This window comes from Hymenobacter ginkgonis (genome assembly GCF_009755225.1).
GTDB lineage: Bacteria > Bacteroidota > Bacteroidia > Cytophagales > Hymenobacteraceae > Hymenobacter > Hymenobacter ginkgonis.
The window spans coordinates 1-55066 of record NZ_WQKZ01000008.1 but is presented as its reverse complement, the minus strand read 5'-3'; the positions used below and the strand labels follow the sequence as shown (position 1 = coordinate 55066).

Annotated in this window: 64 protein-coding genes and 1 other RNA gene (1 of these 65 cut by a window edge); 45 read left to right on the top strand and 20 right to left on the bottom strand. The window is 57.5% G+C overall.

Annotated features, from left to right (window positions below; all coding sequences use genetic code 11):
• The 6 genes from GO988_RS21710 to GO988_RS21685 all read right to left on the bottom strand — a co-directional run.
• On the bottom strand, nucleotides 1–157 hold the 5' portion of the coding sequence (locus GO988_RS21710; protein WP_157569604.1) for a hypothetical protein. It extends 62 nt beyond the left edge of the window; the window shows 157 of its 219 coding nt (coding positions 1–157); the start codon lies at nucleotides 155–157; the stop codon falls past the left edge of the window.
• A 233-nt stretch (nucleotides 158–390) separates the two neighbouring features.
• A complete protein-coding gene (locus tag GO988_RS21705; protein WP_157569602.1) occupies nucleotides 391–807 on the bottom strand; it encodes a hypothetical protein in 417 nt (138 codons plus the stop codon).
• 295 nt (nucleotides 808–1102) lie between these two features.
• On the bottom strand, nucleotides 1103–1795 hold the full coding sequence (locus GO988_RS21700) for a porin family protein (RefSeq protein WP_157569600.1): 693 nt from the start codon (nucleotides 1793–1795) through the stop codon (nucleotides 1103–1105).
• Nucleotides 1796–1875: 80 nt separating this feature from the next.
• A complete protein-coding gene (locus tag GO988_RS21695) occupies nucleotides 1876–2562 on the bottom strand; it encodes a porin family protein (protein WP_198172990.1) in 687 nt (228 codons plus the stop codon).
• A gap of 139 nt (nucleotides 2563–2701) precedes the next feature.
• Complete coding sequence (locus tag GO988_RS21690) at nucleotides 2702–2899, bottom strand: hypothetical protein (protein ID WP_157569597.1); 198 nt, start codon at nucleotides 2897–2899, stop codon at nucleotides 2702–2704.
• Between the two features lie 105 nt (nucleotides 2900–3004).
• Nucleotides 3005–3886 carry a hypothetical protein gene (locus GO988_RS21685; protein WP_157569595.1) on the bottom strand — a complete coding sequence of 294 codons (882 nt, stop codon included), beginning with the start codon at nucleotides 3884–3886 and terminating at the stop codon, nucleotides 3005–3007.
• A 129-nt stretch (nucleotides 3887–4015) separates the two neighbouring features.
• On the opposite strand from GO988_RS21685, the gene GO988_RS21680 reads away from it, so the two are divergent.
• Both GO988_RS21680 and GO988_RS21675 read left to right on the top strand, forming a co-directional pair.
• Nucleotides 4016–4954, top strand: a complete 939-nt coding sequence (locus tag GO988_RS21680) for a hypothetical protein (protein ID WP_157569593.1) — start codon at nucleotides 4016–4018, stop codon at nucleotides 4952–4954.
• The gene (locus GO988_RS21675; protein WP_157569590.1) at nucleotides 4951–5445 is read left to right on the top strand and encodes a hypothetical protein; all 495 of its coding nucleotides are present in this window, start codon (nucleotides 4951–4953) and stop codon (nucleotides 5443–5445) included. Before GO988_RS21680 ends, GO988_RS21675 begins: the two co-directional genes overlap by 4 nt.
• Before the next feature lie 53 nt (nucleotides 5446–5498).
• On the opposite strand, the gene GO988_RS21670 is transcribed toward GO988_RS21675, so the two are convergent.
• From GO988_RS21670 to GO988_RS21660, 3 genes are all read right to left on the bottom strand, one after another.
• Nucleotides 5499–5960: a hypothetical protein gene (locus GO988_RS21670; protein ID WP_157569587.1), complete on the bottom strand. Its 462-nt coding sequence runs from the start codon at nucleotides 5958–5960 to the stop codon at nucleotides 5499–5501.
• A gap of 34 nt (nucleotides 5961–5994) precedes the next feature.
• Nucleotides 5995–6780: a hypothetical protein gene (locus tag GO988_RS21665; protein ID WP_157569585.1), complete on the bottom strand. Its 786-nt coding sequence runs from the start codon at nucleotides 6778–6780 to the stop codon at nucleotides 5995–5997.
• A 140-nt stretch (nucleotides 6781–6920) separates the two neighbouring features.
• Nucleotides 6921–7703 (bottom strand): XRE family transcriptional regulator, encoded by a 783-nt coding sequence (locus GO988_RS21660; RefSeq protein ID WP_157569583.1) that lies wholly within the window; start codon nucleotides 7701–7703, stop codon nucleotides 6921–6923.
• Nucleotides 7704–7815: 112 nt separating this feature from the next.
• Between GO988_RS21660 and GO988_RS21655 the strand changes: the two genes are divergently transcribed.
• The 27 genes from GO988_RS21655 to GO988_RS21525 all read left to right on the top strand — a co-directional run bounded on the left by GO988_RS21655 (nucleotide 7816) and on the right by GO988_RS21525 (nucleotide 28795).
• Complete coding sequence (locus GO988_RS21655) at nucleotides 7816–8061, top strand: hypothetical protein (protein ID WP_157569581.1); 246 nt, start codon at nucleotides 7816–7818, stop codon at nucleotides 8059–8061.
• A 57-nt stretch (nucleotides 8062–8118) separates the two neighbouring features.
• The gene (locus tag GO988_RS21650; RefSeq protein WP_157569580.1) at nucleotides 8119–8538 is read left to right on the top strand and encodes a hypothetical protein; all 420 of its coding nucleotides are present in this window, start codon (nucleotides 8119–8121) and stop codon (nucleotides 8536–8538) included.
• Between the two features lie 111 nt (nucleotides 8539–8649).
• Nucleotides 8650–9006, top strand: a complete 357-nt coding sequence (locus GO988_RS21645; protein ID WP_157569578.1) for a hypothetical protein — start codon at nucleotides 8650–8652, stop codon at nucleotides 9004–9006.
• A gap of 36 nt (nucleotides 9007–9042) precedes the next feature.
• The gene (locus GO988_RS21640; protein WP_157569577.1) at nucleotides 9043–10062 is read left to right on the top strand and encodes a hypothetical protein; all 1020 of its coding nucleotides are present in this window, start codon (nucleotides 9043–9045) and stop codon (nucleotides 10060–10062) included.
• Between the two features lie 13 nt (nucleotides 10063–10075).
• Nucleotides 10076–10996, top strand: a complete 921-nt coding sequence (locus GO988_RS21635) for a hypothetical protein (protein WP_157569574.1) — start codon at nucleotides 10076–10078, stop codon at nucleotides 10994–10996.
• 28 nt (nucleotides 10997–11024) lie between these two features.
• Nucleotides 11025–11549 (top strand): hypothetical protein, encoded by a 525-nt coding sequence (locus GO988_RS21630; RefSeq protein WP_157569572.1) that lies wholly within the window; start codon nucleotides 11025–11027, stop codon nucleotides 11547–11549.
• 2 nt (nucleotides 11550–11551) lie between these two features.
• Nucleotides 11552–12694: a hypothetical protein gene (locus tag GO988_RS21625; protein ID WP_157569570.1), complete on the top strand. Its 1143-nt coding sequence runs from the start codon at nucleotides 11552–11554 to the stop codon at nucleotides 12692–12694.
• Nucleotides 12691–13344 (top strand): hypothetical protein, encoded by a 654-nt coding sequence (locus GO988_RS21620; RefSeq protein WP_157569568.1) that lies wholly within the window; start codon nucleotides 12691–12693, stop codon nucleotides 13342–13344. Before GO988_RS21625 ends, GO988_RS21620 begins: the two co-directional genes overlap by 4 nt.
• Nucleotides 13345–13381: 37 nt before the next feature.
• On the top strand, nucleotides 13382–14254 hold the full coding sequence (locus tag GO988_RS21615; RefSeq protein WP_157569566.1) for a hypothetical protein: 873 nt from the start codon (nucleotides 13382–13384) through the stop codon (nucleotides 14252–14254).
• A gap of 479 nt (nucleotides 14255–14733) precedes the next feature.
• On the top strand, nucleotides 14734–15021 hold the full coding sequence (locus GO988_RS21610; protein ID WP_157569564.1) for a hypothetical protein: 288 nt from the start codon (nucleotides 14734–14736) through the stop codon (nucleotides 15019–15021).
• A 92-nt stretch (nucleotides 15022–15113) separates the two neighbouring features.
• Nucleotides 15114–15479, top strand: coding sequence for a hypothetical protein (locus GO988_RS21605; RefSeq protein WP_157569562.1), 366 nt, complete (start codon nucleotides 15114–15116; stop codon nucleotides 15477–15479).
• Nucleotides 15463–15798: an HNH endonuclease gene (locus tag GO988_RS24510; protein ID WP_157569560.1), complete on the top strand. Its 336-nt coding sequence runs from the start codon at nucleotides 15463–15465 to the stop codon at nucleotides 15796–15798. Before GO988_RS21605 ends, GO988_RS24510 begins: the two co-directional genes overlap by 17 nt.
• 71 nt (nucleotides 15799–15869) lie before the next feature.
• A complete protein-coding gene (locus tag GO988_RS21595; RefSeq protein ID WP_157569558.1) occupies nucleotides 15870–16346 on the top strand; it encodes a phage terminase small subunit P27 family in 477 nt (158 codons plus the stop codon).
• Nucleotides 16343–16708, top strand: a complete 366-nt coding sequence (locus GO988_RS21590; RefSeq protein ID WP_157569556.1) for a hypothetical protein — start codon at nucleotides 16343–16345, stop codon at nucleotides 16706–16708. Before GO988_RS21595 ends, GO988_RS21590 begins: the two co-directional genes overlap by 4 nt.
• A gap of 178 nt (nucleotides 16709–16886) precedes the next feature.
• Nucleotides 16887–18704, top strand: coding sequence for a terminase large subunit (locus tag GO988_RS21585; protein WP_198172988.1), 1818 nt, complete (start codon nucleotides 16887–16889; stop codon nucleotides 18702–18704).
• An 82-nt stretch (nucleotides 18705–18786) separates the two neighbouring features.
• On the top strand, nucleotides 18787–20118 hold the full coding sequence (locus GO988_RS21580) for a phage portal protein (RefSeq protein WP_157569553.1): 1332 nt from the start codon (nucleotides 18787–18789) through the stop codon (nucleotides 20116–20118).
• Complete coding sequence (locus GO988_RS21575; RefSeq protein WP_157569551.1) at nucleotides 20111–20764, top strand: HK97 family phage prohead protease; 654 nt, start codon at nucleotides 20111–20113, stop codon at nucleotides 20762–20764. The genes GO988_RS21580 and GO988_RS21575 overlap by 8 nt, the downstream gene beginning before the upstream one ends.
• Before the next feature lie 36 nt (nucleotides 20765–20800).
• Nucleotides 20801–22156, top strand: coding sequence for a phage major capsid protein (locus GO988_RS21570; protein ID WP_157569549.1), 1356 nt, complete (start codon nucleotides 20801–20803; stop codon nucleotides 22154–22156).
• A gap of 94 nt (nucleotides 22157–22250) precedes the next feature.
• Nucleotides 22251–22703: a hypothetical protein gene (locus GO988_RS21565; protein WP_157569547.1), complete on the top strand. Its 453-nt coding sequence runs from the start codon at nucleotides 22251–22253 to the stop codon at nucleotides 22701–22703.
• A gap of 9 nt (nucleotides 22704–22712) precedes the next feature.
• Nucleotides 22713–23075 (top strand): head-tail connector protein, encoded by a 363-nt coding sequence (locus GO988_RS21560; RefSeq protein ID WP_157569545.1) that lies wholly within the window; start codon nucleotides 22713–22715, stop codon nucleotides 23073–23075.
• 160 nt (nucleotides 23076–23235) lie between these two features.
• Nucleotides 23236–23559, top strand: coding sequence for a phage head closure protein (locus GO988_RS21555; protein WP_157569543.1), 324 nt, complete (start codon nucleotides 23236–23238; stop codon nucleotides 23557–23559).
• Nucleotides 23552–24049: an HK97-gp10 family putative phage morphogenesis protein gene (locus GO988_RS21550; RefSeq protein ID WP_157569542.1), complete on the top strand. Its 498-nt coding sequence runs from the start codon at nucleotides 23552–23554 to the stop codon at nucleotides 24047–24049. The genes GO988_RS21555 and GO988_RS21550 overlap by 8 nt, the downstream gene beginning before the upstream one ends.
• Nucleotides 24049–24426 (top strand): tail completion protein gp17, encoded by a 378-nt coding sequence (gene gp17, locus GO988_RS21545; RefSeq protein ID WP_157569541.1) that lies wholly within the window; start codon nucleotides 24049–24051, stop codon nucleotides 24424–24426. Before GO988_RS21550 ends, gp17 begins: the two co-directional genes overlap by 1 nt.
• A gap of 32 nt (nucleotides 24427–24458) precedes the next feature.
• Complete coding sequence (locus tag GO988_RS21540; RefSeq protein WP_157569539.1) at nucleotides 24459–24932, top strand: phage tail tube protein; 474 nt, start codon at nucleotides 24459–24461, stop codon at nucleotides 24930–24932.
• A gap of 88 nt (nucleotides 24933–25020) precedes the next feature.
• Nucleotides 25021–25464 carry a hypothetical protein gene (locus GO988_RS21535; RefSeq protein ID WP_157569537.1) on the top strand — a complete coding sequence of 148 codons (444 nt, stop codon included), beginning with the start codon at nucleotides 25021–25023 and terminating at the stop codon, nucleotides 25462–25464.
• 50 nt (nucleotides 25465–25514) lie between these two features.
• Nucleotides 25515–25754 (top strand): hypothetical protein, encoded by a 240-nt coding sequence (locus GO988_RS21530; RefSeq protein ID WP_157569535.1) that lies wholly within the window; start codon nucleotides 25515–25517, stop codon nucleotides 25752–25754.
• Nucleotides 25755–25852: 98 nt separating this feature from the next.
• Nucleotides 25853–28795, top strand: a complete 2943-nt coding sequence (locus GO988_RS21525) for a tape measure protein (RefSeq protein WP_157569533.1) — start codon at nucleotides 25853–25855, stop codon at nucleotides 28793–28795.
• Here the strand turns inward: GO988_RS21525 and GO988_RS21520 are convergent.
• A complete protein-coding gene (locus tag GO988_RS21520) occupies nucleotides 28792–29262 on the bottom strand; it encodes a hypothetical protein (RefSeq protein WP_157569531.1) in 471 nt (156 codons plus the stop codon). The genes GO988_RS21525 and GO988_RS21520 overlap by 4 nt on opposite strands.
• Nucleotides 29263–29339: 77 nt before the next feature.
• Between GO988_RS21520 and GO988_RS21515 the strand changes: the two genes are divergently transcribed.
• The 12 genes from GO988_RS21515 (at nucleotide 29340) to GO988_RS21460 (ending at nucleotide 38901) form a co-directional block, all read left to right on the top strand.
• The gene (locus GO988_RS21515) at nucleotides 29340–32615 is read left to right on the top strand and encodes a hypothetical protein (protein WP_157569529.1); all 3276 of its coding nucleotides are present in this window, start codon (nucleotides 29340–29342) and stop codon (nucleotides 32613–32615) included.
• A gap of 66 nt (nucleotides 32616–32681) precedes the next feature.
• Nucleotides 32682–34364 carry a hypothetical protein gene (locus GO988_RS21510; protein WP_157569527.1) on the top strand — a complete coding sequence of 561 codons (1683 nt, stop codon included), beginning with the start codon at nucleotides 32682–32684 and terminating at the stop codon, nucleotides 34362–34364.
• Nucleotides 34364–34840 carry a hypothetical protein gene (locus tag GO988_RS21505; protein ID WP_157569525.1) on the top strand — a complete coding sequence of 159 codons (477 nt, stop codon included), beginning with the start codon at nucleotides 34364–34366 and terminating at the stop codon, nucleotides 34838–34840. Before GO988_RS21510 ends, GO988_RS21505 begins: the two co-directional genes overlap by 1 nt.
• Before the next feature lie 85 nt (nucleotides 34841–34925).
• Nucleotides 34926–35141 (top strand): hypothetical protein, encoded by a 216-nt coding sequence (locus GO988_RS21500; RefSeq protein WP_157569523.1) that lies wholly within the window; start codon nucleotides 34926–34928, stop codon nucleotides 35139–35141.
• On the top strand, nucleotides 35134–35463 hold the full coding sequence (locus GO988_RS21495; RefSeq protein ID WP_157569521.1) for a hypothetical protein: 330 nt from the start codon (nucleotides 35134–35136) through the stop codon (nucleotides 35461–35463). The genes GO988_RS21500 and GO988_RS21495 overlap by 8 nt, the downstream gene beginning before the upstream one ends.
• A 2-nt stretch (nucleotides 35464–35465) precedes the next feature.
• On the top strand, nucleotides 35466–35771 hold the full coding sequence (locus GO988_RS21490; RefSeq protein WP_157569519.1) for a hypothetical protein: 306 nt from the start codon (nucleotides 35466–35468) through the stop codon (nucleotides 35769–35771).
• Nucleotides 35772–35802: 31 nt separating this feature from the next.
• Complete coding sequence (locus tag GO988_RS21485) at nucleotides 35803–36459, top strand: hypothetical protein (RefSeq protein ID WP_157569517.1); 657 nt, start codon at nucleotides 35803–35805, stop codon at nucleotides 36457–36459.
• Nucleotides 36460–36462: 3 nt separating this feature from the next.
• Nucleotides 36463–37101, top strand: a complete 639-nt coding sequence (locus GO988_RS21480; protein WP_157569515.1) for a glycoside hydrolase family 108 protein — start codon at nucleotides 36463–36465, stop codon at nucleotides 37099–37101.
• 14 nt (nucleotides 37102–37115) lie between these two features.
• Complete coding sequence (locus tag GO988_RS21475) at nucleotides 37116–37268, top strand: hypothetical protein (RefSeq protein ID WP_157569513.1); 153 nt, start codon at nucleotides 37116–37118, stop codon at nucleotides 37266–37268.
• Nucleotides 37269–37715 carry a hypothetical protein gene (locus GO988_RS21470; RefSeq protein ID WP_157569511.1) on the top strand — a complete coding sequence of 149 codons (447 nt, stop codon included), beginning with the start codon at nucleotides 37269–37271 and terminating at the stop codon, nucleotides 37713–37715.
• Between the two features lie 381 nt (nucleotides 37716–38096).
• Nucleotides 38097–38354 carry a hypothetical protein gene (locus GO988_RS21465; protein WP_157569509.1) on the top strand — a complete coding sequence of 86 codons (258 nt, stop codon included), beginning with the start codon at nucleotides 38097–38099 and terminating at the stop codon, nucleotides 38352–38354.
• A gap of 133 nt (nucleotides 38355–38487) precedes the next feature.
• The gene (locus tag GO988_RS21460; RefSeq protein ID WP_157569507.1) at nucleotides 38488–38901 is read left to right on the top strand and encodes a hypothetical protein; all 414 of its coding nucleotides are present in this window, start codon (nucleotides 38488–38490) and stop codon (nucleotides 38899–38901) included.
• Between the two features lie 330 nt (nucleotides 38902–39231).
• Here the strand turns inward: GO988_RS21460 and GO988_RS21455 are convergent, their stop codons facing one another.
• A complete protein-coding gene (locus GO988_RS21455; protein WP_157569505.1) occupies nucleotides 39232–39474 on the bottom strand; it encodes a hypothetical protein in 243 nt (80 codons plus the stop codon).
• A gap of 69 nt (nucleotides 39475–39543) precedes the next feature.
• Between GO988_RS21455 and GO988_RS21450 the strand changes: the two genes are divergently transcribed.
• A complete protein-coding gene (locus tag GO988_RS21450; RefSeq protein ID WP_157569503.1) occupies nucleotides 39544–39807 on the top strand; it encodes a hypothetical protein in 264 nt (87 codons plus the stop codon).
• Between the two features lie 251 nt (nucleotides 39808–40058).
• Here the strand turns inward: GO988_RS21450 and ssrA are convergent.
• Nucleotides 40059–40430: a transfer-messenger RNA gene (ssrA, locus tag GO988_RS21445) on the bottom strand.
• 187 nt (nucleotides 40431–40617) lie between these two features.
• Between ssrA and GO988_RS21440 the strand changes: the two genes are divergently transcribed.
• Nucleotides 40618–42630, top strand: coding sequence for a DNA polymerase III subunit gamma/tau (locus GO988_RS21440; protein WP_157569501.1), 2013 nt, complete (start codon nucleotides 40618–40620; stop codon nucleotides 42628–42630).
• 90 nt (nucleotides 42631–42720) lie between these two features.
• On the opposite strand, the gene GO988_RS21435 is transcribed toward GO988_RS21440, so the two are convergent.
• The 3 genes from GO988_RS21435 to GO988_RS21425 all read right to left on the bottom strand — a co-directional run bounded on the left by GO988_RS21435 (nucleotide 42721) and on the right by GO988_RS21425 (nucleotide 46622).
• Entirely contained in the window at nucleotides 42721–43638 is a 918-nt protein-coding gene (locus tag GO988_RS21435) for a 1,4-dihydroxy-2-naphthoate polyprenyltransferase (protein WP_157569499.1), read from the bottom strand.
• A gap of 164 nt (nucleotides 43639–43802) precedes the next feature.
• Nucleotides 43803–44378, bottom strand: coding sequence for a glutathione peroxidase (locus GO988_RS21430; RefSeq protein ID WP_157569497.1), 576 nt, complete (start codon nucleotides 44376–44378; stop codon nucleotides 43803–43805).
• Nucleotides 44379–44456: 78 nt separating this feature from the next.
• A complete protein-coding gene (locus GO988_RS21425) occupies nucleotides 44457–46622 on the bottom strand; it encodes a transglycosylase domain-containing protein (protein ID WP_157569495.1) in 2166 nt (721 codons plus the stop codon).
• Between the two features lie 185 nt (nucleotides 46623–46807).
• On the opposite strand from GO988_RS21425, the gene purB reads away from it, so the two are divergent.
• Both purB and GO988_RS21415 read left to right on the top strand, forming a co-directional pair.
• Entirely contained in the window at nucleotides 46808–48139 is a 1332-nt protein-coding gene (purB, locus tag GO988_RS21420; protein ID WP_157569493.1) for an adenylosuccinate lyase, read from the top strand.
• Between the two features lie 157 nt (nucleotides 48140–48296).
• On the top strand, nucleotides 48297–49409 hold the full coding sequence (locus GO988_RS21415; RefSeq protein ID WP_157569491.1) for a glycosyltransferase family 9 protein: 1113 nt from the start codon (nucleotides 48297–48299) through the stop codon (nucleotides 49407–49409).
• A gap of 45 nt (nucleotides 49410–49454) precedes the next feature.
• On the opposite strand, the gene GO988_RS21410 is transcribed toward GO988_RS21415, so the two are convergent.
• From GO988_RS21410 to GO988_RS21390, 5 genes are all read right to left on the bottom strand, one after another.
• On the bottom strand, nucleotides 49455–50594 hold the full coding sequence (locus GO988_RS21410; protein ID WP_157569489.1) for a glycosyltransferase: 1140 nt from the start codon (nucleotides 50592–50594) through the stop codon (nucleotides 49455–49457).
• Nucleotides 50591–51565, bottom strand: a complete 975-nt coding sequence (locus tag GO988_RS21405; protein WP_157569487.1) for a glycosyltransferase family 2 protein — start codon at nucleotides 51563–51565, stop codon at nucleotides 50591–50593. Before GO988_RS21405 ends, GO988_RS21410 begins: the two co-directional genes overlap by 4 nt.
• Nucleotides 51558–52091, bottom strand: a complete 534-nt coding sequence (locus GO988_RS21400; RefSeq protein WP_157569485.1) for a DUF4199 domain-containing protein — start codon at nucleotides 52089–52091, stop codon at nucleotides 51558–51560. Before GO988_RS21400 ends, GO988_RS21405 begins: the two co-directional genes overlap by 8 nt.
• 142 nt (nucleotides 52092–52233) lie before the next feature.
• The gene (locus GO988_RS24815; protein ID WP_157569483.1) at nucleotides 52234–52794 is read right to left on the bottom strand and encodes a DUF4199 domain-containing protein; all 561 of its coding nucleotides are present in this window, start codon (nucleotides 52792–52794) and stop codon (nucleotides 52234–52236) included.
• A 58-nt stretch (nucleotides 52795–52852) separates the two neighbouring features.
• Nucleotides 52853–54901: a BatA domain-containing protein gene (locus GO988_RS21390; protein WP_232341647.1), complete on the bottom strand. Its 2049-nt coding sequence runs from the start codon at nucleotides 54899–54901 to the stop codon at nucleotides 52853–52855.
• Nucleotides 54902–55066 lie beyond the last annotated feature (165 nt).

Below are 55066 nucleotides of genomic sequence, written 5' to 3'. Positions count from 1 at the left end.
TACGGCCCTCCACGTGCTTTTTAGGCAGCATAAAGGCAATGAGGGCGGCGATGCCAGCCACCACGCAAAAGAGCAGCAGGGCTCCTTTCTTCCAGTTCCGAGGGCCCGCCGTGGTGGCCACATCATTCATGGGTAATTGAGGTGGGTGAGGTTGCATAGGCGGACAAGAAGACGGTGAGTGTCTTAGTACGCAGCCAGGCCCCAGGGCGGCTACCTTTGGTAAGCCACTGGCGGCGTAGCTTTTACTACGCACCTCGCCCGTTCGGCTCGCAAACCAGGCAAGCGACTGAGGGGACGCAGAAAGCACGGCTTAGGAGGCGCCTGTACAATAAACTAAAAGTTAGCCTTGCCCAAAATAGACTGAGACAACCACTGCCAGTGGCCCGGAAGCTACCCGAGCTGCCGGAGCCAGGCAACAGCTTCCGTGCGGTTTTCAAACAGGCGGTAGGTCAGGGCCGCCTCCTTGTTGTCGTAGCGCAGCTGGGTGGCGGAAAGGCGCGCAAACACATCGTTGGCTAGTAGCACGGCGGCGTAGAGGGCGCCGGGGCGCAGCCGGGTCAGGTCGAGCCAATACGCCGTCACCCAGGCCCTTTCCTCGTCGGTGAAGGGCACCATCAAGCGCTGGTCACCCAGGATTTTATACAAGCTCTTAGTGCGCAACAGATTACTCAGGTGGGTTAGTACCGCCTGAAACTCGGTAAATTGTCGTTTGCCGGGGGCATACTCGAAGATGGCGTAGCCGTCGGGGTGCTCGCGCAGGGTAGCCGCCGCATTGGCAAAGTAGATAGGTAACGTAGAAGCTTCCACAGAAAGAGAATAAGGCAGCATGCTACGGCGTAGTCGATGAGGATAGCCTGAGGGCAAAGATAGAAAAAGCCCGCCGAGCCGGCGCCGGGCAGGGGTAGCCGCACCCAGTCGCCAGAAAAGCAGTAGCGGCACGAGCAAGTAGATGACCACTCTGGCAGCGAGTTGGCCGGTAAGAAAGCTCATAGGTAAGCAGCAGGGTGCACGAGTAATGAAGCTACAAGGCAACTGGCATAGAAAAAGCCCCGGAGGACGGGGCTTTTCTTGGATGACGGGGCCTAATGAGTAACTTAAGGACTTAGCTCTTCCCCCCCACCAGGTAGCTGAGCGACACCTGAAAGGCGCGGTTGTAATAGGAAGAGGGGGTATACGTGCCCCCGTTAAATACCTGGTAGGGCACGGCTAAATTGCGCAGCCCCAAGCTGTAGCTGGCCTGAAGCTGAAACCCTTTTAGGCGGTAGCCTACGCCGGCTTGCAGGCCCCCATCGAAGCGCCGCGAGTACCGGTTATCGGTCTCGGTTGCTAGGCTAGCCGGCTTAATCTTGCCCGTGGTTTCGCCGTCGAACCCCCTTAGCCGCTGGGCATAGTTGCCCCCTACGAGCAGGCTGGCGTACGGCCCCCCAAAGACCTGCAAACCCTGCCCATTGCGCCCTAAAGTGTAGGCCAGGTTCAGGGGCAGGGTGAGGTAGTTGAGGCGGATGTCTTCCTCAGTTGGGATGAGCATGTCGATGTTGAGGTAGTAGCTCGAGGTGCGGTAGCCCTTCTGGGAAAACAGCAGGCTGGGCTGCAAGGCAAAATGACCGAACTGCACCGTGCTTGTCAGCCCGGCCTCAACCCCCGAGCGATTCGAAGTCGCGGGTTGGTCTATCGTCGGAAAGCGGGCAGAGGAGACGTTAAGTCCCACGCGCGGGCCTATGCTGAAAGTGGTCTGGGCCTGGGCCGTGCCCGCCCAAAGCAGGCTACCAGCGAAAAAGAGAAAAAGGTGCTTCATGAGTAGCGGATGAGTAGGAATGAAGATATGAGTCGCGCCCAAAGGAAATGGTTGCTTTTGCTAGCACCGGAGCTTCGCTGCTAGCGCGCTGCGAGCTGGTAGGTCAGGGCCGCTTGCAGCGTCTGGCGGCGCAGGCTGCCTTGGTAGGGGTAAGCTCGGGTCGGGTCAGGGCCCGGGGTCAGCGATACCAGGCCCTGGTAGGCGCGCACGCTCACGCCGAGCCCGGCGGGTAGCTTCACGCCGAGGCCCACGCACGGCCCCACGTCGAAGCGGCGCAAATCGTCGGCAAGCGGACGGTCAACCGGGTTGGTGGTGAGGGGCCGGTCAAAGAAGGAGACGGTATACGTGCCCTTTTCCCGCCCGGCGAGCCGCAGGCCGGCCTGTGGCCCGGCTTCTACGTACACCGGCCCGAAGGAAGCCCGCAGCAAGACGGGCACATTGAGGTACGACATGCTCAGGCGGGTATCGGTCGTGCCGAAATACTCCAAGATGGCGAAGTTGTTGTCGCGCGCGGTCAGCTGCACCCGCTCGCGGCTGAATTGCACTTCGGGCACGAGCGAGAGTCGCTGGCTCAGGGGCACTTGGTAGAAGAGCCCGAGCTGATAGCCCAGCTTGGCTGAATTACTGGCCTCGAAATAGTAACTGGGCGTGCCCTCCGTCTTGGCGGTCAGGTGCGCGAGCGTGCCGCCCGCCCGTAAACCAGCCTGCGCGTGGGCAGTACCCGCCAGCAGCAGGCTGCCGGCTACAAGAGAGAGAAAGGGTTTCATCAGGAAAGAGAAGAAGGTGCCTGCCTGATGATTCATGAGTGGCAGAAAGGGTTGCAATTGCTCCCTTACTGGTGGGGCTTGCGGGTTGGCATAAAAAAAGCCCCGTGGTGGCGGGGCTTTTATTTGGAAGTATATAATACTATTTCTTGCGGTTGAAAAAATGATTGAACGCATAGATTGCGACACCTATACCAACTGCTTTTCCAATGGGGCTCGTTTTATTAAACCAATCAAGCCCTGCTTTAAGAGGGCCTTTCGGCAGGTCGTTTATAGCAGCATCAAGCGACGAAAGCTTCGGTGGGCTAATAGGTTTACGTGAAGTAAGTGGGTGTGCCATGTAATAGAAAAAGAGATTGAGTTCTATCTTAAATTAGATAGGATATAATAACTTTTGCAACACTCATGCCAATTCACATACCTGTTGGGAACTTTTTTATAAAACTTAATAACACCATTTGCACGGCTCCATCGACGCCTGGGCCTCGCGCAAGCTGATGGGCTCGATGCTAGCCCCGCAGCGCGCTAGACCGCGGCAGCCGGACGAAGCGTGGTACTTAACCGTATTGCCGCTGGCGCAGTAGTACACGGTGGGACCTGTGCTACGCTTCACCTTCACGACGACCTTCTTGACCGCCGGCTTGTGAGCAACCGGCGCGTGCGGCGCAACGGCGGTATAGGCGCGGGAAGCAGTAGTAGCTTCCGGCGTGGCGGCAGCCGCTACAGCATCCGCCTGCACCTGAGCGACGCTGTCGGCCACGGCGCGCACCTGGGCAAGTACGGCCCGGCGGGTGCTGTCGATAAGGGCCGCGCGGCGCAGAGCCAGGCGTTCAACGCTGTCGCGGCGGGTACGCTCGCGCTGCTGGCGCTGGTACGCCTGCTCACTGGCCAGCTTGGCGCGGGCGTAGCTGCGGCGGTTCTCCTCAGTGCGGTAAAAGGCCAGTTCGTCCGTGTAGGCGGCGACGCTCCAATTCGGACGGGTGGTAGTGAGCTGCGAGAAAGCGGCTGTGAAGGCGGCCTCCTGCTCAGTACTTAGTATGGGGCTAGCAGCGTCGGCTTGCAGCGCGACGTAGCGGCTGGCGAGCAATTGCTCCAAGGCGCTAATTTGGTCGCGGCCCTTGCTAGGCAGTTTGTAGAGGGGGCTACGCTTCTGCGGGAACGTGCGGCCCTGGTAAGTGGCCTGAGTCACGTATTCGTCGGGCTTCTGCGGGTGGCCTTTCAGGGCGTTGACGCCGGCCAGGGCCCCGGTCACGGCTAGGTACTCGTACTGGGCGAATGAGGGAAATGTGAGGGTGAGTAGGATTAGTAAGGGTAGGAGTTTTTTCATAGACAAATATAAAGAAAGCTCTGTGTAGCGGGGCTTTTTAGCACTATCGTGAATTAGTTCGGGAACATTTGCAGCTTGAGCTTATAATGATGACTATCATTGCTTCATATATCCCATCCGCATCCAGTTATGGCCGAATTTAACCGCCTTTCTCACGCTAACCGCGTAATTCATTTCTACGACATCAACTTTGGATTCAATGATGACTCATTGCCTCATGGTCATTTTGTAGAATTGTTCAGGCAGATTATAGCAATGTCGGAAAAGCGCGATGAGTCGCGCTATTTTCGAAGCGGAGACAAACGACTGTTTATCCAGGGCATTAAGTTTGTGCCTGATATAGAACAAGTTCATGGTAAACTTCGAGCTGTTAGACTTGATGTTTCACCTGAGATTCTCAACATGAAAACTGACACAGCTCGTGATATTGACATGGCTGAGGAAGAAGGCATTGTTGAAACTACTCATTTTGTCATTTCTTATAAAAATAAAAAGAAACGCTTAGCTGTTGAATACAACGCAGCTGGTGCTAAAACCCATGAACTCGGGCGTTACCTTGAGCACATTGGCGTGAAAGCTGGGCTACAGTCCGTAGTTATCACCCCGGTTCTAGCTGGTGATTCACTTTCTGATTTTTTAAATCGGGTTGGCAAATTATCCGAGCTGGAAATAAGCGCTCCTAAGGATAGCATTGCTGAAGTAAAGAAGTATAATCCAGGGCTAGCCTCTGCAATGGAGGCATCAAAGGACTTTTTTAAGTGCGACACGCTGATACTAAAGCCTCAGTTTGATATAAAAAACAAAGCTGAAACTGGAGTAGCTAAGGAATTTGTCAGCACGATTATTAAGGCTTGGAAGCAAAATCCTCTGCGTCGGGGCAACTTTGAATCTTTTAAGGTAAAGGGGCAGGACAGCGAGAAAAATGGAACCTTAGAACTATTTGATTTACTGAAGGATGACGAAAAAAGCAAAATAAAGGTTGAGAAAAGGCTAAAAACTCGAATCTTAAATTCGGATGATATGTTTACTAAAATAGTTAGCATAATGACTAAAAAGCGAATCATATGAACCGGATTCTTGACTACTATTTGGAGTACCCAAAGTTCTGGGACTGCGTAGTTATTGTACTGGTAGCTGTGCTTTTGCATTGGAAGGCTAGCTTGCTTCCTTTAGCCGTATCTGATTTGTCTTCCTTACAGAACGGTCTGATAGGAACAGCTGTGTCACTGGCTGGCTTCATAATCGCTGCCTTGACAATCATCGTAACGTTCAGAGCAAATATTGCAGTGAAGAAAATGGATGATTCTGCAAATGGGATGGAATTACTATTCAATAGCCGCAATTACAGCAAAGTAGTAAGCGTCTTTAAGGGCGCTATTATCGAGCTTGTAATTGGCTTTGTAGTTGTCTACCTGTCAATCCTTGCGGAGGCTGCATTGACTGTGCGACACAGCATATTAATAGCCATTGCGCTTTTAATAGGCATTACTCTTTCAACTCTTCGCTGTTTGTTTGTCCTATATGGTGTTCTAGGTGTTGAAGGCTCTTCACCTGACTAGCCAGTATCAATAAGCAACAAAAAAGCCCCGCATCAACGGGGCTTTTTTGTTGCTTATATACCAAATAATCCTCGAATAGCTGGGCGCACTGGCAATGTCTGTTCAATAGGCAAGCATAATGACGCAAACCTAAAACGAGGTTGGTAACCAGACCTGATTATCTGTTGAAAAAGCTTCTCACTTTTATTATCAGAAGACAAGTAGTATGTTATATCATTTTTTTCGTCTGCTTGTGCAAATAGTTTTGTATCGTTTTTTACAAGAGCACGCTGATTAGGTTCACTAGGACGGTTTTGCAATGCTACAGCTGTAAATGCTCCGGCGCGTTCAGCATGACTTACAGCGAAAGGAAGTATCTGCAAATTTTGCAGTGGCAGTTGGTGCATTTGTCCCTTAACACACCACTCGGCAATAGCAATTGTAGATAAATACATTGTCCAGTCACTGTCCATGAAGCATTTCATATACTCATGTGCATGATGATGCCACTCCTTATTAGGATCTAACAAGTGCATGAAAAAACTAGTATCCAGTAAGACGGCGCCGGCTCTATTCAACATAACCACGCAATTGATGCAACCACTCTTCTGGATTTTCCACTGAGCCTAGCCAATTTTTTGTTGTTCGTTCACTCAATTTATCTAGATACTGCCTATCATAATTCGAGCGATTGTAGGGCTTAATTTCTACTACTCTTAGGCTGTCATAATCAATATCGCCTGTTACTGCGTCTTCCAGGCCAATAGCTCTGACACTACATGATTTATAAACCATGTTTTGCTCTATTGAACTCAAATACTCCCTGGTTGAAGCTAAAGTAAGCTTTCCTCTATCCAGCGTTAGCAAATGGATATTTGACCGTGAAGAGCCTCCCCAGTCTTCAATCTGCCCATAGAAATAAAACTCAGTTTCATACCAGCGGCGCGAGACTACTGCTTCGAAGGCAGTCTTTTTATCTAGGTGTAGAGAGACAGATTCTTTGGAAGGTCCCAGTTTATATATCCAACTGTGCTTTTTGGCCGATTCTTGCAAAGCAAGTATGGCCTTAGCACGCACTGGCTCCATGCCAACAAGCGAACCAGATTCTTGGGCTTTCTGAAGTTGAGCGTTCGCAAGGGTAGCAACAGCTGCTATCGTTGTAAATACGTGCCGAACCGAACCTTCCTCTAATGCATAAGTAACAGACGGCCGACTTCGCTTTTCACCACCAAATAGTATATCTAGACCAAGTTGCAACGCTTCCATTACTTCGCGCACATCATAATTGCGCGGGCTAAGCGGCTCAGCGTCCACTTTGCCTTCAATAGTAATGTATAAGCTGCCCTGATTTTCCACTGAATTTTGCCTCTGCGAATAAGCCGTTTCAAGCTAATTATTCGAAACCTACGCAATTTTCTATTATTCAACCGGAAGTAGCCACAAATTAGGCCAAAGGGATACATGGTCTAACACTACCTTATATGGCTCACGCACCTTTATGGCAGCAAGCGCACCGGCACGACACCATAAAACTCCCGCACTTCCCAAATAGAGTGAATGTCCTTCCGGGCCACGGTAAATTCACCACCCATTCCACCTGTGGCATGCAAAGTCAAGCCATCCGTATTATTGAGGTCATTTTTGAGAACGGCTTTCACCGTTACCTCTTCGGCGTAGGCTACCACACAAATAGTATTGTGTAGGTATTCCCATCGGCTTTCAGGTATGGGCCAAGCAATTACCTGCTGTCCATCACGCAGGCTAGGGTCCATGCTGTCGCCCTCGATGTCGAATACCAGCGCATCCTTATAATCCTCTTCGGTGCGGCCGGGCGGCAGGCGAAACAGCACCGTGTCGAAGATGTCACTGTCCTTATAGCGCTGCATTTGCATATAGCCAAAGCTAGCGCGGGCTTTGAAACTGACACGTCGTAACGTGATAACGGGAATATCGGAGAGAAGCCCAACCGCTTGCACGTTTGTCTGACCGGGAGGATAGTTCTGTAGACTAGCGCTGGAATGTATGTCAGAATTTTTTGACACATCAGCGGATTTTGCTTGACTAATGTCATTCTCGCCTGTCAGCAAATAGTCAACACTTACCCCGAAGTACTGAGCAAGCTTGAGGAGTTTATCAGGCACGGGGAAGCTTTTGCCCTTTTCGTAGCCATTTACTGCACTGCGAGATACACCTATTAGCTCGCCTATAGCTTGCTGGCTAACATGCTTGCCTTCTCGGAGCGTTGCTAGTATATCACCAAAATCTTGCTTACCAGGCATTTAAAAATACTTGTAAAATATTTTCCTACACAATGCAAATTATTACTTGACATGTCAAGTATTTATCACATACCTTTGTCATCAACAACATCAACACCACCAAAGTACGACAATGAAAAACAACCAAGCGCCGCCGAAGATGCGGCAACTGATGCCCGAGGGCTTCCTGGGTACGCTAGCCGACCGCACCGGCTGCACATCCATCCCTGACCTCTCCCAAATCGTGCTCCGCGAGCGCGTCAAGAGCAAGTACTGGCCCGCTGTGCTGGCCCTGGCCGAGGCCACTAACCCCCAAGGCTACGCCGCCTGGGCCCAGGCCAACCCCGACAAGCTGCCCGCCGTGGCCCAGGCCGCCTAAGGCCCTACCCTTTTCACACCTTCTTCTTTCACCCCTAGCTCTTTCCCCATTTGCACGATGGATAAGCCCCTGCTGCCCCCGCTTGCCTCCGCCCTCAAGGGCGAGAAACCCCTCTCCCTGACCGACGGCTTCCGCGAGGGCGATTTGCTCCACTTAAAGGCCGAGGTCGCCGGCCGCCCCAAAGGCACGGTGCTGCCGGTGCTGGGCTACTGCCTCTGCTTCGACGCCCAGGGCCAGCCCTACGCTCTACGGGCCTACGTGCCGATTTGCCCGGCCTACGCCACGACCTACGCCGGCCGGGAGGCGGCCCGCTTTCCGGAGCCCGGCCAGCGCGAGCGCTGGCTCGGCGGGGTGCAGATGCGCTTTACCGAAATCGACCTCACCGACCACGCCCACGAGCTGGCCGTGGAGCGCCGCCGCGAAGCCCTGGTGGTGCAGATGTACCCCGACCGCCAGCAGGACCGCCTGGCGGCCTAGAAATGAAAAATCCCCCGGCCGTTGCACCGGCCGAGGGATTCTAGGTAGCCGAGTCCCGAACAGTACTCAACTCTTTTCTAGTCCAAAGATACGACTCCGCTTTTACCTGCCATGTCCAGCAAGCCCACTCTTTCCCTGACCCTGGCTACCGACCAGGTGCTGCACGTGCACATGTCGGACCCGGCCGAGCGGCTGACCTACGAAAACCTGGCCAAGCACCAGCTCGACGTGGACGCCGAAAAGGCCGAGTTGCGGCGCACCTACCACCTGGGCAAGGAAGCGACCCCCGGCCGCGGCTACGACGACCGCCTGACGGTTCGCCTAGGGTTGTCGCGCTCCACGCTTATGCTCCAACTAGAGCTCTGGCGCACGGGCGGCGGCAAGACGGGCGGCCTGCGCCACGCCTGGGCTGGCAAGTACGTGGTCGAGGAAGCCGCTTGCCGTGAATGGCTCCGCGGCGCTGCTTAAATCTTCTTTCTCAACTCTTTTCAACAGCTACTTCTCATGGATACGCTTCTGTCCCCTACCCCCACTTTCACGCCTGACCCCTACTTACCCTGGCTGCGCACCGACCCGGCCATGCAGTCCCCCGAGGCGTTCCACGCCGTAGAAACTCTCACGCTGGGCGCGCAGACGTGGGAGCCGATGGGCCGCCACTTTCCCGGTGGCACCACCCTGGCGCTGGTACGCATCACCAGCCCCGAGCAGCTGACCGAGGGCGTCTACTGGCACCAGCATACTTACTACGAGCCTAGTCGGAAGCAGGAATACACCCGCTACGCCTTCGCGCGCTTTGCGGGCCTGACATCTACCTGCGATGAGCGGGCCCGCGCCCGCCGCCTCAAGAGAGGCCAGGTGCATTTTGAGCTGGCTGCGGACGTACTGCCCGACAACCTGCGGCGCGACTACCTGCTGCGGGAGGATGGCACCCAAACGTGCTACATGGATTTTAACAGCTTTCAGCACAAGCTGTGGCGCGTTACGCACTACGTGAACCTGCCCGCTACCCTGCTGGCTACGCTCGCCCCCCAGACTGCTCTACTGGCGGGCACTACGGCGGAACAACAACGCTGGCTGGCGGAAGAAAAAACCATCCTGACGCACGATGCCGCCGAATACACCGGCCGCGTACTGGGTGGCTTTCCGGAGCCCGATTGCCGGGCGGTGCTCTACCGCGAGCAAATGGACGACTTTAACTGCCTTGCCAACAGCCTGACGCACCTCACGCCGAGCCAAGCCAAGAAGCGCAAATCGGGGGCGGTGGCTATTACCTGGCGCTGCAGTACTCCCTTTGGCACGACTGGGACGCTCACGCAGTATTTCAAGCGGGAAGAAGCCGACCTGCTGCTAGGCTGGCTACAAAGCACCACCGACTACTGGCGGGCCGAGGCGCGGCTGCGGCAGCATCGCCTAGCCGTGGCGTCGGCAGCCGAAGCTATCCGCGCCACCCGTGCCACCTACTCCCCGGAGGGCATGCCCGTGACCGTGGCCGAGCAGCCCCAGGAACTGGCCCAGGCCGCCTAGTCCGCCTACTCTCATGAACTATATCGAGCTCATCAATCAGTTCTGGCAATGTGACATCGAGCATTCCTTCAACGGCAGCGAAACGCGACTATACTTCTACCTGCTGCATACGTGCAATTCGCTCCGTTGGAAGAATCCTTTTACGCATTCCGATGCCCATCTGGCCGCCGTGTCGGGGATGAGCGTCAACACACTGAAGACTGCGCGCAACCGGCTCAAGCAAGCCGGCCTGATAGAGTTCACGCCGGGTAGCCAAGGCCGGGGCCAAAGCCACAAAGCCCTCTACAAACTGTCAATTTTTGATACTATACCCGATACTTTATCGGCGAACTCCCTGACAGTTTTCCCGCGAACTTCTGACAGCATCTATAAACATAAACTAAACGAAGAAGGAAAGTCGGCTAGCGCCTCCGCCCTCCCCTCCCCCGTTTTGACTGCTGACCTACCGGCTGCCAACCAAGCGGCAACCCCCAAGCCAGCTGCCCGCCCTAAAAAACCCAAGGCCCCGGCCAATGCCAACGCCGAGCAGGTGGCGGCCCTGCCCCTGCCCCACCCCGGCGCCGAGTTCGCCGAGCTGTGGGCCACCTTCCGGGCCGGCCCCAAGCAAAAGGCCAAAGCAGTGTCCGCCTTCGAGCTGATGCTGAAAAAGCTGGCCAAGTACCCCGAGGGCTTCGCCGTGGCCATGCTGGAAATGGCCATCCAGGGCGACTGGTCGGGCGTCGAGAACGGCGGCACCGCCAAAGCTTTCACCGAGTGGCAGGCCGCCCAGGCGAGCCGCCCGGCCCCCGCCCGGCCCAGTAACCGCTCGCCCGCCTTCCTGGAAGCCGACCCGGCCCTCAACCACGACTTCCTGGCCGAACAAGCCGCTCGCGAGCAGCACGAGCTGGACCGCCAGCAAGCCGAGTGGCGCGGCGCCCACGCCGTGGCCGCTTGATTCCAACCATTTTACGCGCTACCCCACCATGTTTTTCGAGTACGACCCCACCGCCACCCTCGAAGGCCGCGAGCGCCTCACCGACCGGGCCCAGGCCCTGCGCCAAGCCCTGCTGCCGCTGCGCGAATACATCCGCCTGCGCAGCGCCAAACTCGACATCACCTCGCCCTACGCCGCGGCGACCGTCCAGCACATGCAGGAGCTGGAAGCTGCCTTCCGGGCCGTGGCCGACTACCACGGCGCCGTAGAGGAGCTCGTAGCCCTGCACTTGCCCCGCCAAAAGCAAGCCGAAGCTCAAGAACTGCTGGCCGAGCGCGAGGCCGACCCGGTGTACCGCCTGGGCTACGTGCGGGGCTACCGCCGGGGCCTGACCGTCGGCCAGGAGGCCCACGAGCGGGTGCTCGGCCTCTACGCCCAGCACGGCCTGCTGCCCTCCCCCGCCAGCAGCTCGCCCCTGGTAACCCGCGTGCAGCGCTACCTGGCCGAGCTCGGCCGGCGCTACCCCGCGGTTGCTCCTGCCCCGACCCCCACCGTTTCGCAGCAGGCGGCCTGAGCATGGGCTTGTTCGACGACTTCGCCAATCCGAGCCTCGGGGCCGGGCTGGTGGCCAACCCCACCCGCCCCGACCCGGCCGGGGCCCTGCGCCCGCTCAGCGACGCCACCTGGGGCCGCATGCAGCACGACTACCACAACGGCCGCGTCAAGGGCGAGACCACCCACATCGGGGCGCTCGACGAGCACTTCAAGTGGATGAGTGGCTACTGCAACGTGTGGACCGGCTGGCCGGGGGACGGTAAGACGGAATGGATTTACCAGTTGCTGCTGCTGCGCGCCGTGTTCAAGCGCAAGAAGTCGGCCATCTTCTCGCCCGAGAACATGCCCGAGGAGCAGATTTACGACCAGCTCATCCACGCCCTGACCGGCCAGAACCCCGACCGCAGCTGGGCGACCCACCTGGCCTTCCCGCGCTACCAGCTGGCCAAGGAGTTTATCCGCGAGCACTTCGTGGTGGTGTACCCCGGCAAGGGCATGGGCCGCACCCCGCAGCACCTGCTGGGCTACTTCGAGGCGGCCATCGCCCGGCACGGCGTCAGCCACTGCCTGCTCGACCCCTGGAACAAGGTGGACCACTCGGCCATGAACGCCCTGGGCGGCTACGAGCCCTACCTGACCAACGTGCTGGGCCAGCTCACCGACTGGACCGTGGACACTAAGCAGAGCTTAACCATCACGGCTCACCCTAAGCGGCTCGATGGCCTGAAGTTCGGCCAGGCCCGGCCCATCCCCGACGGCACCAGCATCTCAGGCGGCCAGACCTGGGAGAACATGGCCCACGTCATCGGCACGGTGTACCGGCCCTTCAAGCACTACCCCCGCACCGACCCCCTGTTTCGGGCGGTGGCCATCTACCTACACAAAATCAAGAGCCACAAGCTGGTGGGCTTCCCCGGCAGCCTGGGCGAAGGCAGCGAGCGCCCGCAGGTGAGCATCGAGTTTAACTGGCAGCAGGCCCGCTACCTCATCAACGGCGTCAGCCCACTGGATTGCCGCGCCGCCGAGGCCTTCTACCTGCCGGCCGCCGAGCTCAACGCCCACCACGCCGTGCCGGCCGCGGTCCCGGCCCTGCGCACGACCACGCTCAACGAATTCGACAACTGGCACCCCAACGGCAAACCCATCACGCTCGCCACCGCATGAAACGCTACCCCAAAGGCCCCCGTGCCGCAACTCCTTACATCCAAGAGGGTCCCCTGGCCGGCGTGCTGGTCGATGGGCGGGTCCTCGGCCACCGCATGGTGCGCGCCTACAACCGTCACGAGCGCTGGCAGTACCACCTGGCCCGGCGCCGGCTCGCCGTGCCGCGCCCGCCCACGGCCGCCCAGAAAACGGTAGCCCGCCTGCGCCACTACGCCGCCGAACTGGCCACCCTGCTGGCGCCCTTCCGCGCCACCCGACCCAACGGGCACGAGGAGCTGCGGGGGCTCTTGCAGGACGCCGACACCCGCCCCGCCATCGTGACGCAGGTTACCCACCTGCGCAGTTGCATCGCCCAGCTTCGGCCCGTCTACCTCGCCCATAAGCAGGAAGTAGATGCGTGGCGTGTGGAGTGGGACGGGGCCAACGCCGAGCGCCGGCGTGAACTCCTCCAGGTGCACTTGGCCCAGGTTACTCAGGGCGTACTGAACGGGCTGGTGCTACTCAGCGAAGAAGCGCAGGCCGACGCTGCCCGCATCGAGTGCTTCCTGCCCGAGGCCTTCGTGGCCACGGCCGGCCAGTGGTGGTACAGCGCCCCGCTCAACTACTGGCAGACCCCCGCCAAGCCCCCCGTCCCCACCCCTTATTCCTAAAAGGTGCCCAGTAGGCACCATTTACCTCCTACTTCTTATGCGCTACGACTTGCTCAAACGACTTGACGCCACCGACCCGCTGGCGCAACTCTTCAATAGCTACCTCCAGGGCCTGTCCACGCTGGCTATCATGGCCGAGCCCAGCTACAACACGATGGCTGAGGTTAGCACGCTCTACAGCGGCAGCGGCCCGGCCAAGCACCGCAACCACCTACGCCACAGCGCCCGTCGCTACTACGAGCTGACCGTGCTGCGCAACTCCCTGCACGACATTCACCGCCACGTCGTGGAAGCCATTGCCCTACTGGAAGGCTTCTTTGCCGCCTACGATGGCGACCTTTTGCGCTACGCCATCGAGCGCCGGTTCAAAAGCATCGACGAGTATGGCAGCGACGACGAGTCGGACTGGTACCGCAATCCCGAAGTAGCCGACGCCACCGCCACCGACGCCTGGCAAGTAGTCTACAAAGACGACGAAGAAAGCCTGGCCTACTACACCCTGCACGCCGATTTGGCCTACCACTTCGGCAGCGACAACCGTGGCGAGCACATCGGCACCAGTGGGCCCGAGGCCTTCTATCCTTACACGGCGCTGGTACAGCAGCAAAGCGCCTTTTCCTTTCGCAAAATGCTGGAGGGAGTAACGGGCAAAGAGGTCACCATTACCCGCCTGGCCGAGGATGGCAGCCAAATTCCCCTGTCGCTAGCCGACCACATCGAGGACGAGATGAACGAGGATATCCGCAGCAACCACCTGGTGCTGCGCTTCGACACGGTGCTAGCCATGTGCGCGGAGCTGGGCCGGCGGTTCCCTACTTATCCTGCCGACCAAGTCAGCACTTACCAGCTGCTGCTGACGTGCCTACAGGATGTGCGCGAGGTGCGCATAGCTGGGCAGCCACCTTTCTGATGAGCCCCTACGATGACCCCCATGTGTCGGCGGGCGAAATCGCCGACTACCTCGACCAACTGCGACTGGCTACTCCTTCAGCTCAACCGGTCGACGTGGCTACTCCAACCCATGGCTAGACACCGCAGCGTCCTACGCGCCGAAGCTTTAGTAAGCCCCGCCACCTGTTGCAATCACTTGCTAGTATTTCGCCAGGACTTATTTGTAGTTGCCTCTTTTAATAAGTCCATTACCTCATCAATAGACAGCCGACCACAGACATACTCTTCCAATAAGCTCAGTTCCAAAAGGCTTGCCTCTAAACCAGCGCTTTTTAGCCAATCTAGCGCCACTTCTACCAATTTCCGTCTTCTTTGCACCTCTTCCATTCTGCAATTTCAAAATCGAATAGATAGCAAAAAAGAGGGTAAATTACTGTTTTACTGATGAAAGCACGTATTCTTTCCCCGTATTTCCACGCCCCGTATTTCCACTGATTAATGCTCCGCACCGCCTCCCGGGTCGATGCCAACCAAGCCTCTATCGTGCGCACCCTGCGCGCGGTGGGGGCCTCAGTGCTTCACGTGCATCAACTCAAAAACTGCTTTGATATCCTAGTTGGCTATCGCGGCCGCACTTTCTTGATGGAGATAAAGGACCCTGCCCAGCCGCCCAGCGCCCGCGAGCTTACGCCTGGCGAGGCCGAGTTTAAGGCCACTTGGCGAGGCTCTACCTACCACGTGGTACACACGCCTCAAGAAGCCATTGCCATCATCACTAAAAATTGAACTTATGGCGTACTCTTACGATCTGAAATTTGCTTTAATGGCTTTATTAATTGTATATTAGTCAGTCTGTTTCGTTCAGCTTTTTTCTGCATATGCTGCCCACCTACAACCCTATTCAGCATGTCCCGCCTACCCCACCGATGCCCACGCTGACGGTCACGCCAAAGGGGGTACTCTACCTGCATACTAGCCTGCGAGAGAAGCTGGGCCTGCGGGACGGAATGCCTATTAACCTAGTGCCACCCAACCCCAATATTGATGATTATTACTGGCATCTGGACTTGCGCTCGACGGCCAAGCATCGGATAGTATGGTACGACAACACCCGCATGCGGGCCCGCGGCATTCAACTGCCACCAGGCCTAGTCACCCAGCCGCTTACGCTGCACCTCTACACCGCCACGCCTGAGCACCCAGGCTATTACCCCATGCTCGCTGCTCATGCCCTCGCTACCTAAACCAGTCAGAAGGCCCTGGCAGCCTGCCCCCGCTAAGCGCGTGTATGAGCAGCACACGGCCCGTAGTCCGGAGTATGGCACTGCCCGCTGGCAGCGTGCCCGTGCTGCCCACCTGGCTACCTGCCCGTGTTGTGTGGAGTGTACCAAGCAAGGCCGCACTACCCCCGCTACGGTAGTAGACCACATTACCCCAGTAAGGCTAGGCGGCGCCTTCTACGACAGCAGCAACTACCAAAGCCTGTGTCGGCCTTGTCACCAGGCTAAGAGTGCCTCAGAGCGGCTTAAAACGCCAAAGGGGGTAGGGGGTCAAAATCCTTGAGCCTGTCCCGACCTAGACCGTAGCCCAGCGTCCCGAAGACGCGCGTGCATAATTATTTTAAAAAATCAGATATGGCAGCCGGCCGTCCATCCAAACCAACCCATTTAAAAAAGCTCGGCGGTACACTACAGCCAAGTCGCACCAATCCGCTTGAACCTGTACCCGACGTTGCGCTAGGCTTACCACCTGAGTGGCTGACTCCTATGGCCAAAGAATACTGGCAGGAAATCGGCGGATTGCTGCTGCAAATGAAGCTGATTTCCTACGGCGATACGGCGGCCATGTCGCTGCTCTGCGACGTGCTGGCGCAGTGGGTAAGCGTGCGGGTCACTATTGCCAAAAGAGGCCGGGTGTACGAGCTGCTTACCCCCGGAGGCAAGGTGTTCCGCGCCCGCCCAGAGGTGGCCATGGAAGCCGACTTGTGGCGCCGGGCTAAAACCATGCTCACCGAGTTTGGCCTGACGCCAGCCAGCCGCAGCAAGGTATCAGCCCTGGTGGTGAAGGACGAAAAAGACCCCCTGGCGGCGTTGATGGAGGAAGCCCAATGAAGTTGATTCTCCAGCCCGAGGGTATGACCGTGACGGGCCAGTGCTGCGTGGCTATGCTGGTAGGCGTCTCGCTCAATTCCTGCCTGACGGTCTTTTGCCAGGACTATACGGATTCCACTGCCGTCATGCGCTGGGCCCTGAAGTACTATCACTACCAGCCTCATCCCCGACTGCGGCGATTTAAGAAGCAGGTGCAGCTGCCCACCCTTTGCCTGCTCTGGTCGAAGTATACCGGTGAGTGGGTGGTGTACGATACGGGCGATATCTACTGCCCAACCCACGGCATTTGCAACTATGATGATTACCAAGAGGCGGTTGGCGACATGCTCACCCACTACCTCGGTTTTACTAAAATCAAATGAGTGACTTATCCCACCTGTCTATTTCTCAGCTTCAGGATGAACTGGCACGTCGCCAGCCCGAACCTATTTGCCCAACCTGTCGCAACTGGTCGGCTTACATGGGCAGTTCACGCAGCTGGGCCCTAGAACTTCACTGCCACGGTTGCCGCAAAGCCGTAGGCCTATGCACCTGCCGTCGATGAGTCCTCTCGCCCCCTGGCACCAATACGCCCACGATGCCGTAGCCGCCGGTCGCGCTGAAGCCGCCGTGCAGGAGAAGCTACGGCCTATTGTGCTGCGCATCGGCACCCTGAAAAAGGATAAGGACACCGACCACTCGGCCCAAATCGCGGCGCTGGAGCGCAAAGCCGAGCCCCTGCGTGCGCAGCTGCGGGCGCTGCCGCTGCGCGTCGGCCGCTATACGTGGCTGGCTTGCGAGCGCCACCTTAACGACCTAGCGCAGGGCCAGGCCCGCGGGCTCTGGTTTGATGAGAAGCGGGCCAGCATAGCCGTGAAGTTCTTTAGCTTGCTCACCCACAACAAAGGCCAGTGGGCAGGCAAGCCCCTCACCCTGGAGCCCTGGCAGCAGTTCTTTATCGCCTGCCTGTTCGGCTGGAAGCGGGCCAACGGGACCCGCCGGTTTCGGGAATCTTACCTGGAAGTAGCCCGCAAGAATGGCAAGAGCACCGTCGGCTCGGGTGTGTGCCTGGAACTGCTGGTGCTCGACGGCGAGGCCGGCGCCGAAGTCTACACGGCCGCCACCAAGAAAGAGCAGGCCCGGATTGTCTTTGGCGACGCCCAGAACATGGCCCGCAAAAGCACAGCGCTGCTCAAAAAGGTGAAGGTGCAGCAGCACGCCATCATGGTAGCCAGCACGCTCAGCACCATGAAGCCCATGTCGTCGGACTCGAAAACCGAAGACGGCCTTAACCCGCATGGTATCTACATTGACGAGTACCACGCCCACGAAAACGACGGCCTGTACTCGGTGCTCAAGTCGGCCACCGGCGCCCGTACCCAGCCGTTGCTCAGCATTATCACCACGGCCGGCTTCAACCGGCTAGGGCCCTGCGCCCAGCTGCGCAAGTCGCTGGCCAATCTGCTGGAAGGCCAGCACCATGATGATTCGTATTTCGTACTCATCTATTCGCTCGATGAGCAAGTCGATGACTGGAATGACGAAAGCTGCTGGCAGAAAGCGAATCCGAATTTGGGCGTAAGCGTGGGGCTGGACTACCTGCGAGAGCAGCACCAGGCGGCCGTGCGGCTGCCCAGCCAGCAGGTGAATTTTAAAACCAAGCACCTGAATCTGTGGACCGACAGTGCCGTAACCTGGATTCCCAACGAGCTGTGGATGCAGGGCGCCATCGGCACGCCCATGGTGGAGCTACTGAGCCGCAAGGCGTGGGGCGGGCTGGACCTAGCCAGCGTGCGCGACATCACGGCCCTGGTATTCGTACTGCCCAAAGAGGGTGGGGCCTTCGATGTGCTGTGCTGGTTTTGGGTGCCCGAAGAGTCGGTGGATGAGCGCACCAAGCGCGACGGGGTGCCCTATCGGCAGTGGGTAGATGAGGGCTATTTGCTCACCACGCCCGGCAACGTGACGGACTACAACTTCATCAAGGCGCAGGTGCAGGAGCTATGCGAATTGTACCTGGTGCAGATGATTGAGTATGACCGCTTCAACGCCTCGCAAATGGTGATTGACCTTACCGAAGCCGGCGTGCCCATGCAGCCTTTCGGGCAGGGCTTTGTGAGCATGAACGCGCCTACCAAGGAACTCGAAAAGTTGGTGCTCGACGGCAAGATTCACCACTACGGCCACCCGGTGCTGGCCTGGATGATGGGCAACGTCGAGATTCAGCGCGATGCGGCCGACAACATGAAAATCAACAAGGGCAAGAGCAAAGAGAAAGTAGACGGCGCCGTGGCCTTAGTCGAGGCGCTGGGCGGCTTCATGACCGGCGAAGGCCCCGAAACTAGCGTCTACGAAGAGCGTGGGCTGCTTATCCTGTAGCCCTTGCCCCGCTTTGCCCCGCTCGCATAGTAACCCCGGCTAGGCCATTTCGGAGCTTTGATGCGTAATCAAGCCCCTGGCCGTGTCTTTCTGGAACCGTTCGTCTGCCCGCTCCACCGCCACCCCGCTGCAAGCGGCCGTGTCGGCAGAGCGTGAGCAGCGCAGCGCGGGCACCGTGGAGTCGGTCAGCACCGAGAGCAACGACGCCCGGCTGCTGAGCATTCTAGGCCTGGGCGGCGCCACGGTAGCGGGGGTAGTGGTGAATCAGCAATCGGTGATGAGCATCGCCGCGGCCTGGGCCTGCGTGAATGCCATCAGCCAGGACATTGCGGGCTTGCCCTGCCAGCTGTTTCGCCAAACGGCTACCGGCCGTGAGCGCGTGAGCGACCACCCGGCCATTAACCTGCTCAATCTGCAAGCCTCAGGCTTGCAAAACAGCTTCCAGCTGCGGCAGACGATGACGGCCATCACCCTGCTGCGGGGTAATGCTTACGCCCTTATCGTGCGCGCTGGCAAGCTCAAGCCCGTGCAGCTGCTGCACAAGCATCCTGACGAGACAACGGTGCTCAAGTACAACGGCCGTTTGTGGTACCGTTTCAGTGGCGACCCCAAAACCTACGCCGATTACGATGTACTGCACTTTCGCGGCTTGAGCCTCGACGGCGTGATGGGCGTGTCGGTGATTCACTATTTCCGCGAAACCTTCGGCAAGGGCTTAGCTGCCAGCAAGAGCCACACCAATTTTTACAACAACGGTGCCCAGCCCTCGGGCGCGCTGCAAACCAAATCGACGCTAAGCGCGCCTGCTCAGCAGCGCCTGGCCGATACGTTCGCCTTCAAATACAGCGGCGTTAGCAACGCAGGTAAGCCGCTGGTATTGGAGGAAGGCCTGGAGTACAAGGCCATCAGCCTACCCCCAGCCGATGCTCAGTTCTTGGAAACGGCTAAGCTTACCCGCTCCGATATCGCCAGCATTTTCCGCATGCCGCCGCATAAAATCGGCGATTTGGAACGCTCGACAAACAACAATATTGAGCAGCAAAGCCTCGACTACGTGGGCGATACGCTCATGCCCATTCTGCTGGCGCAAGAGCAGGAATGCCGCCTGAAGCTGCTGTTGCCCAGCGAGGTGGAAACTTACTATTTCCGCCACAACCTAGCCGCGCTGCTGCGCTCCGACGCCACTGCCCGCGGCAACTTCTACGCCAAGCTCTTTCAGGTGGGGGCCTTCAGCCCCAACGACATCCTGGCCCTCGAAGACCGCAACGGCATCGGCGAGGCTGGTGACGAGCGCTTTATCCCCGTCAACATGGCCCCGCTCAGCCGCATCGGCGAGCTGACTGACGCTGCCATAGCGGCCCGCAAAGCGCCGGCCACGCCACCCGCTAACGACCCAGCTCCCGAAAATGATTAAGTTACCCCAACTGCCGGAAGGCCGCGAGATGCGGCTGCTCGGCACCGCCCCCACGATTGAGTACCGGGCCGCCGATGGTGCCGCTCAGGAGCCTGAAGCCTTCGTGGGACAGGCCATTGTGTGCGGCGTGCGCTCGGAAGTGCTGGGTGGCCCCGGCTTTCGGTTCGTGGAAATCATCGACCCGCACGCGCTCGATGAGGCCGACTATTCCAACGTCGAGGGCGTGTTCAACCACAACTCGGACGTGCTGCTGGGCCACACCCGCAGCGGCACGCTGGTACTTACCCGCACCAGCGACGGCGGCCTGAGCTACCGCATTCCCTACGACCCGCTGGACCCCGACCACGTGCGGGTAATGCGCAAAATCGTGCGCGGGGACGTGGTAGGCAGCTCTTTCATGTTCATCACGGCTTCGGGGGGCAGCGAGTGGGATAATGAGCAAACGCCCGACGGCGGGGACCTCTACGTGCGCACCGTGAGCAAAATCGCCACAGTCTACGACGTGTGCCCCGTTACCAGCCCCGCCTATTCCGACGCCACCGCCGCCAGCCGCAGCCTGACCTCTTTTCAGCAGGAACACCCCAAGCCCCTGGCTGGCCCTTGCCCCGATATGCTGGCCCGCGAAATGGAACTGGCCTCCTTCTAAGTTTTTTCACCCTCTCACCTTTTTTCTGCAAAAACAATGAATTACTTGCAACAGCTGCGTGAGCGGCGTGACGCAGCCTTGGCCCGTGCCCGTGTACCGTTCAACGCCGCCCGCGGCGATGGCGGCGCGCAAGCTCGCAGCATGACGGCTGAAGAAACGGCCACCTACGACGCGGCCATGACCGAAGTGCGTAGCCTGGCTACCCAGATTCTACAGGCTGAAGAGCAGGAGCGCCTCGATGCCGAAGCCGCTAGCCGCTCGCTGCCAGTTAACAACCACAACACCAGTGAGGCCCGCAGTCTAGCCAAGTACTCGCTGCTGAAAGCCGTGCGGTCGGCGCCCGGCTACCCCGGCGGTGGCAAGCTGGAAGGCCTGGAAAAGGAAATGCACGAAGAGGCAGCCAAAGAGGCCCGTGCTGCTGGCGAGCCCCTGAAAGGTGTTGGCGTGCCGCAAATGCTCATCGGTGGCGGCGCAGAGCAGCGCGACAACGGCGTTACGGCTGGTGGTGGAGCCTTCACCCAGCCCGAAGACGGCGCGGCCGTAGTGGCGCGCACCTTGCGCCCCGTTATCGACCTCTCACGTCCAAACACCGTGCTGCGCGAGCTCGGTGCGCAGTTCCTGACTGGCCTGACCGGCAACGTCGGCGTGCCCAGCCAGACGCAAGGCGCTACCTCGACCTGGAAAGGCGAGATTGATGAGCTCGACAAGTCGAACCAAAAGTTCGGCTCGGCCGACATGACCCCGCACCGTCTGGGTACGTTCGCCGTGCGCTCGCTGCAATTCCTGGCTCAGACTGCGCCCTCGGTAGAGGCCATGCTGCGCACCGACCTGGAAAACAGCATTATGGAGGCCCTGGAAGTGGCGGCCATTAATGGTAGCGGCACCAACAACCAGCCGAAGGGCATCCTTCAGACGGACGGCATTAACAGCTTGGCGCTCGGCACCAACGGCGGCGCGCCTACCCGCGCCATGCTCATTGGTATGCAGGCCCTGGTTGAAGACCAGAACATCCGCATGGATTCGCCTGGTTTCCTCTTCAACGTCCTCACGAAGGCTACGCTGCTCAACACGAAGGTTGATTCCGGCACGGGCATCTTCCTGATGAGCGACAACGGCCAGGTGCTAGCCACCCGCGCGGCTGTGACCTCGCTGGTACCGAAGAATTTGACTAAGGGCACAGGCACCAACTTGTCGGCAGGCATTTTCGGCAACTGGCGTGACCTGCTCATCGGCCAGTGGGGCGGCCTCGACATCACGGTAGACCCCTACACCCTGGCTACCAAGGGCGAGGTACGCATCATTCTGCAATCCTTCTTTGACGTGCTGGTGCAGCGGGCCAAGGCTTTCGCAGCTGTGAAAGATATCATCGCCACTATCCCGCAGGCCGCCTAAACCTAATTAAACCGGCTAAAAAGCCCCGTCTGCCTAGCGCAGGCGGGGCCTTGTGGGTGCCAGAAGTCTGGTTTTCACCCTCATTTTCAATCTCATGTCGGATTCTCATGCTCAGGCGGGCATAATCGCTGCCAAAGCCGGCGGTACTGCTGGCGAAACCGGTGCGCAAGACAGCACCAACCCCACTGTTGATGCAGCTAAATCGGGCGCCGATACGGCCGATGGCGCTGGTAAAGTGGAGGTAACAGAGGGTGATAAGCCCGCAAACCCGGACGCAAAAGGCGCTAAAACGAAGGAAAAGGCAGAGAAAGCGGGCGAAACTGCTAAGAAAGTGGTCGAAAAGACTAAGGATTTGGTCAATACCGTGCTTGATGAGGCTGCAAAGGCTGCTAAGGCCATTGTGGGCGAAACTGCTACCATCAAGGTGCTGCGCTCGCACCCCATGCTCGGTGCTTTTCCTGGTGCGGTGACCACCATCAATGCCGACTTCGCTAAGGAGTTGATTGAAGGCAAATTCGCCGAAACCGCCACCGAAACCGCCGAATAATCGCCCATTATGCTCACCCTCGCTCAGGTAAAGGCTCATCTTAAACTCGACGCGGCCGAAGGGCCCGAAGATGACCTGTTGCGCCTTTACCTGAGCACGGCGGTGGCCACCTTCGAGCATACCAGCAAGAAGCGGTTCCCGGAAGAAAATGAGCCCACTACCACCGTGTTGGTAGGCGCTGCGATGCTGGCAGTTTTTGTAGACCCCACCGTGCTCACTGCCCGCGAGCAGTTGATAGGCGTGCAGTGGTTGCTGCTTTTACTCGGCCACTGGTATGAGAATCGGGGCAGTGTGGCTGTCGGGCTGAACGTGACGGAGGTGCCGCAAACCTGCAAAGCGCTGATGAATATTTTGAGGGAGCCGACGCTATGAATCTGCATCCAAAAAAAACGCGTGGTACTGGAGTATGGGGCGTGAAGTATGTCACTCAGCTTAATAAAACTCCGACCTCGGTAACTATTGAACTTAAAGTAACCCGCTGGAAAGTGTATTGCTGGGCCGCTTGGCAATACGTTAAAAGCTATTTCAAAAAATGAACTTCGGCAAGTGCGACCGCCTCATCACCCTGCAAATCCCAACCCCCGCCCCCGCCAACGAGTACGGCGGGCCGGGCCAGCAGCAGCAGTACGCCGATGTGGCCCAAGTGTGGGCGCAGGTCAAGCCCTTGCCGGGCGCTGAGGGCTTTATCGGTGACCAGCTCACGGCTACCCAGCGTCAGGAGTTTACCATCCGCTACCGGCCCGATGTGCAGCCCACCTGGCAGCTTGTGTTTGAAGGCACTACTTATCAGCTCATCAGCGTCAGCGAATTCGGCCGGCGCGTGGGCCTCATCCTAACCGCTTACGCCCGTGGGTAAGAACCTGGCATTTGAAGGCGTCAACGAGTTGATGCAAGTGCTCGATGGCCTAGCGGGCGATAAGAAGCTCAGCAATAAAGTGGTGCGCGGCATTCTGAATAAAGCTGCTAAACCCATTATTCAACGAGCGCAGGAATTGGTTTCTAAAGAAGACGGCGACCTGCAAAAAAGCATTGGTACTATCCCCGGACGGGGCCAGGGCCGCGGTGAGCAGGTGTACGTCGGGCCTCGGCGCGGGGGGCGCTACAAAGGCTACGCCGGGCACCTAGTGGAATACGGCACGGCGCCGCACATCATCCGAGCCAAGGCGGCCGGCGGGCACTTGCACCTGCGCGGTAACGTGTTCGTCGAAGAGGTGCACCACCCGGGCGCGGCGGCCAAGCCTTTTATGCGGCCGGCCTTCGATAGTAAGAAAGACGAGGCCATTGGCATCATCAAAGACGAATGTCGAATCATCATTGAATCAGAATTTAAATCAGTTTTTAAGTAGTGGAACCCGGCGCGCTCCTTAATTCCCTGCTCAGCCAGGCCCCTGCGGTGGTGGCCTTGGTAGGTAAGCGCATCTACCCTTTGGTAGCGCCGCAGGGCACGCCACGGCCCTACTGTTGCTATCAACTTATCAACCGTGGGCCGGAAGCTGGTAGTAGCAAAACCTGCCAGCTGGGCGATGTGGCCCGGGTGCAGCTGAGCTTGTTTGCTGACACCTACGAGCAATTAGCTGTCCTCACGTCAGCCTTTCGGACGGTGCTGGACTACGCCGAGCCTGAACCGGGCGTGAGCCTGGAAATCGACAACCAGCAGGACCACCACGACCCGCAGGCGGCCTGCCTGTTTCGCAGCCTCGACTACCTGGTAGAACTGCCCTAATTCACCCTCTCACTTTTTTCTGCAAAAATCTTATGGCACTTACCCCAGTTAAAGGCAAAGACGTCGGCCTGGCTGTACAAAAAATGGTGGCCGCGGCACTCAAATACGTGCTCGTTGGCTGCCTCACGGATTCCACTTTTGACGTGGACACCGAAACGGACGAAGCCACCTGCATCGCTAGCGGTGTTTTCAAGGAGTTCATTGGCGGACAGAGTGGCTGGACAATGGGCGGCACGCTCAACGTGCGCCAAGCCACCAATGATGTCAGTGGCCCCGGGCTCACCGACGCCGACGACAACGTGACGGCCGAAAATTTTCTCGACATGCAGTTGGCCGGTACTACCGTGCAGATACGCTACCAGATTGGCGGCGCCAAGGGCAGCGCCTGGTATTCGGGCCTGGCCATCATCACCAAATCCAGCTTCAAAGGCCAATTGAAAGGCGTGGCGACCTATGCCATCAGCCTGCAAGGCACCGGGCCGCTCACCAAGACGCTGGCTCCTTAAGTTTTTCCGCTTTCTCATCCAAAAAACCCGCTCAGTTTCTGGGCGGGCTTTTTGGGCGAAAGTCCTCTCATTTCTACCTTTTTTTCTCATGAAAGCTTCCCCTACTGTCCCCAACGCCGCCCGCGGCGAAGTAACGCTTACCATCGCCGGCGCCCAGCATACCATTCGTTTCGGCATGAATGTGATGCGTGATTTTTCCAAGCTCACGGGCCGCGCGCCCAGCGAGTTTGGCGAGGTCCTGGGCGATGACTACACCGAAGCGCTCACCGGCATTGTGAGCTGCGCCATCACGCGCTACGTGCCCGCCGAGGACCTGCCAAATGGGTTCGACCAAGATGCAGCGGCCGATTTTATTGACGCGCTCAGCCGAGAAGATGCTGACGCCCTGGCCGAAGCTATTACCGAGGCCGTGACGGTCCCCCCGTTGATGACCTCGCTCATGGCGAAAGTGAAGGTCAAGAACCAAGCCGCAGCCGGCGAAGCGCTAGCCACGAATGGAACCGCTACCTCGGCTTCGCACTCGGTGAGCTAAAGCTAAAGCCAGTCGAATTCTGGGAGTTAACGCTCGCGGAATTCGATTGGATGGTCCGCGGCTACCAGCGGCGGGCGGCGGCCAAGCAAGAGCGCCAATTAGAGAAATGGCGCCAAACGCGCCTGGTGGCCACCATCCTGCGCAATGCCCACCGCGGGCCCAACGACGTGGCCCTCACCCCGGAGGAATTCCTCGCCCTGCCTGGTGACCGGCCCCCGCTGCCGCCGATGGATGAGGAAACGTTCGACGCCACGATGGCCCGCCTCGCTGAATTTGATACCCTATCCTAGTCCTGTTATTTTTTGTGTGCTATACCTAGTGAAAACGGCCAAACTACTGCTTCGGGGTCAGTGGTTTGGCCCATTTCCTAGGTGCAAACCGGTCGTTCATGTCTGATATTTTAGCTTCCGTCTCCGTCGTTTTAGGTGCCGAAATCTCGGGCTTCAAGGCCGCGATGGCGGACGCGCGCAAGGAGCTAAAAGGCTTGGTGCAATTCAGCGAAGGCCTCAAGGATATCGGTACCAGTCTCACCACCTACGTGAGTGCGCCATTGGCCCTGTTGGGTACGGCTTCCGTCGTAGCCAGCGCCAAGCTGGAGAGCCTGAAAAACGGCCTGCAAGCCATCGCGCAGCAGGAACTAGGCAAGCAGGGCGTTACGGGCCTGGGCGCGGTAGGCATTGCGGCCCAGCAGACGAGCGAGCGCATCAAGGAGCTTCAGGTGATTGCCAAAGCGCCCGGCCTGGGCCTCGAAACTGCGGAGCAGGCGGACATCCGGCTGCGGGCCGTGGGCACCAGCGCTCAGGAATCGGCTAAGGAAATCAAAGCGTTTGCCAACGCCATCGCTACGACGGGCGGCGGCCGCACCGAGTTTCAGACCGTCACCACCCAGCTGGCCCAGATGACGGCCAAGGGCAAGGTGCTGGCCCAGGACCTGCGCCCCATCATCGAAGCCGCGCCGGCTGTAGCGGCCGCTTTGCAAACGCTCTACGGCACGGTTGATAGCGAGGACATTTCCAAGGCCTTGGCCAAACAGGGCCAGAGCAGCGAGGATTTTGTGGCCATCCTCACCGAGGAGCTGGGCAAGTTGCCCCAGGTAACGGGCGGCCTCAAGGCCATCTACGAAAACGACCTCGATGCCCTGCTGGTGAGCAGCGCCAAAATCGGCGACGGCATTGCCAAGGCCTTCAACTTGCAAGACGTAGGGCAGAAGCTGGGCGAGGAAATCTCGGCTATCGGCGATGCCTTTGCGGGCCTGCCCGAGGGCGTGCAGCAGGCCATCGTTGTCTTCGCGGGCCTGGTGGCGGCTACGGGCCCGGTCCTAGTTGGGCTGGGCACGTTGGGGGTAGCGCTGCCCGCCATCAAAGCGGGTTTTGCCTCGATCAGCAGCCTCGTGCCCGTGCTCAGCGCGGGCCTGAGCGCGCTGGTAAGTCCCATCGGGCTGGTAGTAGTAGGCCTAGCGGCGCTAGCAGCTGGCGCCTACTACGTGGCCACGGCCAACGAACGGGCGCTCGACTCCTACAAAGCCCAGGCGCAGGAAACCGACAACCTGGTGGGCACCATCAACCCGCTGCTAGCGCGCTACAATGAGCTCAGCGCGAAAACAGTGCTCACCACAAATGAACAAACCGAACTAACCAGCATCATCAAGCAGCTGGCGGCGGCGGTGCCCGGCGCCACCACCGCCATTGATGAATATGGTAACGCCACGGCCATCAGCACGGGCGCGGTTACGGAGTTTACGCAGGCCCTGCAAGCGCAGAAGGCCGCGCAGGCGGCCCTCAATTTGCCGGCTGCCTCGGAAAAACTGGAGGAGTTGGGCACTAAGTACAAGGTGCTCAAACGACAGGCTGACGAATTTAACAAAACGGGCAGCATCAAAGTGGCCACCTTCGATTCGGGTGGCGGCGCGCTGGAAACCTTCGGGGCGGGCAGCAAAGCCGTGCTGGAGCTGCAAGCCAACCTGGCTACGGCCAACGTGGAATTTCTCAAGCAAAAGCAGCTAGTCGATGAACTGAAGGGCGCCACCAATGGCTTGGCCGAGGCGGATGATAGCCTGGCCGGCGCCCTGATGAGCGTGGGCCTGGCGGGCGGCCGTACCAGCGGCATTCTGGCCGACCTGCGCGAACAGTTGAAGAAAGTGCAGGAGCAGCGCGAAACGGAAACCACCGTAGGCGCTATCAAAGTAGATAATGCCCAGATACTTAGCCTGCAAAAGCAGATTGCCGAGCTGGAGGGCACCGGCAAAAAGGGCGCGGACGCCATTGCCAAGCTGCGACTGGAATTGTCGCGCCTGACGGCCCTCGACCGGCTGCTGGGCGATTTGCCGAATCAGTTGGAAGTAACGGAACGGCGGGTAGATGCGCTGCAAAAAGGCCTGAAAACCCTGGTGGACGCGGGCGTAGGTACCAGTTCCAGGGCCTTTCAGGGTTTTGCCGTGGAACTGGCCAATTTGAGCCGGCAACTCGATAAGGTAAAAGGCAGTGGGGGCACGCTGGAATTCAAGCCCGCGAGCGTTAAAACGCTTCTGCCTACGACCATCGGCGACACGTTGCCGCAGGACGTAGCGCGCCTGCTTGGTGACTACGCCAAGCAGGCCAAGCCGTTCGAGCTACCCCTCGCCGTCAAGCTCAACATGAAAGCCATTTTGGATGCGCCCAAGCCGTTCCAGATTTTGAAGACGGAATTAGAAAATTTGGGCAAGGGCTTCCGGGAGGTGGATGGCGCGGCGCAGCTGGGCATCAACTTCGATGTGGCCGGCTCCAAGGCGAATATTCTGCAAAACACGATTCAAAACCTGCTGGCGCAGGGCTTTAGCCCACTCGATACGGGCTTGCAGCAATTGAGTGCGCAGTTCAAGCAGTTAGTAGTGGATTCGCAAGCTACGCAAGTGGTGAAGGCGGGCGTGATGGATTTAGCGGCCGGCATCTCGACCGCCTTCAGCGATGCGCTTAGTGGCACGCAAAGCATCGGCGACTCGCTGCTCCAGACCCTACTCAGCACGGTGGGCACCATTGCTTCAGAACTAGGTGGCATTCTGCTAGCCAGTGGGCTGGGCATTGAAGCGCTGAAAGTGAGCCTGGCGAATTTCACGGGGGTCGGGGCCATTGCGGCGGGCCTGGGCCTGCTAGCCATCGGGGGCATTGCCAAGGGCGCGGCCGCGAATCTGGGTAAGTCGGCTGGTAGCAGCGCCAGTAGCTCACCCACTACCAGCAACTACGGCCAGACGAGCACGCAGCAGACGATTAAGGTTATCGCTGAATTCAGGCTGCGTGGGCAGGATTTGGTTGCTGTTGGCCGCTCGCAGACGTTCCGCTCTAAGGTTACGGATTAGTGTTGCTGCTTATAGGTCACTGTTGGCGCCTTGTAAGCTAACGCCAAACGATTCATTTCTACCCATGCAATACCGGCTGGACTACCAAATGTGCCTCGAAAATCAATTGGTATATCAGCTGATTTTGCTGTTGGGACTCTGCAAATACCGCGAATCTCAATTAAAACACCAGTTGTGGTTCGAATAACTGCGAAGCGAAGAGCAGCCTCTACAGTGCGGTTTTGTGTTGCCCTAAAGCCGGTATTAATATAGCCAAGCTCCTTATCTGATTTATCTATCGGATACCCAGATTCTAATAATAAACGCCCCAATTTCGTGTACGCAGTTGCTACACTGTCAGCAGTATGCAGAATAATTACGTTGTCTTTTTTTGTCGGTTCTGATGCTTCTTGCCCAGCGGGCGGTACAGTTTGGGCGAGGGTGGGAATAGCGCAGGCAAGTAGGGCCGCGAGTAGGTAGTGCTTCATGCGCCGAAAGTAACATGTTGCCCCGCTTTGCCCCGCCCCCGCCCTAAGCTGCCTACCCCCCAGCCGGAACTTCGGGCATGAGTTACGTTCAGCTGCGCCGCCAAATTCTCGTCAATAACACCGGCCTTGGCGCCCCGTACACAGCTACCGTCGATTATTTCGACACCCTAGACCGTAAGCCCATCACCTTGCAGTTTGACAGCCAGGCCAATGACCCGGCTGCGCTCGCCAAGGGAGATGAGGTATTTCGCTACGAGTACCGCCCTGGCAAAATCCGCCTGGTGCTCTACGACGGCAACGGCAGCGTCTACACCCGCAATCTGGTCGGCGCCAACCCGACGCCCGGCGTGGGCACGGCCCTCCAACTCAAAGTCAATCCGCTCAACGCCACTACCACGGACGTGAACGCCCGCAACGGCTGCTTTGACCTGACGGGCCAGTTCGGCGTGGCGCCCTACCAGCTGGAGGTAACGGGTCAGGGTGGCCAGGCCAGCGGCTACCACCAAACGGCCACCTCGCAATTTGAAATCTACCCCGTCCGCTTCTACAACCTGGCCAACGGCGAGTATTTTGTAAAGGTCACGGATGCTACCGGCGACTTTCGCACGCAAATCGTGCGCATCGGGGTAGCGCAGTACGGCTGGCCGCGCGGGTCCGTGCTAAAAGACTACTACGCTAACCAGCGGCTAATTCGGCGTTGGTGGCTCTACAATGAGCTCAACACCCTTTCCGAAAGCTATTTTGCCAACCAGGGCAACGGCAGCGCCTACCTAGCCCCCACAGGCACGCTAGTAGACGCCTTTCTGCTGCCAGGCAGCGTGGGCGCGGTCTGGCGGCAGGTGTACGCCGACGGCACGGGGGAGGTGTACTTCGTGGACCGCGGTACGGGCACCGACAGCAGCCTGGAGCTCGACAACCTGATTCCGCTCAATCCTGATACTGAAGCCGAGCAAAACGGGGGCGTACTGGTGGAAATGCTGGCTTCGGCGCCCCCGCTTACCTTCTCGCTGCCGGGCTACCCCAGCAATCAGCACGGCAGCTTTGACGGGCTGGGCGCGGGTGATTTCGAAGTGCAGGTAGTCGATGCCGTGGGCAAGTCGGTCACGGTGCCTTTCAGCCTGCGCGCCCGCTACGGCCTGCGCTGGTACCTCGACTTTTCGGACCTGTACGGCGTGCCCTGCCGGCTTGAATTGTGGCTGCGTGATTACGTGGGCGAGCCGGAGCTAATCAAAGGCCAGGCCGACCCCGTGATTATCAAATCGGACGGTCTGAACAGCACCATCGGCGGGCAAGGCGACCTGCCTTCCGTAGTGGCCACTTCGTGCCAGGTGAACTTGAAAACCCCGCCCGATTTGCTGCTCGACGTGGAAACCGGCGACGACACGAACTGCCGCGTGGACGTGTGGCGTGATACAAAGCTGCGCTTTCGCGGCTTCGTGCAAACGGGCCTCTACGATGGCGAATTACAGGCGGGCCTTATCGACGTGAGCCTGACGGCCACCGACGGGCTGGCCGGGCTCAAGGATACCTATTTCACGGGCCACGTCGGGCAGCGCCTGGGGGGCCATCGCCGGCTGCTCAGCTCGCAGGTGCACTGCCTGGCCCGTACGAGCATAGCCCTGCCCCTGCACATCTACACCAACCGGCGCGACGCGGCCATGAGCGACGCTGATGCCCCGGAATTGGCAGCGACCACCAACCGGCTCGGCTACTGGGATGAGAGCCAGGACGAGCCGATTTTCGACCGGGCTGTACTCGAGGCGCTCGCCCAGGCTGAAGGCGGCACGCTGGTGCAGCGCGAAGGCGTGTGGCAGGTGCGCAGCATTCTCGAAGCCGCCGGCCCGGCAGCCGGCCGCGCCTACCGGCCGGCCGGCACGCCCGCCGGTGACCGGCTGGCCCCAGCGCCTACCGGCCTCGTGGAGCCCTCCACCGAGCACCGCTGGTACTGGCTTCACGCCGACCAGGCTAAGGAGGTGCGTGCGGGCTGGAAATCGCTCACGGGGACCACCGATGCCGGCTGGCTCAAGAACGCGTTTGCCGCGGGCACGGCCTTTTCCGACCCCTACGCCTGGCTGGAAGATTACTCCAAGCTGCGGCCCATCAGTGGCTGGCGCCCTGGCCTCAACGTGCTGAACTTCCCGCTGGTGTTGCAGCGCGTAGGCGAGAAAGGCAAGGACCACAGCACGCAGTGGCCTCGCAGCACAGCCAGCAAGTTACCCGACAGCCGCTACCTCGAAAGCCCCGCCTTGCCCCTGGCAGCCGGCCTGGAGGCGGTGCCCGCCTACCTCACGCTCACAGGTAAGTTCCTGCCCAGCGAGTTTTATACGGATGCCAGCAACACGAAATTCGCTGCGCCCACGACCGCTAAGCAGGCCACGCTGCCTTACGAATTCGTGGTAGATGGCCGCCCGACTGGCCTGCGGCTGGCCACCTTCGCGCTAAGCGCCCAGAGCAGCGATAAGGATACCACCTTTGAAGCGCCGCTGGACGCCCTGCCGTCGGGCGCGGGCGTGGCCACGTTGCGGGTGTACGCGTGGTTCGCCGGCGATGTGGGCCAGCTCGACAGCGCTACCCCTGCCGGCCAGCTTTCGCCTGGCATCTACGGCTACGACAAAGGATTTCTAGCTAAAGATGATTTCGGTACGGGCGTGTTTCGGCTCTTTGTTGCCAATAACGACGACGCGAAGCTGCCTTTAACCGGGGCATCCTGGACGGAACTGTTAGCCACGAACGCCAGCACGGGCCAACTGCTGCTCAGCAGCGTGGGCGTGCAGCTGCGGCCCCAGGGTGCCATCTGGGACGGGGAAGATAACTTTCGGGCTGACGGGCCAGCTGGTAACATCCGGCCCACCGAGGCCCTGAAAGTATTTCACCCCGACGTGCCCATCACGGCCGGCCTGTTTGGGGGCAATCTGGACGCGTTTGCCAAGAGCATTGCCCTGGCCGACGGCACCATGAGCACCAAATGGGCCCGCCACATCGACCTGGAGCCGAGCCCGCTCCTCGAAAGCAACGTGTACGACGTGCTCTCGCTCCGGTCCGGCCCGAGCAACCTGCTCACCGGTACTATTCGCCACGAAAACTGTGAGCCGCCCTATTTGCTCGACACCATCGACACGCCCTACGACATGCCCGGTAGGCGTTTCTGCGTGGGCGCCACCGAGTGGCATATGAAGGCGGCGGCGGTAGGCGTCTCGCTCATTCAGAACGGCGTGGGGGCCGATGCGCCCAACCCCTACGACGAGTTGCCCGACGGCGTGCGCGTGATTGACCGCCTCTATCAGTACGTTACGGGTAAGTACGTCAACTTCGCCCGCGGCACCAACGACGGCAGTGTGCGGGTACGGGGGTAGGCTGCTTGCCCCGCTTTGCCCCGCCAAGCGGCTACACTGGCTACCCCCCAGCCGGAACTTCGGGGCATGGCTGTCAAGATTATCCGCATTTACCAGTTACCAACAGTAGCTAACCCCAAGACAGAACTCGCGGGGGCGGTATTCGAAGTAGAGGTACTAGCGGGCCCGGTAGCCGGCGCTTACGTCAATAAAAAGCTGACGTATGAGCAATTCGCGGACCTTTTGGGCGGCGCCAATACCGGCCCCAACCTGCGCCCCGATGCGTTCAAGCTCGTTCGCTTCCTGACCAAAGCCGAATCAGTAGCGCATTTTGGGGGTGCTTCGCTCGAAGGCCTGCCCGCCAGCGGCCTGTGCCTGGGCACTACGGCCCGCGTAGAACTCTACACCGAGCACGATGGGGTGGGCGCCTACGAGTACAACGTGGAGATGGTCGTAGTCGTGGGGGACGCCACTTCGCCGCTGCGCGTGTTCCGGGATGGCGATTTCCTGCTCAATTCCGCCGACCCCGATGGGTTAGTGCCCGGCAAGTGGGTGCGGGCCGACAGCCTGGAGGCCGCGACGGCGGGCATTCGGCGCTACGCGGCCACCATCAACGACTGGCAGGCCGACGAGTTGATGAAAATCGCGTTTGGCGCCAGCGACTCGTTTTTCAGCGCCATCACGGCCGGCGGGCCCTTCGCGGCCCCTGCCCAGGCGGGGGTAGGCACCGCCAATTGGCGCCCAGCGGCGGTGCCCAGCCCTACCACGGCCGGCGGGGCACCGCAGTGGGTAGCTGGCAAGCAAACCGCTGGCGCCTTGGTGTATGACCTGGGCATCACCTACCGCGTGAAGGTGGACATTGCCAACTCACAGAGCGCGCCGGGGGGCAATCCCAACTTTTACGAATTGGTGGGCGCCAGCGCAGCCGTGCAGGCGCAGCACACCCAGCAGATTGCCGCCCTGCAGGGCACTTCAGCCAAAGTAGTGCTCATCGACAGCAGCAAGGCGCTTACTGGCTACGATACGCTGGCGCTCGCGGCGGCCAGTGGCAAAACCTCCCGCGCTTCGGTTTTCCTTAACCAAGCCAGTTCAGGCACGGGCGTCACGCTGACCCTCGGCGTGTTTCGCGGCAACGGCATTTATGTGGAAGGAACTGCTGCCAGTCGCTTCGTTCTCACGGCTTCCAGCATGTACGAAGCCAATATCGGCTACGGCGTCGTGGCATTCAACACGGCCTTTAACAGCATTTTTGGCAACTGCGACCTGCGGGGGTTTATGCAGGGCTGTATTCTCAACGACGGTAACACCGTAAGCAGCCCCAACACGCTGACGCTCGGCCCTGGCACGCAGACGGATGCGAATTTCTTCGATACGTTTACTAGGAACGCGGACGGCACCTATACGACGCCGCAGGCAGGAAAGGTCATCGACCAGCGCGGAGCTGGCGTAACGACGGCTCAGCTGGAAGGGGTGCGAGCGACGGCCGCCCTTACCCCCGTCCAAAGTGCCAACTATACGCTGCAAGCCAGCGACGCGGGGAATATTGTGCCGTTCTCGACTGGGGCCACTTGCACCATTCCGGCCGATACATTCGCCGTTGGTACCGTGCTAGAAATCGCGCAGGAAGGCGCCGCCGCTGTTAGCCTCGCTGGCGCCGCCGGCGTCACCCTGCGCACGGCGGGGGGCCTGAAAACGGCGGGCCAGTGGGCCAGCCTGGGCCTGCGCCAGCGGGCCCAGAACGAGTGGGTCGTAACTAACGGGGTAGCGTAATGGCGGGTATTCAACTCCACCGCCGCACCCTGGCCCCGCGGCCCGGCCCGCCCCTACCCAGCTATACCAGCTTTGTCAAGGACCCCCACTTTGCAGGCCCCATCCCCGTAGAAAATGGCTGGCAATTTGGCCAGGGCGGGGTAGGCTGGTATTACGACGCAGCCCGCCAGTGGGTAATCAACGACGGTACCTACACCGATACCATGTACTTCTACCAGCGCTTTGCCCAGCTGGGCGCTGGAAAGAATGCGCTGGTCGTATTCGACATAGAGCCCCACCCCAGCGGGCAGGCCAACCAGGGCGGGCTTTACCTGATCCTGGGCGGCATCAATAAAGCCCTGTCCGTAGCGCCAGGCCACTACGAATTTGTATTTGCCTCTGCTGACATCTCCACCGCAGAGGGCTTTTTTCTGCTGCCCCAAGGCCCTGTGCGCTTAGCCCTGAGCCGGGCAGATGGACTCTTTATTAACCCATAGCAGGCCCGCCCAGAATGATTTACCAATCGGCTAGGCCCTACTAGCTGTCCCCTACGAAGTCCTCCCCTCCTGACCTGCTACCGCTATGAATCCTGCCCTTTTAACCCCACCCTCAGCCGACCAGCAGCGCCTGCTCGATAAGCAGCGCCGGCTCACCCAGCTGCTCAAGGAGAGCAACGACACGCTGCACTACCACGATTTGCGGCGCACCGGCCTCGAAGGCACCCGCAACGCTTACCAGGCCCAACTGGCCGAAGTCACCACCCAACTCAATGCCCCGCCCCCCCCGCCCCATGGCTGATACTACCTCCGACAGCACCCTTGACAAGCTCAAGGTCTATGCGTTTCCGGCCGTGCTGGGGCTGCTCAACCTGGTGCTCACCAATCAGATTAAGGACGCGGCCACTGAAATCAAGGAAACGCGCAAGGACATCATTGAGCTCAACAGCACGGTGCAGGTGCAAAAGGTAGTAGTCGATTACCTCAACCAGCGCGTGACCAACCTGGAAACGGCCAAGAAGGAAGCCGGCGACACGCACGCCAAGATGGATGGGCGCCTCAACTCGCTGGAGCAGCGCGCCGCCATCTACGACGAGTACATGTCCAGCCACAAAACCAAGTAGCCATGCAGCTCGCCGAATTCATCCGCAAGTCCTTTTTCGATGCCACCGGCCAGCCCGACGGCAAGCTCCTGACCATCGCCGCCGTGGCGTGCGTGGTAGTGGCCACCTACCCTGTGGGCTGGATTTTCAAGGTCTGGCCGCCCGAGTACATCCACTCGCCTACGCTGCTCTTTCTGGCGGCCGGCCTCGGCATCGACGCCTACGTGACCCGCGCCAAGATTCAGGCCGATGCGCCGCCACCCCCGCCGCCACCAGCCCCCCAAGTGGAGGTGGAAAACGCGGAGAACATCACCCTGCCTCAGCCTTAGCTCTACACCCTCTTTCTTTTTTCTGCTACCCATGAGACGTTACCTACTAGCCGCGGCCGTGCTGCTGAGCACTGCCGCCTGCACCTCGAGCCGCGAGCTGATTCAAAAGCGGGCCTACCACGACCCGAAGCCCGTCGAGCTCACCAAGCAGCACGCCGAGCCGGCTGCGCTGCTGCCTGCCGGCGATACGTCGAAGCTCGCTCACCTGCCGTGGGAGCACAAGCCGAGCACGAGCCTGTTTCACCGCCTTTTTTCAAGCAAGCAGCCAGTTCCTACTAGCCAAGCGGCTGGCAATTGGCCGGTGCCTGGCAAGTGCAAAGGCTGCGTGTTTAATGTGGTGGCCGGCAACCAAACCAATAGCGCAGTGGGCAAAAAGGGCAGCGGCGCAGTCGGTGAAGGCGCGGCCGTTACGACTACCACCACTGGCAAAAATTCGGGGCCAGCCGTCATCAACTCGGACAGCTCTACCCAAAACGCCATCGGGCAGGGGGGCAACATCTCGGCTACCAATGGCAACAATAACGCCACGGAGCAAACCAAGCAGGACACCACCAAAGAGGCACCCGGCCCACTGGCGGTCATCGCCGACAACGCGACCGCCTGGCTGCCGTGGGTAGCGGGTGGCGCAGCCGTGGCCTTCTTGGTCTTTTTTCTCATTCGCCGCAAGGCCGCTAAAACGCTGGTCTAACCGATGGCTGACTTTCAACACTTCCTGCCCGGTCTGATGGGCCGCGAGGGTGGCTACGTCGACCACCCAGCCGACCCTGGCAAAGAAACCTATGCGGGCGTAGCTCGGGCCTACAATCCGCAGTGGCGCGGCTGGGCGCTGGTGGATGCCGTCAAAACCAAGCTGTGTCTGCACTCGCCGGTACCCGCTGCCAAGTATGCGGCCATCAACCAGGCGCTGCACGGCAACGCCGAGATGCAGGTGCTCATCAGTGCCTTTTACAAGGCCAGCTACTGGGATGAGCTGCAACTCGACCACGTGAGCAGCCAGGCGCTGGCCGAGCAAATGGCCGACCACGGCACCAACGCCGGTACCAGCCGGCCGGCCAAGATGATTCAGTTCGCCGTGAACCAGGTAGCGGGTAAGCCGCTGCTGGTAGTCGATGGCCAGCTGGGCATGAAGAGCGTCACGGCCATCAATGCGGCTGACCAAGCCAAGCTGCTCAAAGCGTTTGTGCAACTGCGGCGCGACCACTACGAGTACCGCACCGGGGTACGCACGCCAGCGCCCGACGTGCTGGCCCTGCTCAAAAGCCTGAAGGTGGTGCCCGACCCCACGCAAAAAGTATTTCTCAAATCTTGGCTGGCTCGCCTGCCGAAGTAATCCCTTTTTCTGCCATGTTAAAACTCATCATCACGTTCGCCGTGTGGGCTGGCCTGAGCTACCCCATCTACAAATTCATCGCCCCCTGGGCCGTCATCGTGTACGGCGTCGTTTCGCTGGCCTGCCTGCTCATCTGGGCAGCCAAGCGCAAAAAGCCGGCTCAGTAAATGACGGCGCTCCTCTTTAGCCTCTACACCGTGCTGAGCGGGGCGCAGCAGGGCATTATTACCTGGCTATTCCGAGAGTATGTACCCGAGTCGCGCCGCGATTGGGTACATGCGGCGCTGCACTACGGTGGGGTAATTATCTACCTGCTACTGGTGGCCTACTGCGGCTATGTGGCCAGCTGGCATGGCTGGGTACTGTTGCTTGTCGAAGCATCTCTATCGCGGGCGCTGCTCTTTGACCCAGCGCTCAATACTAGCCGTTCTTGGTTCAACTACCGCGAGGGTAGGGCCTGGGGCAACCTCTTCGAAGTGGGTACCACGGCTGCCGGCGATAAGGCCCTGCGCTGGTTGGCGGAGAAGCTCAACTGGTTACCTGAGCGCCTACGGCTAGGGCTGTGGGTACTTTCACTACTGCTAGCCAGTAGTTGGAAGCTACTGACTAAGTAAAGTATACCTTAATCAGCAATTTGTTTTGAAATATAGCGCGTAATTGAGTTGAATTATAAAACAGCTTGCCTGCTTCTTTAGCTACTATTATCCCAAAGTCCTGGCCTTATAACCAGGGCCTTTTAGTACTTTTTCTAAAATATCTTATCTTAACAAATTAACGATTTTTCAGGTCTTTTTTGTGATTTCAGTTAAAAAATCTGGCTATTGTTAAGTGAAGTTCATATTGCCCCCTCGCAATAGCGTAGAGATTGATAGGTTAGGTAGCCAAAGACGTGCGACCTTTGCCTTTATAAATGACCCTCGTAGTTTAGCATGGGAACCGTCGATTCCTCGCGTACTGATTTCCTTACCCGGGTTCTCACTTCCTCCTTTCCGAATATGCCTGCAAAGCGCTTTCGCTTTACGGATGGTGAGGTAGGAGCCGTTTATACCATGGGACTGCATCCGCAATCCAAGTTACCCCACCCTGTAGTACTCTTCGTATCCTCCTTTCCGCCCTCTTATCAGGGCACGACGCATCACTTTGGCCTCGTATTCTCGGAAAAGCTGGTGAGCAGTGCTAGCGAGGCTGCTACCCTGCTGGCGCAATTCACCTACCAAGAAGCTGCCCGCTATCGGGCTAGCTGCTTAGTCTAAAGCATTGGCGTTACGCTGTTATAAGCGTGAATACTAGTTGCTTTTTTAGGACAATGTTAATAAATAGTGCGTACTTTGTTGACCTACCCTATTAGGCAGGTAGGCATTACTGTTATGGCATTTTTTACTCCTCATGCTGCTAAATATTAATACGGACCCGCGGGACCACAGTACGTGTGCCCTGAGCTACGAGGAAGAAAATCACTGGTTACGGGCTACTTGGCGAGGATACGTGGACCCCGTTGAGGCGATGCGAGGGGCGGAGGCGTACTTACTGCACGCAGCTCGTACGCCGTGCTCCTTGCTCCTTAACGACAACTCTCAACTGCGGGGACCTTGGTTTGATAGCCTCGATTGGCTGGCGGAAGTCTGGGTACCCCAAGCCAGCCGCCTGGGGCTACGCTGCGTAGCCCACGTGCTGCAAGCTGACCGGCATTCGGATATCATTCCTACCCGGCTGCCAGATTCTGTGCCCTTCGAATTGCAGATATTTCAAAACCTGGAAGACGCGCAGGATTGGCTCAAGCAGTGGCACCTCGCCTCCTAGTACTACACGAGCTATATTGGCTTTCGCCGGCCGCTGGCAAAGCCGAGAAAGAAACCAGAATCATCCTAAAAGCCCCGGCCAGTAAGGTCGAGGCTTTTTTTTATAACTGAATTTGCATTAATTTTGGGATAAGTATGATTAATTGAGAATTGGATCAGGAAAAAGCTGCTTATGAGGTCATATATGGCTAATTTCTCGCAAGGCCCTCCAAATTTTAAAACTCAGCTTTGCATTTTTAAGGGTTCTAATGGGTTTGGGGGATTCCAGTATGGCCATTGTTATCTGCTGCGCTTCACTGTTTTAAATGATTGGCAGGTGGCAATTGACCGCTTAGCGCAGACGCCACTTATTGTAAGCACTGAGCAGTTTAAAGAGTGGTGGCCACTCGCTTCCGAAAAAGCCCCAGGCGATTAGGCTGGGGCTTTTTTTAGCGCTGGCTTCGGAGCCGCCAGCTTCAGCAACTGGGTCGCTCACCTCGTCATGGCTGGCCTGTACGGTGTCATCATAGTCTATATCAGCCACATCGTAGTCAGGCTCAAAGTTGGGGTCGGGCTTGCGTTCAGGTTTAGCCAATAGTAGAAAGGAGTGAAGCTTCTACTATTGGCTAAACCTGAACGCAAGCCAGCACCTTATTTTGTGGCTATGACCCTGGATAACTTCAACCTACTTTCCTTTAAGGGCCAATTAGGGGTAGTGCTGAAGGAGGGCACGTTCTTAGCTCAACGCTGGGTGGAAGGATTCGGCGGTGTCAACCTCTATTACTTACCAGACGGCGGTCGCGGCTTCTTTGCCGAGGTGGGTATTGACGAGGAGCATGACTGCTTCGTCGTGGTGCATAGCTTCAGCAGCAATGGGCCACTAGAGGATTATGGGCAGGGGGTGCAGTTGCCGGAGGGGTGGACATGAAAGAGCCCCGGCTGCTGGACTGATGCTGGACTGATGCTTTTTTGCCTTTTATTCCGTAACCCGTTCTTTATAGATGCTAATGCAATCAGGACAAGCAACACTGCCTACCGCTAGTATAGTTGATGTTGCCCGGGCCGCCGAAGATGCGGCGCTTGATTTTTCTTGGTCGTCGACCATAGAAAGCTCTTATGTGGGTGCAAAATCGGGTGCAAAACAAAAAATCCCCCTCCACTATGCGCAGAGAGGGATTTCAGTGGAGCTGCAGGGATTCGAACCCTGGTCCAGACAAGGAAGACAACGTGCTTTCTACGTGCGTATCTATGCTTGGATTTTCGAAGAATTCCAGGCGCACATCAGGCCCTTGAAATTCTCTTAGCTGCAGTTGGGTTTCGCCTCCAAATCACAGCTCTTCGAAGGCTAGTTTCTACTTACGACGCTCCGAACTCCCAGGTGTAAAAACTTACCCGAGCGGAACGATGGCAGTGCTTAGTTCTGAACTAGGCAGCCATGGCGTACGAATAGTCGCCAGTTGTTGTTTGATAGATTTTTTGGCGGGAGAGCTTCCATCAACTCCCGGCACGCTTACCCGCGACTTGCGCAAGCTGTCAATTCCGGTCAGCCCCAATTTAGAAAGAACGAGGTCCGCCTCCGAAGAGGCGAGGCACAAAGATACGTTAGGTAGCCACTAAATGTTTTGGGGCTAGTTTTTGTTCTTGTCCAGCAGGCATTAGTCCGTTGCGGCTCCCCATTCTTGGCGGGCCGAGGCTTACCCTACCGCGGGGCTTGGGTATCTTTGCTAGCGTATCGACTATGGAAAATTTTGTTGTTTCGGCCCGAAAGTATCGTCCGGCCACGTTCAGAAGCGTGGTGGGGCAGCAGCACGTCACGACCACCCTGCAAAACGCCATTCAGAGCCAGCATTTAGCGCAGGCCTTCCTGTTTTGCGGGCCCCGGGGGGTAGGCAAGACTACTTGCGCCCGCATTTTGGCCAAGACGATTAACTGCACCAACCTTACGGCTGAGGCTGAGGCCTGCGGCGTATGCACCTCGTGCGTGGCCTTCCAGGAAAATGCCTCTTTTAACGTGCACGAGTTGGATGCTGCCTCGAATAATTCGGTCGAGGATATTCGCTCGCTAGTGGAGCAGGTGCGCTACGCACCGCAACAGGGGCGCTACAAAATTTATATTATTGACGAGGTGCACATGCTCTCAAATGCGGCCTTCAACGCTTTTTTGAAGACGCTAGAAGAGCCGCCGAGCTACGCCATTTTTATTCTGGCTACTACCGAGCGTCACAAGATTATTCCTACCATCTTGTCGCGCTGTCAGATTTTTGACTTCAACCGCATTCGAGTTGACGATATCAAGGAGCATCTGCGCTACGTAGCTACTAGCGAGCACATAACGGCCGACGATGATGCCCTGCACCTGCTAGCCCAAAAAGCCGATGGCGGCCTGCGCGACGCGCTTTCGATGTTTGACCAGCAGGTGACATTTGCTGGCAACAATTTGACCTATAAGGAGGTAGTGCAAAACCTGCACATCCTCGACTACGATTATTATTTCCGGCTAGTAGATGCCCTGTTGCGCGAAAATCTGTCGGCGGCGCTGTTGCTGCTCGACTCCGTGATGCAGCAAGGGTTTGACTTACATAATTTTGTGGTAGGCACTGCCGAGCATTTACGCGGCCTGCTGGTGTGCAAAGACCCCGTGACGGTGCAGCTGCTAGAAGTCTCTGACAACATTCGGCAGCAGTACGTGCGGCAGGCGCAGGCTGCGCCGCTGCCCTTCTTGCTCTCGGCTCTGAACTTGGTAAGCCAGTGCGACCGCGATTTTAAACAGGCTAAAAACCAGCGCTTGCACGTGGAGCTAGCCCTTATGAAGCTGGCGTATTTAAATGAGGCTGTGCAGTTTGTGCGCGACCTTAACCCCGATGCCCACTCTCGCCCGGCGCCTGCCAGCCCAAAACCAGCCCTAGACAACGGCGAGGCTAAAAAAAAAACTAGCAGCTTAGCCGAAAGCCCCGCTCCGGTGACGCCTACCTCCACCACAGCGCCCGCAGCAGCCACTACGCCGCTGGTGCATGCGCCCGCGCCTGCCGATGGCCCCGACCCGCTACCCGTCGAGAACGGGGTAGCGGAGCTACACGCTACCCCAAGCATTGAGGACGCCGAAGCGCCGCCCGTTACAACGCGCCACCAAGTGCTCGATACGCTGCCTCATATCGAAACTGGCCGGCCCAGCATGCAGGGCCTGGAGCCCAACCATCGGCCCACTGATGTGCGGCCCAGCCCGCCCGCTCCCCAGCCAAGTGTAGCAGCCCCTACCCTGCCTAAACTGCCTAGCTTAGCCAATCGCCTGCCTGGCCTACGCGACTTAGGTACGCCCACAGCTACGGCGGCCCGACCCGTTGCAGCCGTAGCCGAGCCTGTGGCGGCATCTACCGGGCCCCTACCCCCCATTGCGCCCGAACTGTTGCAAAAAATTTGGCAGCAGCTAGCCGATGAGCGCCGCGCTCAGGAGAAGATGAGCGACTATATGGTGCTCAACCGCACCGTTTCGGCCGATGCAGGCCACATCATCACCCTCACGGTGGATAATCCGGTGCAGGTGGTGCAGTTCAATGAGTTTCGAGCTGAGTTTATGGCTGAGCTACGGCGGCGCACCGGCCACCCCGGCCTTACGGTGCAAACGGAAGTGGCCACGGCCGCGCCCACGGGCCGCAAGCTGTATACGTCGAACGACAAGTTTGCCTATCTAGCTGAAAAATACCCGGCCCTGCAAGAAATGAAACAGCGTTTGGGCTTGGATGCCGACTTTTAAGATCGGTCTAAAAGAAGGGGGGTAGAGCTGGAGGTCGCTCAAACTCAGCGAACGACCTACGGCCCTACCCCCCCTTCTTTTAGACCGGTTTTATAATACTTGTCCCAGCCCAAACAACACCGTGAATACTAGCGTACTCAAGGCCATTTGCTTTAACAGTGGGTCGAGGCGCATCGACTCTTGCCGCACCCAAACCTGGTAGCCGTTGAAGGCAAATAAAGGAAGGCTCAGCACGAATAGCCACTGCCAGGGCGAATGGTACGTGAGCGCCACGTAGAGCACCGCACTCCCTACCCCCAGTAGCAGCAGCAACCAATGGTAGCGGCGGGCATGGCGCGGCCCGAGCCGCACCGGCACCGTGATTTTACCGGCTAGCTTGTCCGAAATTATGTCCCGGATATTATTGACATTCAGCACAGCTGCTGAGAAACAGCCCAGGCTAGCAGCGGGCAATAATACCGCCAGCGGTAGCGAGCGCGCTAACTCATGCTCTTGCGAATACGCTTGTAAAAAGTAGGTGCCGCACACGCCTACTAGCCCAAAAAACAGAAACACTGACACGTCGCCCAGCCCGGCGTAGCCGTAGGGCCGTGCGCCCGCTGTGTAATTAATGGCAGCCCAAATGGCGCCCAATCCTAGCACAAAAAAAGCCAACAGCACCCACGTGCTCGCCACACCCAGCGCCACTAGCAGCAGCGCAATGCCACTTCCCAGCGCTGCTGCCCCAAAGCCCCACATGGCGCGCTTCATTTCGGCCGGTGTGATAGCCCCGCTCTGCACGGCCCGCTCCGGGCCCTGGCGGTGCACACTATCGGCGCCGTTTTGCGAATCGCCGTAGTCGTTGGCCAGGTTGCTAAGTATCTGCAGCAGAATGGTGGTAAAAGCTGCCAGCGCTACCACAGGGCCATTGAAGTGCCCAGTAGCTTTCGCCAGAAAGCCGCCCGTCAGAATGCTGGCCAAGGCCAGCGGCAGGGTGCGAGGACGGAAAGCAGAAATCCAGGGAGACATGTTTTGGGTATTATTATAAAGACTAGTACCACTATTCGCTAATGCAGAACGTCATGCTGCGCTTGCCGAAGCCTCTTTACCACACCACTAGAATTACTAATCTATGCAGCGTAGTAGAGATGCTTCGGCAAGCGCAGCATGACGTTCTATATTTTTAAAACGGCTTACTTCGAAATATCAGCCACCAGCTCTTCACTCAAAGGCTTCACTTTGGAGGGGTAGAACTTCACTACGTGGCCCTTTTCATCAACCAGGTATTTACAGAAATTCCAGGTTGGGGCGTCGCTTACGGCCCCATTCTTATCCTTGTCGGCCAAGAACTTATAGAGGGGGGCAGCGTCGTCGCCCTTCACAGGCACCGTCGAAAACAGCGGGAACGTCACGCCGTAGTTCTTCTCGCAAAAAGACGAAACTTCTTCGTCAGACGCTAGCTCTTGGTTGAAGCTGTTGGAAGGGAAACCCAAGACGGTCACCTTCTTACCGTATTTTTTTGATAACTCCTCAAGCTCCTTATACTGCGGCGTGAAACCGCACTTAGACGCCGTATTGACAATGAGGATTTTCTTGCCCTTGTACTTACTCAACTTCACTTCTTTCCCGTCAATGGTTTTGACGGTGAAATCGTAAACGGTACCGGGCGCGGCCACTGTTTCGGTGGGGTGCATAAGGGTAGGCTGATGGTTGATGAAGGCCAAGCTGAGCGTGGTGGCCGCAGCTAAGGCAAGGGCAGTAAATTTCATGACAAACAGAAGTTTAGGAGGCTGGTAGTCGCTGATAACCACCGGGCCGAAAAGAAGTTCAACTAGCGCTGCCTCCCCCTACGGGCGAGTGCCGGGGGGGGTAGGGGCCGGGGGCGCGGCACTAGCATCGGGGGCTGGCTCCGCGGGTTTGGCGCCGGTATTAAGCAGGTCGATGAGGTTGAGGGGCGTAAACTGTGCCGTGTCGCCGGGCTGCACGGTGCGGGTAGTGTCGCGGGCAGTCACGATGTACGTACGAGCGGGCCCGTTGAGGTTTACAGAATAGCTCAGGTTGCCGCGCTCGCCGTTCGAAATCAGGCCTTTATTCTCCATGATATCGGCAATAAACTTGAAGTACCAGCGCGTGGTGGCGCGCAGCCCGCCGTAGCTATTGAAGGACTGGCGGTAGTATTTCGGCTTGGGAATGATGCTGGCTAGGTAAATGCACTCGTCCAGGTTGAGCTCGCTAGGGCGCTTGCCGTAGTAAAACAGCGCCGCTTCTTTGATGCCGTACACGCCGCGTTTGCCGCTGGGCCACTTATACTTGGTAGGGCCCCATTCTACAATGTTGAGGTAAATCTCGAACATACGCTCCTTGGTAAGCGTGTGAGCCCGTTGCACCAGCCAGTTTTCAATGAGCCACACAATGAGCATTTCCTCTGCTTTGCGGCCCACCGTTTTTTGGCGGTTCAAAAATACGTTTTTCACCAACTGCATGCTGAGCGTGCTACCCCCACGGGCAAAGCGCTTCTCCTTAATATCCTCGATGGCTGCGTTCACAAACGCCTTTTCCATGAAGCCATGGTGCCGAAAAAACTGCGGGTCCTCGGTGGTTTGAATAACGGCCGGCATGTAGTGCGACACGTCGGCGAAGGACGTGAAGTCGGGATTGCTCGGCCCTACCTTAAATGTGCGCAGCGAATCGCCTTTGTCATTGTAGGCCGTGAAAGGAAAATCGCGCTCCAGCATACTCAGGTCTTCGGCGCCGAAGTGCGTGATGCTGAAATCTTTGCTGGGCGTCAGCGACGACTTGAGGTGCAAGCTGTCTACCTGCGCCAGGTTCACGTCGGCGTTGAGGTGGTAGGTAAGGGTGCCCGTGCCCGCCGTGCCTGCCACGACATCGAACATGCCCTCGGGCAGCGAGTTAAAGAAGGCATTTGTGGGCGTCGTGTCCGAATCAATTTTGAGGTTGATGGCAAGCCGGGGCTTGAGGCGCACGGCTACTTCGGGATGAAATACGAGCTGGTTGAGCACGGCTCGCGTGCCTTCGTCGAGCGCCAGCGTGCCACGCCCCAGCTTAGCCACAAAATCGAGCTCGCCGTGGTGAATTACGATATCCTCCGAAGCTAACCGCTTATGAAAAAAGCTAAAATTGCTGGCCGCTACCGTGCCGCGCACCACCAGCTCGCCGCCGGTTTGGGCATCGCTGGTAAACTCCTTATCCGTCAACTGCACCCGAATGGTATCGAACGAAACCAACGCCCCAAAGCGCTGTGCCACGTAAGGCACCTGCACGGAAGTCTTCACGCCAAACAGCTTGAGGTTCATGGCATAATCGCTGGGGGCGATGGTACCACTTACCCCTAGCTCATTCACTACCGAATCGACGTTGGCCGTGAGTTGGCCGCGCACTTCCCCATCTTTAATCGTAAGCTGCGGCATGGCCAGCTGCACCCGGTGGTGTGGGCTGTCGTAGCTCACCACAAATTGCCGAAAGTCGGCTTCGCCGGGTACGCTACCGAAACCGGCATCGAGTATTTGGTTAAGCAATAGGCCGTAATTGGCGCCGCGCGTAGTGTCACGGGCTACTGGCGCGGGACCTTTGCGCTTCAGCAGAAAAGAGAAATTATTGCTCCCATTGGTGGCTTTGTGCGCAGTCAGGTGCGCCCGGTCTATTTGTAGCTCGCTAAATACCGGCCGCCCTGCGAATAGCGAGCGCACGCTTAGGCCAGCCAGTAGGCGGCGGGCCGTCAGCAGCGTATCGCCGGCGGCCGAAGCACCTGCGGCTTCCGTCGGTACTAGGCTCATACCAGCTATCTCCACGGTGCTCAGCCCCGTAAAGCGCGCTGGGCCTAGCGTGAGGGTAACCGGGTACTTGCGCTCGACGCGGGTTTTCACTTCGCCTAGCGCGTACATCAGCAGCTGTTGGCGCTTCCATAAAAACACGCCGAGCGCTAGCAGCAAAAGCGCCAGCAAGCCGGCCAGTGAATAAATAATTCGTTTTTTCGCAAGAGCTGATACGCGCATATCCGCAAAGTTAGCCGGGTTGGCGGTTTCTGATTTCTGCTTTCTGATTTCGCGCGGCGGGTTTTTGCTAGGGCTTTAGCAATGGGTAGCAGTAATTACCAGCCAGCAGCAGCGCCTGCGCACCCCATTGCCCGCTAGTTTTGCTGCCCGAACCTAGCTCGCCGGAGAAATCCGCTACCCCCATTATGCTCACTGCCCTTTCGCCGCTCGATGGCCGCTACCAGCGCCAAACTGCTCCCCTCGGCCCCTACTTTTCGGAACTGGCCCTGATGCGCTACCGGGTGCGGGTCGAAGTAGAGTATTTCATTGCGCTTTGCCAGCTGCCCCTACCCCAGCTTGCCGCAGTGCCTGCCGCTGTGTTTCCCGCGTTGCGTGCCCTATACGAGCAGTTTGGTGAGCCCGAGGCGCAGGCCATCAAGGCCCACGAAGCCGTAACTAACCACGACGTCAAAGCCGTGGAATACTACCTACGCGATGCCTTTAAGCAACTTAACCTAGAGGCATTTGTCGAGTTTATTCACTTCGGCCTGACTTCGCAAGACATTAATAATACGGCCATTCCGCTCAGCCTACAGGAAGCAATGGCGGAGGTGCTGCTGCCGCAGTTTGAGCGAGTGCAGCAGCAGTTGGCGCAGCAAGCGGCGGGCTGGGCGCAGGTGCCTATGCTAGCCCGTACCCACGGCCAGCCCGCCTCGCCCACCCGCCTAGGCAAGGAGCTAGCAGTATTTGGGGCGCGGCTCGAGGGGCAGTTTGCGCTGCTGCGCCAAGTACCCTACGCGGCTAAATTTGGCGGGGCCACCGGGGGGTTCAATGCGCATTTTGCCGCCTACCCCCTCACCGACTGGCATGCCTTCGCCACGCAGTTTGTCAACGAAACCTTGGGCCTCCAGCGCACTTTTCCTACCACCCAAATTGAGCCCTACGATAACCTGGCGGCTTTCTGCGACGGTCTTAAGCGACTGAATACCATATTAATCGACATGTGCCGCGATATGTGGCAATACATTTCGATGGGGTATTTCAAACAGACCCTAAAAGCGGGCGAAGTGGGGTCGTCGGCCATGCCGCACAAGGTGAACCCCATCGATTTTGAGAACGCCGAAGGCAACCTGGGCGTGGCATCAGCCCTGCTCGAACACTTTGCGGCCAAGCTACCCATTTCGCGGCTCCAGCGCGACCTCACCGACTCGACAGTGCTGCGCAACTTGGGCGTACCGCTGGGCCATATCCTCATTGCGCTCAATTCTATTGGGCGCGGCCTGGGCAAACTTGCCCTGGACGAAAGCGCCCTGCAACGCGACCTGGAGGCCAACTGGGCGGTATTGGCCGAGGCCATCCAAACCATTTTGCGGCGCGAAAGCTACCCCGACCCCTACAATGCGCTTAAGCAGCTCACGCGTACCGGTGAGGCCATTTCGGCAGCTACCATCGCTGGCTTCGTCGATGAACTCGACGTACCTGAAGCCGTGAAGGCGGAGCTACGAAGCCTTACGCCCGCTACCTATGTAGGCCAGTAGCGGGCGCAAGGTTGCGAGCTCTTTTAATTTCTTCGGCGGCCTTTAGCTCTGCTAACGGCGGCTGCCGCTTACGCATTTAGTCTCGGCTACTTTCTCCCTGGAACGGGGGCGATGGCCGGGGCTAGCTATTTTTGCGCTTCGTCTCTTTGCTTTTTGCGTGTCTCAGCTCCTTCACGATATCCCCGTTCGCCCCGACTGCCGTTTTTTTCGCGGCGACCTGCCCTGCCGGCCTAACAAGGAACACGGTTATATGTGCGGCGACTGCCCAGTGTATGAGCCTGTTACTAAACGCATACTGCTTATTAAGCTAGGAGCCATTGGTGATGTCATCCGCACTACGCCGCTGCTGCGTCGCTTGCGCCAAGAGTACCCCGGCTGCTACATCACGTGGCTTACGCTCACGCCGGCTATTCTGCCGCAGCAGGAAGTAGAGGAGATTTTGAAATTTGACTACGCTAGTTCGCTCCAACTTCAAGCCCGGCACTTCGACGTTGCCATCAATCTAGACAAGGAGAAAGAAGCTTGCGCCCTGCTGCTCAAGGTGCAGGCCGAGCGCAAGTTTGGTTACACCCTACGTCCTTACGACGGCGTGGCCTGGCCCCTCAACGACTTAGCCGACCACAAGTACCTCACCGGCGTTTTCGACCAGCTGAGCATCGGCAACACCAAGCCCTACGTGCAGGAGATTTTTGAGCTATGTGGGTTTGATTTCCGGGGCGAAGAGTACGTGTTTGACACCCACGACGATAAAGGCTACGATTGGCGGGCCCTACCCCCTGCCATGGCCGGCCCGCGCATTGGCCTCAATACCGGCTGCGGCGACCGCTGGACCACCCGCCTTTGGAGCACCGAAAAATGGATTGCCCTCATTGCCCAGTTGCAAGCGGCTGGCTACGCGCCCGTGCTGCTGGGTGGCGAAGCCGAGCATCCCCGCAACCTCGAGTTGCAAGCCGCCACCGGCGCGGCCTACCTGGGCATCTTTCCCCTACCCCAGTTCATCAATCTCATGAACCAGATGGCGGGCATCGTAACGCAGGTTACGATGGGTATGCACATCAGCATTGCCCTGCGTAAGCCTACCATTCTGATGAACAATATTTTTAACCCGCACGAATTTGACCTTTACGGCCGCGGCCAACTAGTGGGACCCAACAAGCAGTGCGTATGCTTTTACCGTGGCAGCTGCCGCCTCGGCACCAGCTGCATGGAAGACCTACCGGCCGAAAAAGTATTCGGGGCAGTTGTTGAAAGCGTGCCCTTTGCCGGCTAAACGCACGCCTATCCCCCTCCGCTTTGCTAAGGGGGGTAGGGATAACTAATTCTTCAGCCCCGCCACTTCCTTTAGGGCCGCTACCATCACTTCCCACGAAAACTGCTGCTTCACCTGCCGCGTACCTGCTTCAAAGAGCGCCTGTTTAGCGGGGTGCGCGTAAAAATCGACCAGCGCATCGGCGATAGCAAGAGGGGTAGGCGGCACTACGTAGCCCACCACGCCGTCTGGTATTAGCTCAGCCAGCCCCCCCACATCAGTTACCAGCATGGGCCGCTCGAAGTGATATGCTACCTGCGATACCCCACTCTGCGTAGCATTTTTGTAGGGCTGCATCACTATATCGGCCGCGCAGAAATAATCAGCTACCCGCTCGTTCGGAATAAAGTCGGTAGCTCGCACTAGCTTACCCTCTAGCTGGTATTTTTGGATGATGACCTCGTATGGCGCAGCATCTTCATAAAACTCACCAGCTACAATTAGCTTGATGGGTAGCGCAGCCAAACGTGCATCAGCTAGCGCCTCCAGCATAATATCGAGCCCTTTATAGGCTCGGATAAAACCAAAAAAGAGCAAATAGTGAAAATGAGGGGGTAGGCCCAATGCCGCCAGCGCCGTTGCCCGGGGCTTAACGGGTCCAAAATTATCGTACAGCGGGTGTGGCCGGTAGAGTGCCGGCTGCCGCCCAAAACCCAGCCGCTGCAAATCGGCGAGCACACTGCGGCTCATGGTCACGAAGCCATCGCAGGCACTTAAAAAATAGCGCGTAAGCGGACCGTCACCAGGCCGTTTTTCGTGCGGCACCACGTTGTCGGTGATGGCTACCACGCGCGTGTGCCCATTGCCGCGCACTAGCCGCGCAATAGTACCCAGCGCTGGCCCCATAAACGGCAGCCAGAAGCGAAATACCAACAAGTCGGGCCGCTCGCGGCGCAGGCGTCGGCCTACCGCCAGCCACGTCAGTGGGTTCACCGAATTGATACTGACCTCGATAGATAAATCGGCTGGTCCTGGCTCGGTGCTAAACTGCGTTTGCCCCGGAAATAGAAAACTAGGGTACTGTAATGAAAACGTGACGAGGCGCACGTCGTCGCCTGCCGCCCGAAAAGCCCGCGCCAAACGCTCATTATACGTAGCTAGCCCGCCCCGCAGGGGGTAGGCTGGCCCCACAATTACCACTTTCATCGGATGGTTTCTCGCACGAGGTAATCATTGCGGCGCGGCCCATTTAGCTGCACCATTTCGGCCAGAAAACCGGCTAAAAATAACTGCACACCAATAATGACGGCCACCAGCGAAAAGAAAAACAACGGCTGGTCGGTCACGTTGCGGGCCCGCAGGTTGTGGAGCGATAGATACACTTTCTCGCTCGTCAGCCACAAAGTCAGTAGCATGCCTACTAAGAACGATAGTGAACCCAGAGTACCAAAAAAGTGCATCGGCCGGCGCCGAAACCGGCTCACAAATGTGATGCTGGCTAAATCCAGAAACCCGTATACAAAGCGCTCCAAACCGAATTTGGTCACCCCGTATTTGCGCTCCTGGTGCTGCACCACTTTCTCGCCTATCTTCCGAAAGCCGTTCCACTTCGCTATCACCGGAATGTAGCGGTGCATCTCGCCGTACACCTCTATTGCCTTCACCACGCGCTGGTCGTAGGCTTTCAACCCGCAATTGAAATCGTGCAGCTGAATGCCCGAAATCCAGCGCGTAGCCCCATTAAATAGCTTGGTGGGAATGGTCTTCGACAGGGGGTCAAAGCGCTTCTGCTTCCAACCGCTAACCAAGTCGTAATGGTCCTCCGTTATCATCCGGTAGAGTTCGGGCAACTCCTCGGGCGAATCTTGCAAGTCAGCGTCCATGGTACACACTACCCGTCCTACTGCCGCATTAAAGCCCACATTCAGCGCCGCCGACTTGCCATAATTTCGGTTAAACCGAATGCCTCGCAGGGCCATATCGCTGCCTGCAAGTGCTTCAATTACCGTCCATGAGTCGTCGGTTGAACCGTCATCAATCAGAATAACCTCGTATGATAGCCCTCGTGCTGTCAGCACCCGCGCTATCCAGCGCGTTAGTTCGGGCAGTGATTCTGCCTCGTTCAGCAAGGGAATCACAATGGATAGCTCTACCGGAAAAGCAGTTGACTTATTCAAACTCAGGTTTAGGGTTTTTAATAATTGCGGAGGTTATCAGACTGATAATTACTCCGAAGATTAATGAGCCCAGCAAGACAATTATTAATAAGATAGGGCCACTGGTAAACTTGGCTGATATGGCCATAGCTTGGTCTATTTGAGCATCCGACATATTGCCCCGTGCTTCCATATCAGTGCGCGCCTTTTCCATGGCCCGTGTCATCACATCCGCGTCTATAAAATGGGTATACACATACGTGAACAACGCGCTAAGCACGCCCACTACCAGCGAAAGCAATGCTCCAATTGTCATCCCATCGCCATAGCTCATGAACCCTGCGTTTAACTGCTTGTAATTGCGTTGCGCCAGAATAATGCCTACAACCAGTACCACCGTTGTTAGAAACTTGGCAGCCGAATTCTGGTCTAGCTGCAAAGCGTAAATAGCGAACGAGACAATAATGCTAACCAAACCTGTAAGCAGGCCATAACGCATTCCTATTGCGCTAGGGGTTACTAGAGAAGAGGTGTTTTCGGTAGTCATTTTCGCAGATGAAAGAGTTGAGTGGTTCTATTGCGGAAAAATACAGTCTATCAAGGAAGTAAAGCATTAGCGTGCATTTCTGCACAAAAATATACCCTGCATATTCTTGTTAATCAACGCGTTGATGGTCATAATAAAACATTTATTTGCGCAGAAACAGTCCACTAGGCACCGCCACTAGCATACCTAGTAGCACCACCCAAGTGAAAGTACCTCGTGCTAAATCATTAACCGACAAAGCCGCCGCTTGCTGTAATTCCTGCTTCTCAAACTCCGCATTGCGTTTCTCTTTGGGCCTTAACTTTTGCTGTACCCGCGTTATCTCTATCATCTCAGCTCGGCTACGCGCCAAAGCCGGCTCTCCCAGCCCACGTGCTAAACCCCAAGTACTACCCGCCGCTATCAGAGCGGCTATCAATACAGTAAGCCCTCCCACAGCTAGCGAACGCCCTACCCCAGGCCGTGCCGGTGCTACTTGGCTACGTAGTAGCCATTGGCTGCCCGCTGCCGCTAGTGGCACTAGTAATAAGCCCATTATTTGCTTAGGGCTAAATGGGTTATTGCCAGTCCATTGCAGAAATAACAACCACATTGAGCAGGCTACCCCTGCTCCTACCCCAAAGCGCAGTGCCAACCGCCCTACCCCCCCTTGCGAACCAGAGGTGTTTACTGAATCCGTAAGCGGTTTATTTGGAGGCAACATAGCGTAGTTTGTAACTAGCCGGCAATATACGGCTACTAGCGGGCCTCACGAGCCGCTGCTAAGCCGCTACAACTGGCTTAGCGAGTACTTTAGGCCGCCCAAATCGCAAAACCAACCCTTCTAGTAACAAACAGCCTAGCACTACAAGCAAGCAGTAGCGCCAGAGGGCTTGTCCATTCTGCTCTGCCTGGTAATTTGCCAGCGCATTCACCTGGTCATCAGCATTCAGAATGTGTACATTAGGATGGTTTGGCCCAATCTGCTGTTGCAATTCAGCGGCTGAGTAAGTAATTAAATTCGATTCACTCCTATCTATATTGAATGCCAGCGTGGTTAACGTTTTGCCACGCAGTTGAAGGTTATAAAAACCTGGTTGATTCATCTCCGATGGAATTTCCAGCTGCAAGCTCGCCCCACGCAACCGCTGGGTTGGCACGAAGGTCGAGCTGTCTCGAATTAGTCGAAAAGCGGCGTTTTCTTGCCTGTTTGCCTCAGTAGTAGTTGCTACTTCTAAAGAAACCACTGGTTCGTTCAACCGATAAGCCAAACGCTGATTAGCGTGGTAGCTCTGCATAGCAAGCCGATATAATACCGGTATAAACAGCCCTTGCGTAGTAAAATCGCCGTAGGCTTTGGTAAAGGGAGCCGTAAACACGTAGGTATGCCCCATTCCTAAAGTACTGTATTCTGCTAAATAGCTATCGCCATCACGCAGCCGCAGAATGTCCGTCCCTGCGCGCCCTAACCGTATTACCGGTGATACTTGAGGCATTACTACCTGGCGGGCTTGCGCCCCAAATACATCCTTAAAAAAAGGGTTGCCTGCACTCGGCATCGCTACCTCTTGCAAGGCTGGTGGGCTAACTTCCCACTGCACATTCCCTACGCCCAGCGCTCGTAGTAGTTGTGAAGTTGACCCTCGCTCAGCTGCTGCACCCGATGGAATTACGACTATACTGCCACCTTGCTTCACAAACTCAACTAATGCAGCCTGCAGACCAGTATTAACCTCTGTTAATTCTCGCAGTAACACCAAGTTTGCTTTGCGCACATCGTTATAATTTACCTGCTGTTCTTTGGCAAATGAATAGGTAAATAGTGATTCCGAACTATAAGCCTGTTGTGCTACCGGCTCAGTGCCTATCTCAAGCACCCGAATTGCTGGTGTTGGCCGTAGGGCAAAGAAAAAGCTGTTATCAAAAGTCACTGGAATATCTCCACTCAGCACTTCTCCTAACATTTGCTTATCACTAGCTAGCTGTACCTGCACAACAGTAGTGTATGACTGCCCTGGTTCTATGGTCACTTTAAAAGCAGCTACTTGTTGTTTACCCAATCTGACTTTAATAGGACAATTGGCATCAACCTGTGTTCCACCATTACGCAACCGAATATGCAAGGCAATATTGGTGTGCATGCGTACGAAAGCATCATCGAGCCATACACTGTCTACATATATATTAGCAGTTGCCTTGGCTATCTGAGGTACTAAAACTACTTCTTTATCAGGGCTAATAGATTGTAGAACATTAACGCTGCTAGTACCTTTCTGAAAATCCGAAAATATATATACTTTATCTTGACTCTCACTTAATAATTGCTGTCTACTCGCAGTACCATCCCAAGTAGTACGATTATTCGCTTGAGCTATTTCAATAACCTTGCTTAAATAAGCAGGCTGAGTTACTACCCCTCCTATCTGGCCCACTAAGTGGAAATGAGTGGCTGCACTAAAACCCTTACCCAACGCCTGTGCCTGGGTAATCGCTACCTGCAACAGAGAACTCTGCCCTCCCCCTTTGGCCTGCATACTAGGAGAGGTATCAAGCAGAACTTGCACCGCCCTATCCCCTCTTGCTTGGCGACGAGCGGGAATGAACGGTTGTGCAAAGACCAAAACCAGAAACGTAATACCAAAAATCCTTAGCAGAAGAACTAATAGTTCCTGTATGCGTCGCCGCTGGATAGTTGTCAATTCTACTTCACGAATAAAATTGGTATTAGTGAACAGCAGTCGTTGTGGCCGCCGTAGTTGTAATAAGTGAATGATTATAGGAACCACAACTGCTAGTAGCCCCCACAAAAAAACTGGATACAGAAATTGCATATACTAACAAATTGGCCATAATAGCTAGCCATAAGCATAACTGCAAAAATACCCTATTTATTCCTTAAACCCCGAATGCCTTCGCTTGATATCGATTCGTAGGGATTAACGGGGGCAGTGGTGGGATAGGGTTAAAAAGCAAAAGCCCTTCTTACAGCGCTGGTA

Coding starts and splice junctions, on each gene's coding strand:
- GO988_RS21535 (WP_157569537.1), top strand. CDS start 25,021: ATGAAAGCTTCCCCTACTGTCCCCAACGCCGCCCGCGGCGAAGTAACG.
- GO988_RS21480 (WP_157569515.1), top strand. CDS start 36,463: ATGGCTGACTTTCAACACTTCCTGCCCGGTCTGATGGGCCGCGAGGGT.
- purB (WP_157569493.1), top strand. CDS start 46,808: ATGCTCACTGCCCTTTCGCCGCTCGATGGCCGCTACCAGCGCCAAACT.
- GO988_RS21565 (WP_157569547.1), top strand. CDS start 22,251: ATGTCGGATTCTCATGCTCAGGCGGGCATAATCGCTGCCAAAGCCGGC.
- GO988_RS21485 (WP_157569517.1), top strand. CDS start 35,803: ATGAGACGTTACCTACTAGCCGCGGCCGTGCTGCTGAGCACTGCCGCC.
- GO988_RS21450 (WP_157569503.1), top strand. CDS start 39,544: ATGACCCTGGATAACTTCAACCTACTTTCCTTTAAGGGCCAATTAGGG.
- GO988_RS21555 (WP_157569543.1), top strand. CDS start 23,236: ATGAACTTCGGCAAGTGCGACCGCCTCATCACCCTGCAAATCCCAACC.
- GO988_RS21470 (WP_157569511.1), top strand. CDS start 37,269: ATGACGGCGCTCCTCTTTAGCCTCTACACCGTGCTGAGCGGGGCGCAG.
- GO988_RS21510 (WP_157569527.1), top strand. CDS start 32,682: ATGGCTGTCAAGATTATCCGCATTTACCAGTTACCAACAGTAGCTAAC.
- GO988_RS21435 (WP_157569499.1), bottom strand. CDS start 43,638: ATGTCTCCCTGGATTTCTGCTTTCCGTCCTCGCACCCTGCCGCTGGCC.
- GO988_RS21690 (WP_157569597.1), bottom strand. CDS start 2,899: ATGGCACACCCACTTACTTCACGTAAACCTATTAGCCCACCGAAGCTT.
- GO988_RS21520 (WP_157569531.1), bottom strand. CDS start 29,262: ATGAAGCACTACCTACTCGCGGCCCTACTTGCCTGCGCTATTCCCACC.
- GO988_RS21625 (WP_157569570.1), top strand. CDS start 11,552: ATGGGCTTGTTCGACGACTTCGCCAATCCGAGCCTCGGGGCCGGGCTG.
- GO988_RS21675 (WP_157569590.1), top strand. CDS start 4,951: ATGAACCGGATTCTTGACTACTATTTGGAGTACCCAAAGTTCTGGGAC.
- GO988_RS21605 (WP_157569562.1), top strand. CDS start 15,114: ATGCTGCCCACCTACAACCCTATTCAGCATGTCCCGCCTACCCCACCG.
- GO988_RS21640 (WP_157569577.1), top strand. CDS start 9,043: ATGGATACGCTTCTGTCCCCTACCCCCACTTTCACGCCTGACCCCTAC.
- GO988_RS21465 (WP_157569509.1), top strand. CDS start 38,097: ATGCCTGCAAAGCGCTTTCGCTTTACGGATGGTGAGGTAGGAGCCGTT.
- GO988_RS21650 (WP_157569580.1), top strand. CDS start 8,119: ATGGATAAGCCCCTGCTGCCCCCGCTTGCCTCCGCCCTCAAGGGCGAG.
- GO988_RS21610 (WP_157569564.1), top strand. CDS start 14,734: ATGCTCCGCACCGCCTCCCGGGTCGATGCCAACCAAGCCTCTATCGTG.
- GO988_RS21460 (WP_157569507.1), top strand. CDS start 38,488: ATGCTGCTAAATATTAATACGGACCCGCGGGACCACAGTACGTGTGCC.
- GO988_RS21490 (WP_157569519.1), top strand. CDS start 35,466: ATGCAGCTCGCCGAATTCATCCGCAAGTCCTTTTTCGATGCCACCGGC.
- GO988_RS21660 (WP_157569583.1), bottom strand. CDS start 7,703: ATGCCTGGTAAGCAAGATTTTGGTGATATACTAGCAACGCTCCGAGAA.
- GO988_RS21630 (WP_157569572.1), top strand. CDS start 11,025: ATGTTTTTCGAGTACGACCCCACCGCCACCCTCGAAGGCCGCGAGCGC.
- GO988_RS21700 (WP_157569600.1), bottom strand. CDS start 1,795: ATGAAGCACCTTTTTCTCTTTTTCGCTGGTAGCCTGCTTTGGGCGGGC.
- GO988_RS21475 (WP_157569513.1), top strand. CDS start 37,116: ATGTTAAAACTCATCATCACGTTCGCCGTGTGGGCTGGCCTGAGCTAC.
- GO988_RS24815 (WP_157569483.1), bottom strand. CDS start 52,794: ATGTTGCCTCCAAATAAACCGCTTACGGATTCAGTAAACACCTCTGGT.
- GO988_RS21590 (WP_157569556.1), top strand. CDS start 16,343: ATGAAGTTGATTCTCCAGCCCGAGGGTATGACCGTGACGGGCCAGTGC.
- GO988_RS21645 (WP_157569578.1), top strand. CDS start 8,650: ATGTCCAGCAAGCCCACTCTTTCCCTGACCCTGGCTACCGACCAGGTG.
- GO988_RS21685 (WP_157569595.1), bottom strand. CDS start 3,886: ATGAAAAAACTCCTACCCTTACTAATCCTACTCACCCTCACATTTCCC.
- GO988_RS21515 (WP_157569529.1), top strand. CDS start 29,340: ATGAGTTACGTTCAGCTGCGCCGCCAAATTCTCGTCAATAACACCGGC.
- GO988_RS21430 (WP_157569497.1), bottom strand. CDS start 44,378: ATGAAATTTACTGCCCTTGCCTTAGCTGCGGCCACCACGCTCAGCTTG.
- GO988_RS21525 (WP_157569533.1), top strand. CDS start 25,853: ATGTCTGATATTTTAGCTTCCGTCTCCGTCGTTTTAGGTGCCGAAATC.
- GO988_RS21540 (WP_157569539.1), top strand. CDS start 24,459: ATGGCACTTACCCCAGTTAAAGGCAAAGACGTCGGCCTGGCTGTACAA.
- GO988_RS21495 (WP_157569521.1), top strand. CDS start 35,134: ATGGCTGATACTACCTCCGACAGCACCCTTGACAAGCTCAAGGTCTAT.
- GO988_RS21585 (WP_198172988.1), top strand. CDS start 16,887: ATGAGTCCTCTCGCCCCCTGGCACCAATACGCCCACGATGCCGTAGCC.
- GO988_RS21635 (WP_157569574.1), top strand. CDS start 10,076: ATGAACTATATCGAGCTCATCAATCAGTTCTGGCAATGTGACATCGAG.
- GO988_RS21695 (WP_198172990.1), bottom strand. CDS start 2,562: ATGAAACCCTTTCTCTCTCTTGTAGCCGGCAGCCTGCTGCTGGCGGGT.
- GO988_RS21575 (WP_157569551.1), top strand. CDS start 20,111: ATGATTAAGTTACCCCAACTGCCGGAAGGCCGCGAGATGCGGCTGCTC.
- GO988_RS21670 (WP_157569587.1), bottom strand. CDS start 5,960: ATGCACTTGTTAGATCCTAATAAGGAGTGGCATCATCATGCACATGAG.
- GO988_RS21500 (WP_157569523.1), top strand. CDS start 34,926: ATGAATCCTGCCCTTTTAACCCCACCCTCAGCCGACCAGCAGCGCCTG.
- GO988_RS21655 (WP_157569581.1), top strand. CDS start 7,816: ATGAAAAACAACCAAGCGCCGCCGAAGATGCGGCAACTGATGCCCGAG.
- GO988_RS21425 (WP_157569495.1), bottom strand. CDS start 46,622: ATGCGCGTATCAGCTCTTGCGAAAAAACGAATTATTTATTCACTGGCC.
- GO988_RS21390 (WP_232341647.1), bottom strand. CDS start 54,901: ATGCAATTTCTGTATCCAGTTTTTTTGTGGGGGCTACTAGCAGTTGTG.
- GO988_RS21505 (WP_157569525.1), top strand. CDS start 34,364: ATGGCGGGTATTCAACTCCACCGCCGCACCCTGGCCCCGCGGCCCGGC.
- GO988_RS21440 (WP_157569501.1), top strand. CDS start 40,618: ATGGAAAATTTTGTTGTTTCGGCCCGAAAGTATCGTCCGGCCACGTTC.
- GO988_RS21620 (WP_157569568.1), top strand. CDS start 12,691: ATGAAACGCTACCCCAAAGGCCCCCGTGCCGCAACTCCTTACATCCAA.
- GO988_RS21570 (WP_157569549.1), top strand. CDS start 20,801: ATGAATTACTTGCAACAGCTGCGTGAGCGGCGTGACGCAGCCTTGGCC.
- GO988_RS21400 (WP_157569485.1), bottom strand. CDS start 52,091: ATGACTACCGAAAACACCTCTTCTCTAGTAACCCCTAGCGCAATAGGA.
- GO988_RS21615 (WP_157569566.1), top strand. CDS start 13,382: ATGCGCTACGACTTGCTCAAACGACTTGACGCCACCGACCCGCTGGCG.
- GO988_RS21560 (WP_157569545.1), top strand. CDS start 22,713: ATGCTCACCCTCGCTCAGGTAAAGGCTCATCTTAAACTCGACGCGGCC.
- GO988_RS21595 (WP_157569558.1), top strand. CDS start 15,870: ATGGCAGCCGGCCGTCCATCCAAACCAACCCATTTAAAAAAGCTCGGC.
- GO988_RS21680 (WP_157569593.1), top strand. CDS start 4,016: ATGGCCGAATTTAACCGCCTTTCTCACGCTAACCGCGTAATTCATTTC.
- GO988_RS21530 (WP_157569535.1), top strand. CDS start 25,515: ATGGTCCGCGGCTACCAGCGGCGGGCGGCGGCCAAGCAAGAGCGCCAA.
- GO988_RS24510 (WP_157569560.1), top strand. CDS start 15,463: ATGCCCTCGCTACCTAAACCAGTCAGAAGGCCCTGGCAGCCTGCCCCC.
- GO988_RS21410 (WP_157569489.1), bottom strand. CDS start 50,594: ATGAAAGTGGTAATTGTGGGGCCAGCCTACCCCCTGCGGGGCGGGCTA.